A 55,697-nucleotide genomic window follows, 5' to 3' on the forward strand; every position below is an offset into this window, starting at 1 on the left:
GAGGGCAGAAATCTCTAAGTAATGAGACCTAGTGTCTTGCCGGAGGGGTTTGGAGGACGTTTTTGGTTGCACGCTTGCGTGTTTGCTGAGACTATCCTTGCAGATACTCTCTCCCTTTCCACTCTTTTGCGGAAAGGATTACTTAGAGATTCTTGTTTTTGTCTATTTTTCTAAGAACCACCGAGAGAGGTTTTTAAGTTTTTCTTTTTTAAATACTGTTAAAAAACGCGCATATCCGCCTGCTGGCGGATTGCTATGCTCGGCTCGTCAGCCTGCGCAATATTTTTTAACAGTATTTTTTTTGTACTTAAATACAAAAAACTAAAACAGATAAGTGCAATTTAAAAAATAGTTATACTAAACCTCTTCTAGGTCGACGACACGGCTGATTTCATCTAAGGAGGTTACTCCTTGGAGTACTTTAATAGTAGCGTCTTCTTGTAGATCAAGAATTCCTTGAGCTATGGCAGCTTTTTTAATTCCTCTTTCTGTTGGGTTCTCTCCAATAGCTTTCTCAATGTTTTCATCGGTTAAAATTGCTTCATAAATACCAACCCGCCCCTTAAAGCCAGTGTTGTTACATTTTTCACAGCCAACAGGCTGAAAAAGTTTTGAAACTGGAAGAAGAGATTCAATCGAAGTTAAAGCATAATCTTTTTTTTCTTCTTTAATTCTTTCGACAACGGCAGATAAAATTCTTTTCTCTTCGTCTGTGGCTGGTTCTTCTTTTTTACAAAAAACACAAAGCTTACGAGCCAAGCGTTGAGCGATGGAAACATTCAAAGCTGAACTGATTATTTTTGCATCAACACCAAGGTCTATTAAACGGGGGATAGCACCAGCAGCGGTGTTGGTGTGAAGAGTTGAGAAGACGAGGTGTCCAGTTAGGGCGGAGTTAATAGCAATTTTCGCTGTTTCTGTGTCTCGAATTTCACCAACCATTATTACATCCGGGTCTTGTCTTAAGGCCGAACGAAGGCCTTCCAAAAACGTGTATCCTTTTTCTTCGTTCGTTTGAGTTTGGGTTATTCCTTCAAGATGATATTCAATAGGGTCTTCAATGGTAATCATTTTGCTCCCTGGTGAATATAATTTTTTCAAAAAAGCGTAGAGTGTTGTCGTTTTTCCTGAACCAGTTGGCCCTGTTGTTAAGATAATACCGTTTGGACGCTTCAGCTCTTTTTCGATAATTTCAAAAAGATGAGTATTTACACCAAGGTTTTCAAATGGAACAGCAATACTTTCAGGGTTTAAAATACGCATAACAAAAGACTCTCCGTAAGCACCAGGAATAACCGAGGAGCGTACTTCAATATCTTTCTCGTGTAATTTGATACTAAATCTTCCATCTTGAGCAGAAGCAATAACATTTAGCTTTAAACCAGAAAGAAGTTTTATTCGAGAAGAAAGTAGTTTGTAAGTTTCGAAATTTATAGTTAGAAGATTTTCCAATACTCCATCGAGGCGCGCTCTAATATGGACTTCACTCTCTTCTGGTTCGATATGAATATCTGAAGCACCAACAGCAACTGATCCAGCAAGAAGGATTTCCAACATCACAGAAATTTTATGTCCGCCTGTTTTTTTCAAAACATCGTTAACCATGTTTGTTATATCAGGGATAGTTTTTATTTTTTCAAAAGCCTCAGCCAAAAAATCAATAGAAACATCAAGAAGTCCAGATTTCGTTTCAGAAGAAAACGACACTTCCTTATAACGAGCCCAAGCACGCTCAAGACTTGCCGTTGAAGCAAGAAATAAAACAGGGGAGTATCCTTTTTCAACAATTCCCTCCAATGCTATTTTTGTGTCGCTTCTGTCTGGGGAACGAACAGCAATAAAAACTTTTTTATTCAACAACTGAAAGGTGGCGATTTCTGCGGCACGAGCTTTTTCCTCCGTAATAACCTTGAGGGCATCTCCTTCAATAGAAACAGTAGAAAGGTCTATGTACGGGATTCCGTATTTACTAGAAAGTATTTTTATAAGATCCTCCTCTTCTCTTTTTCGTAAAAAAAGTAAACGATCATCTTGTTTTTTGTCATCGAAATCTTGCATTAACGAAATGATACTTCATTTTGACTTCGAATTAAAGGAAAACCGCGGTTTTTGGGAAAGTGAAATTTAAAAATTTAGTGATATTTAAACTTAAGTATAAGTTTGGTTTTTCTTTCAGCCCCAATATTCCCCTTTGAAATGCATTACGGAGCCACACAGGACTGCGTTTTGTAATCGTGCAGTAGCACGAACAAAACGGGAGCCTGACGAGGCGAGTATAGTAAATTTTCAGCAGAAAATTATATGCGCATTTCAAAGGGCGAATATCAAAAGAAACTTGACTTTTTGCTGGATATATGCTAATAATAGCAATAGGTTAAATTCTTTCTCAATCAACGTTTTCTCGGAGGACATCATGAAAACAGTCGGTCTAGGGTTTGCAATGTTGGCGGTTGTTCTCCTCGCAGGATGCGGAGGACAGCCGATGTCTCGCACGACAGCGTACGAACCGGTGCTTCTCGAAGAGGAGTGTCGAATCGTTGACGGTGTCGAGGTGTGCCGTCCAGCCGAGACACTTACGTCTTCTGGGCGCGTTGCTTCGGTTGCCAGGGCTACTCATCCGCGTATTCCGAGTGAAATCGGGGCTGCGGTAGGGAAGGCTGACGCAGCAAGGCGTTTGGCGGCAGCGGAAATCATCGCTGCTTGTCTCGACAACGGCGGGCGTCCCGACGTTTGCGCTCAGGCAGCGGTGCCGTATACCGGAAATGCCGGTGCTCCTGCGGAAGTCGCTGGGACATACTCCCAGCAACAGTATCGCGGGCAAATTCAGCCAATGCGTGGTCAACAGCCCCGCGGCTGTCAGTCCACATGGTCCATGTTTCCCAGTCTGTGCTAAAACAAAAGCCAGGCATCAGGGGGCGCTTTATGCGCCCCTTTTCTTTTGTCTCACTTGTATTCCCTTACTCCACTCACTCACTGAAACTACCTTGCGCAGGCCGACGGGCCGAGCAGATGATTCAGCTGGAATCATATCGCGCAATCGTCCATTGGGGCGCGATTATTTTCAGCAGAATTTTACTCGCGTAGTTTCAGTGAGTGAGCAAAAAGACTTGTGGAAAAGATGGGGATAGCGCATGCTAAGAAAAGAGCTTTCTTTTAATTTGATTTTCAACCGAAAGGAGGGTTGAGCCATGAAAAAACCTTTGTTTTTCCTTGCAATAGCAGCGCTTTTCCTTGGAGGGTGTTCCGGTTGGAGGGGGGCAGGATACGTTAGTGTTGGTGGTTATTATGGGTATAACTACCCTGTTTATCAGCAGACGTATCAAAGTGTCAGAACATATTACCCCTTAGGGGTGCCATGCTGTACCTTCCCAATTATGGGGTATGGGCCGGGGTATTTTACTCCTGGGCCGGGCGGAACTTACAGTCCGTACAACTTTACGCCGATTACTCCAGGAAACAGTGGATACATAATCCACCAAAGAAACACAATCCGTTGAATTTTAGCGGTTAAAACGGGGTCATGATGACCCCGTTTTCTTATTGACAAAATATAAAAAATATGATAGGGTATCAGCAGAAATGTATTTGGCAATTTTGCCAATTTTGATAAACGGAGGTTTGCCATGAAAGCGAAGCTAATAGCCATATTGTTGGCTACGACAACCTCTTTCCTTCTCGGCTGTGCCGGCATGGAAAGCAAGGCTCAGCCGAGTAGCTCCAGAGTTACTTCTGGCGCCGAGGCTGTGCAGGTTACAACTACTTCAAGGTCCTCGTTTTTGGACTGCCGAGTGGATTCGAAAGGGAATAAACTCGGGGACTGCATCGCTGTTGCCGAAGGGCAACAAGCTCGGCCGACAGAATACAAGCTGGTTTCGAAAGTTGTTGCACCCATTCCCTCGAAAGGAGTTGGCGCGGACACTTTCGATAAAAAAAACCAGTGTATGTCGGCACTCACAACCGGCGAGTATCGGTACTATGTGCCGAAGGCAAAGTATTTGAAGAAATTGCCACTCGCAGACGGGGAAGGGCGACAAGTTTTGCCAATCGAAAAGGATGCTTGCGTCCATATGTTTACGATTCATGGTTGGCAATGGGTTGCGCAACGCGACGGCGACAAGTTCCGCTTTGAAGTAAAGGATGGGACTTTGAAGATTTACGCCCGAGACGACTGCGGCAACCCGGTCAAGGAAATCGTGTATCTCTCTACCCCAACCAAGGAAGAAAGGGTTGTGGAAAAGGAATACCGCATTTTCGCCGAAAAAACCACAAGGACCGAAGAAACGGGCTGGTATCGCAAGAGTCGTGTGGTGATGCGGGAAGTGGTCACCGAAACGCCGATCGTAGTCGTCAGTGATGGTTGCTACGGGTGTGGCTCCGTCGGATTCAGCGGGTATGTGTCTGGTGGAAGTGGTTCACAGTCTGCGCAAATTAACCAGACGGTTAACTACAACCAACAAGCGGCACCTGTCGCTCCGGCTGGAAGGATTCTCAGCGGTGGAACATATCCTCAAGCGCCGATCGGTGGAAGCATTGGTGGTGGAACATATCCACAAGCACCGCGCGTGGGGACCATTGGCGGGGGTACGTATCCAAGGCAGGCTTTCGGTGGTGGAACTTACGCACCGGGAACTTTTGGCGGAGGGACGTCTGTACCAGGAACTTTCAGCGGAGGAACATCTTCGCCGGGAGCTGGTATCGGCAGAATCACCGGCGGAGGAACACGGTAAACTCTCTTCGGAGGGAAGAGTGAAGGGGGAGCAGTGATGCTCCCTCTTTTTTATGTAAATTACCCGAGATGTTTTTAATGGTGTTTTGAAATACTAGCAAACACGGATATTCCATGGGGAAGTGAAATAAATTGCGGTCTGGTACGGCATAATCAAGTAGGCAGAATTTATCTCTTCTTTTATTTTTCTTAAATATTCGAGTTTAGTGCCCGCCATAAGTTGCGGGGCTACGGTGCTACCTTAAGGGGAAAAACCTTGACAAAAAGAAGAAAAAAGAAGTGAATTAAGGAATTAGGAGGTTTAGTCTATATGCCATTGACTTTTTCTGTCTTTTGTGATAGATTATAAATTAATTAAAATTAATAGAAGAATAAATACCATGAACAAGAAATTATTAAAAGTGCTTTCTGTAGGAGTTATTGCCCTTATTTGGGGAGTTTTTGCGAGTCCAGTACTGGCCGATAGCGTTAATTTACGCGGTTACGTAACTTCAAGCGGGACAGCGACAGCAGGGTATTATTTTTCTTACACGGTTAACAACGGAGCATCAATATCAACTCCAACGAGAAGCGTTGTGGTTAGTGGAACCCAAGATGTTTCTGAGACAGTTGATATCCCATGTAACTCTACATTTCAATATAGGTTAGTTTTCTGGGATACAGCAGACCCACAAAATGTTTTCCAAGGAAATGTTCAGAGTTCTTCAACCTCTTCTTGTTCAACCCAAAATCAATCTTCTCCAACAATAACAACAAACTCTCCAACGAGTGTTTCTGCGACGTCAGCGACATTTCAAGGGGCTGTTAATTCAAACGGCGGAAGTTCTACTAACGTTTGGTTTGAGTGGGGACAGACAAGTTCGTTTGGAAACACCACTCCACAGGTTAACGTTGGAACAGTTAATACAACTTTCTATTCGGTTAACAACTCTTTGAATCCAAATACGACATATTACTACCGAGCGGTAGGGCAAAATTCTGGATCAGCAGTTGTTTATGGTGCGATGCAATCGTTTACAACAAGTAGCAATTACAACAATAATAATTGTGGATACGGTAACTATAATTGTAATTACAATTACGGACAGACTCCTTTCGTTATGACTTATTCAACAGTGCAAACTGGTGATACATTCGCTATTTTGCAGGGGTTTGTTGATCCAAACGGAAACACAAACACAACACGTTGGTTTGAGTGGGGAACAAATTCTAGCTACTTCAACAACACAACTCTTAAGTTGAACCAAACTTCTTCTGGCACATTTACTCAAACAGTAAACGGATTAAGTTCAAATACAACTTATTACTACAGAGCAGTTGCACAAAATTCAAACGGCACTGTTTACGGCACAGTTATGTCTTTTGCGACAAACAGTAATAATCTTTACAACTCAACATATAATTATGCGGGAGGTAGTCAGCCAACGGCAGTGACAACACTCGCTACTTCAATCGGGCAAACAACAGCAAGGGTAAATGGTCTTGTCTTCATTAACGGCGGTGTTAATACAACTGGTTGGTTTGAATGGGGAACAACAAGCTCTCTAGGAAACACAACGCAAAGTAAAAATATTGGAAGCGCCGTGACTCTGGCCTTTTCCGAAGATCTCACTGGCCTTGTTAACGGAAGGACTTATTACTACCGCGCAGTAGTTCAAAATCAATACGGAACAGACAAGGGAGATATAATGAGCTTTACTACGGGTGGCTCATCTAACACGACTTCGGTTGTTGTTACTTCACCAACTGTTACTTCCTCTAAAACAACGTACGTTGTAAGTGGTGCTTCTGGTAGCACAAAGACATCAGCAATCACGCTTTCTATTTCTTCAAACAGAGAAGATGTCGCTCGTGGAGACAGAGTAATCTTTACGATTAATTATCGAAACACTAAAACGAGCGAGGATTTGCACGATGTGGCTATCCGTGTCGTCTTACCAGGAGAACTTTCCTTTGTTGATGCGTCACGTGGATACTACAACGAAAAAGACAGAACACTCACCGTTGATCTAAAAACACTAGAAGCAGGAGAGGCTGGTTCGTTTACCGTTGAAACAAGAGTTGAAAACTCTATTGAAAGCGGAAAAGTTGTCGTTGTTAGTGTAGGTATGGTTTACACAAGAGAAGACAATACACAAGAAGAAGCTATTGCTTATGTCTTGTTAAGTAGCGACACAAACCAGTCTTCAGGAGCTCTCGCCCCACTCTTTGGGTCAAGCTTCTTGCCAGACACTTTGCTCGGGTGGTTACTCTTAATCTTGATTATCTTCTGTCTAGGAGTGCTTTCTAGGCACGTAGTTGGTACATATAGAGCGTCTAACGTTCCAAGACCATAAAGATTAGTAGGTATGCATAAAAGAAACCACTCCCTCTAAACAAGGGAGTGGTTTCTTTTATGGTGTGTTAAAATCGACTAACATGAAAAAGCTGTGTAAAAACATTAGTGATACAAAAGAATTTGCAGGGAAACTTCTTTCTTTGGCTGAGAAAAAAGGAAAGATAAATTCAAAAAATAATAAAGCAACAATCATTGCACTTTCAGGCGATTTGGGTAGTGGTAAGACAGCAATAACAAAAATTTTAGGAGCGGAGATGGGGATAAAAGGACGAATACCATCACCAACATTTATTATTGAAAGACGGTACAAGTTACCAAAAGGTCTTGAGTGGGAGAAACTTATCCATATTGATGCCTACCGTCTTTCAAAAGAAAGTGAACTTTTGCGATTGGGGTGGGGTGAAAATATTGTTAATAAAAATAATCTTATAATTATTGAGTGGCCAGAGAATGTTAAAAAAATAATTCCCAAAGAAGCTTTGTGGGTTAAGTTTACACACAAAGGCGAGACAGAGCGCTTAATTGAAACATTGAAGTGAAAAACGAAAATAAAAAAACAATAATTCTTCTTGATGCACATGCGATTATTCACCGTGCTTATCACGCACTTCCAGAATTTTCATCAACCAAAGGAGAACCAACAGGAGCCCTTTATGGACTTGTGGCGATGCTACTTAAAATTATTAAAGATTTAAAGCCGGATTATATTGCCGCTTGTTTTGATTTACCAGACCCAACTTTTCGACACGAGGCTTATGAAGCGTATAAAGCCGGACGACCAAAAACTGAAAGTAATTTAGTGGCACAACTAATTAGAGCACGGGATATTTTTGTTGCGTTCGGAATTCCTTCTTATGAGCTTGCTGGTTTTGAGGCTGACGATCTTTTGGGGACAATTGTAGAAAAATTAAAAAAAGATAAAAACACAGACATTATTATTGCTTCTGGCGATATGGACACGATGCAGTTGGTTGATGGTAAAAAAGTAAGAGTGTTTACTTTAAAGAAAGGAATCAATGACACAATTTTATACGACGAAGATGCAGTTATTGCTCGTTTTGGTTTTCCTCCAAAACTAATGCCCGATTATAAAGGTCTACGTGGCGATCCATCAGACAACATAATTGGCATTCCGGGCGTTGGAGAAAAAACAGCGACGATGCTAATCCAGTCTTTTGGAACTATTGAAAATATTTACAAAGCTCTGAAAAAAAACAAATCTGAATTTGAGAAAGCGGGAATTAAAGAGAGAATGGTTAAACTTTTAGAAGAACACGAAGAAGAAGCCTATTTTTCAAAAACACTTGCGGAAATTAGGAGAGATGCCCCGTTTGAATTTTCTTTACCAGAAAAAGTATGGAGAGAAAGTGTTGACCCGGCGTTAATTGAAAAATTGTTTGTTGAGTTAGACTTTAGAACCCTAAATGAGAGAGTTAAGACTTTGTTGGGTAATGATAAAGCAAAAGAAGTTGTTGAGGACTTAAATGAATCAAAGGAAGATATTGAAGAAACGGCAATCGCTTTGTGGGTTGATAATTCTGAATATACGAACCCAGATAGAGAGGATATTCTTTCAACAACTGGCGCTACTACAGTTGCAGAGGCAAAGAAAAAAATCTTAGAAAGACTTGAGGCGAATGGTCTTTTGGAAATCTATCGTGATATTGAGTTACCGCTTATTCCAATTATAAAAATGGCGGAAGAGAAAGGAGTTGTCATCGATAAAGATTATTTGAAAACTCTTTCGAAGGAATATCACAAAGAGCTTGAAATTTTAGAGAAAAAAATATGGAAGCATGCGGGAAAAGAATTTAATATAAATTCCCCAAAACAATTAGGAGAAATTTTGTTTGATACTCTTAATTTGTCAGTAAAAGGACTTAAAAAAACAGAAGGGGGAGCACGTTCTACAAGGGTTTCGGAACTAGAGAAGCTTCGGGGAGAACACCCCATAGTTGAGGAAATAATGGCTCATAGAGAGTGGCAAAAGCTTTTGTCGACGTATATTGATGCTATACCGCCACTCGTGGCTAGTGACGGAAGGTTACACACACACTTCCTTCAGGCTGGCACCACTACCGGAAGATTTTCTTCGATTAATCCAAACTTACAGAATATTCCAATTAAGAGCGACGCGGGACGAAAAATAAGAAGAGCTTTTGTTGCAGATAAAGGATGTGTTTTGTTGGCGCTTGATTACTCTCAAATCGAACTCCGAGTTGCCGCAATTCTTTCAGAAGATAAAGATTTAATAAAAATTTTTAAAGACGGAGACGATGTGCACGCCGCTGTTGCTTCGCGAGTGTTTGGAGTGAAGGAAAAAGATGTGACAAAAGAAATGAGGCGTCAGGCCAAGGTCATTAATTTCGGAATTATTTATGGAATGGGTATTAATGCATTAAAAGAAAATCTTGGTGGAACAAGGGTTGAGGCAGAAGAATTTTATAATCAGTATTTCAAAAAGTTTCCAGGAGTAGCGGAGTATCTTGATGGGGTAAAAACGGAAGTATCAAAACTCGGTTATACCTCAACGCTTTTTGGAAGACGTCGATATTTTCCGATGATAAAATCTCCGATTCAATACATTAGAGCATCAGCCGAGAGAATGGCTGTGAATGCGCCAATCCAAGGAACGGCAGCAGATATAATTAAAATCGCCATCAAGCGAGCAGACGAAGCGATAAAAGAAAATAAACTTTCTGATAAAGTTTCACTCTTACTTCAGGTTCATGATGAATTGATATATGAAGTTAAAGAGGGGTCTGAAAAAGAAGCTTCAAAAATTATTGGAGATGCTATGGAGGGGGTATTGAAAGATAAAACAAAGAATCCTCACGAAGTGCCTATTTTGGTTAATGTATCAGTCGGTAAAAATTGGGGAGAGATGAAGTAATAAACCCCGCACTTAGGCGGGGTTTACGGCGACAAGAGGTTTGCTTTATTGAATGCTCGCGAAAGAGAACATTTCCCTGATCTGACTGATTTGGCAGTACTTGTCTCCGCCGTATACATCGATGGCAGTTTGAAACTTTTGGAGAAGCTCCAACGGAAAATCGTATGGAAGTGGCGTGTCGCGTGCCTGTTCCTTTTCGACTACAGCCATTACTTCAGGGAGGAACTCTTCCCAAAAGGCCCGTTCGGTATTGTTCATACCGCGCATGGTTTCCTCGTTTAAAGGGATGTGTCCGTAGGGACCCATTTTTGACATTTGATTCTCCTTCCGTTAATGAAGAGCGTGTTTTACCCAGTGTTTCCAAGGACAAATTACAATGTCCTTCGCTTCATGTCAATAAGGGATTTGACGAAAGTTCACTTGTGGTAGAATAAATACATGAACAACGGAAAACACAAAATAAACAAATTAATCGTGTATTCGCCGATGATGTTTTTGATGGCTTTGATTGCGGGAGCACTTGTTGATTATTGGTGGCCACAACAAATAGTTGCTTTTGAAAATGGTGGAAAGGTTGGTTTTGCCATAATGGTTGTCGCCTCGGCGCTTATTTTGTGGGCAGGAGAAAGTGGAAGGAATTTTCTAAAAGCTGTTGAAGAAAAAGCGGGTGTTGTAGAAAAGGAAGTTTTTACCTACGGTCCTTATAGTATTTCTAGAAACCCAACCTATCTTGGAATTATTCTTTTAAGTATTGGTTTTTCTTTTGTGATGAACTCGCTCGCACTTTTAATTGCTTTTATATTATCTTTTATTTTTGTTAACTACGTAATACTCCCAACCGAAGAAGATTTACTAGAGAAGAAATACGGGGAAGCATATCGCGCTTATAAAAGAACAGTACGTCGCTGGTTTTAATCTTTGAAAAAATTCGTTTTGTTTTAAGGGTATTGGTTAAAAACTAATCTTGCATGTTATATATTTTACACGGAGCCGATTTTAGTAAGCGAAATAAAAAAGTTAACGAACTTGTAGATACACTTCTTGCTAAAAAACCAGGAACTCTTCTTGTTAAAACTGACACAAGTGAAACTAGTTTTAATGGACTAGACCAATTTATTTCAGGACAAGGGTTGTTTGAGCAAAAATTAATTATTGTTTTAAGTGGGCTTTTAGACAACAAGGAAACACGAGAGGAGGTTGTAGAAAAAGCTAAAGAACTCGCAACTTCAGACAATATTTTTATAACAACAGATGAAAGTATTACTCCAAAAGCACTACTTGAAATTAGTGGACATGCGCAGAAAGTTCAAGAGTTTTCTTTGCGCGTAGGAACAAAATCTGAGTTTAATATTTTTTCACTAGGTGATGCGGTTGGTTCTCGTGACAGGATGGGGGCCTGGGTTAATTTTTTAAAAGCAGTTGAAAGTGGAGCAGAACCAGAGGAAATCCACGGGGTTATTTTATGGCAGTTAAAAAATATTACGTTGGCAAAAAAGGTTGGAGGGGATGGGGGTAAATTAAAAAGTGCTGGAGTTTCTCCTTTTGTTGCAGGTAAAGCTGTAAGATATTCAAAAAATTATACTGAAAGTGAACTCAAAAAAGATATGTCCGACTTGCTCGTTCTTTATCACGACAGTCATCGCGGAATAGTGGAGCTTGGTTCTGGGTTAGAGAAGTTTATTCTTGAGGCGGTTTAAAAATGTTAAATTTTGGAAAAAAGAAAAGCCATGTCCTCGGAACATGGCTTTTGTAGGGTGTGGCCTCAAGCTAGTGAGCGAGGCCGAAGAACGGTGTGCTTCCTTGAGAGGAGAACTCAAGAGAGCAAAAATTGTGTAAAGAACATGTGTGTGGTAAATCGTTCGAAAGGATTTTTGTAGCCCATAAGCGGAGCCGCTTTCCTTCTTTTGATTTACAACAGCGAATGGCTGGTTCTTAAATGATTTTTTGACCAACCCTGTATTTAGTGTAGCAACACCACAGAAGTAGGCAAGGATAGATGGGGATAAGAAATGAAAATCGACAGTAAGTGTTCAAAAGCTTAACTTTTTTCCGTTACATGCTATAGTTTCTTTGTTTTAATCCGCCCATAGCTCAGTTGGTAGAGCAGCTCCCTTTTAAGGAGAGGGTCGCAGGTTCGACTCCTGCTGGGCGGACAAGGTTAAACTAAATAGGCTGTTTTACAGAGGTAAATCAATAGAGAAAAAACCAGCGCCGGAGAACAAAAGGGATATTGCAATTGCCAACGCAAAAATGTAAAAATCGGTTGTTTGGCGTAGGAGGCTTGGTTTTCGGAGTTTAATAATTAGTCCCCCGAGAGAAATAATTGCAATCAAGAGAGCGGACACCTGAGTCCATAACCCAAGGATAAGAAAGAATCCACAAATGAGTTCTGTGTAAGCAACCAACCACATAAAGAAGAGTGGTTTTGGAAAGTTGGCGGACTTAAACATAGAGATTGTTGATTCGCGGTGTTTAAAGATTTTTAAATAACCGGCAGAGAGGAAAATACCACCAAGTACTAAACGAAGAATAAGTGGGGCAACTAACCCGTATGTTAAAAAAGAAGGAAAGACGCTTAATAGCTGTATCATGCTGGTATTATATCAGAGGCTACAGTTTACGTGAAAATCTATGAGGAAAAGAAATATATATTTAATATTAAACGATATTCGAAGCGCTCATAACGTCGGCTCTATGTTTAGGACGGCTGATACGGTGGGGATTAAAAGAATTTTTTTGACCGGATACACACCGCGACCGGTTGATCGCTTCAATAGACCAGTAAAAGAAATTGCAAAAACAGCTCTTGGTGCAGAAAAAACTATTTCATGGGAGCACGAATTAGACGTACTAAAAGTAATTCAAAATTTAAAAAAAGAAAAGGTAGAAATTATTGCCTTAGAACAATCACCTAAAGCAGTAGATTATAAAAAAGTTAAAATAAAAAATGACACAGCTTTTATTGTTGGTAACGAAGTGCTCGGAATTTCGGAAGAAATTATCAAAGTTGTAGATGTTGTCGCCGAAATTCCAATGCAGGGAAAACTTGCCAGAGATCGTTCGTCGGACGATAAAGGAAAAGAATCACTTAATGTTTCGGTTGCTTTGGGCGTTGCTCTTTTTAGGATTTTAGATATCTAAAACTTTTTAATTGATTGTTGTAACAGTTTTTCCTTCGCGGTCTAAGATTCGAACAACGTCACCGCTCTTCCAAAGTTCTTGGTTACTACCAAGATAGACCATCCATGATGGTTCATAGAAATTAGAATCTGTATTATGGTCGGATACACAACCGTTATAACTAGCGTGTTCTTCAATGAAAGTGTTGCAGTTTGGGCCACCTCCTTCCGGGATTTGGCTGGCGTTTGTCACAGTTGTGCAAACGGGCAAATTACTTACAAAAGAAATGCAGGCTGGGTGTGGGGCATAGCGAGATAAGTTTTCAGCGGTAATAATTCCTGGGCAGTTTTTAGAGAGAGGAGGAACAAATTTCTGGAATTGTGCGAGATAGCCACTGCAAATATTTTGACGGAATGAAACTCCGACTGGAGATTGTCCACTTATAATGTGTGCTGTTTCTCCTGGTCTTAGAACTATGTTTGATGCCTCGCGCACTTCACCGGAAACAAACAAGCTAACACCACTACCTATCGTTGCTGCTGTGCCGTTTTCAGTGACTATGCGCCATCCTGTAATGTTTAGAATAGCATCGCTTTTGTTTGTAATATTCAAATATTCTTTTGATGGGGAAAATTCTTTAAGTGATGACCCACTTGTTTTGATTGAAGTGCGATAGTTTGAAGAAACAAAATTTTTAGTTCCAAGGCGGAAATTAAAATCTAATGCTGGAAGAGTTCCGTATATTTCGCCAGTATCAAGTGGGGAAGGGGCTCTCAGAAAAGGACCTTTGCTAGCTTCCATTCTTGAAGGACCACCAGAAAAAAACCACATAAACCATAAGGCCACTATAATCAAAACAATAATCATTGCATCACTCCTTAGTTTCATTTGAAAAGTTTTTGATGAGTAGGACAAAAATGGGAACTTCTTCCTCCAATCATCTTTCTTTTTATTATACCATCACACTCTTTTTTACTGCACATTTCCCCTGTACGACGATAGGCATTATGCTTTTCTTGAAATTTTCCTTTTTCGCCAAAGATATTTCTATAATCAGACATAGAGTCTCCACCAAAAGAAATACCGCTTTTTAGAACCCTCTTCATTTCTAGGTATAGCGTGTTTATTTTCGGTGCACTGATTTTTGAAACCTGTGATTCTGGGTGGATGCCCGCGCGCCAAAGCATTTCATCTGAGTAAATATTGCCAATACCAGCAACGGTTCGCTGGTCGAGGAGCACAGGTTTAATTTTCCCACGAGGACGGGTAGCGAGACGTGCAGTAAATTTTTTTAAAGTGAAATTATTCTCCAATGGTTCTGGTCCTAGATGAGAAAGTTGTGGAGAGTTTTCTATGTTTTTAGAATTTTCTAAATCAAAACGTCCAAATTTTCGCGTATCAGAAAAAACAATTTTATTTCCAGAAGACAAAGACAAAACGACATGAGCGAATCTGTTGAAAGGGTCATTAAGGGGACTCTTTTTGTCTACAGGTCTCCATTTACCATTTTCTATCTGCCATTTTCCATACAGAAGGTGACCAGTCATTCTCATATGCACAATAAAAGCTTTTCCGTTTGAAAGAATAAAAATTATGTTTTTACCGCGCCTAGAAACAGAAATAATTTTTGCCCCAACGAGAGCTTTTTTAAAATTTAAAAAAGTGGCACCACTTGAGAGAGTGGGACTCGCGGATTGGTGGAACATTTTAGGCCAGTCGGTCCAAATATCTTTTATTGTTTGTTTTGGTAATACACGAGAAAGACCAGAAACGGTGGTTTGTACTTCGGGGAGCTCTGGCATATGTTTTATTTACGAACGCTTTAGTGAAACTAATTCTTCTCGCACCACAGAAGCATCATCCCACTCCGTCTTTGTTCCGTTTGGACCCATTAAATATGGATCAGTCCCTTTTCCAGTGATTAAAACAGCGTCTCCTGTTTTTGCATGTTTAAGACCTTCCCGTATTGCTTCACGGCGGTTTGTCAAAATGATTGGTCTTTTGTTTCTTATACCTACCGCGATGGCTTCCGTGATTTCTCTTGGGTTTTCGTCATACGAATCATCATCGGTTAAAATTATTTCATCACAATAAGTGTCGGCTACACGTCCCATTTCTGGGCGTTTCCATTTATCTCTCCCTCCACCCGTTGCTCCGAAGACACAGATTTTTTTATGATTCTGAAATACTTGGTAAACTTTTTCCATAGAATCTGCTGTGTGGGCATAATCAACAACAACAACAAAATCTTGCCCCACATCAATTTTTTCTAGGCGCCCCCTAATACCACTAAATTTTTCTAAAGCTCGTTTAATAATCTCTTCGCTTATGTTTTGTGACTTGGCAAAGTTAATCGCGGCTAAAATATTATAGAGATTAAATTCCCCAGAAAGATGAGAGTGTATTTTCTCTCCACCTAAAGTGAAGTCCAAACCGTTTTCGTAAAGTTTAAATGGCTCTGCGTCGGCAAGGAAGAACTTAGATTTGCTAGATACTTTAAAGTTTAAAAAATTATCACCATATTTATCGTCTCCATTTGCGATAAGAACCTTTTTTTGTTTTGGTGAACTCTCTACCTCTCTTGCTATAGAAAGTTTTGCTTTTAAGTAATTTTCAAACGAGCCATGAGACTCAATGTGCTCGGGGGAGAGGTTGGTAAAGATTAGTCCGTCTGGGTAAATAAACTTATGTCTAAAGAAGCGGGCTCCTTCAGAAGTTGTTTCAACTAAAGCATAATCACATTTTGCTTTTACTGCTCGACGTAACATTTTTTGGACAAAAAATCTTCCCGGCATTGTCATTTTAAAAAGATTTCGCTCTTCTTTTTTGCCAACCTTAAAACGAAGAGTAGAGATTATTGCTGTGGAATAACCAGCTTCTTCCAAAATAGCGTTTACAATCTCTACAGTACTCGTCTTTCCTTTGGTGCCAGTTATGGTTAAGACATAAAGTTTTTTCCCAGGAAATCGATAAATAATTGCACCCAAAAGAGAAAGAGAGAAGTGATATGCAGGCTGGAAAAATCTATAAATCTTTTTTGGTATAAATTTTTCAATTATGCGAAGAATTTTATCAAGCATTTTTATTTTATGTTCCCTAAAATTTTTAAGGCTTCCTTTACCCGTTTTCCAGTGCCAGAAACTTCGTGAGAAACTTTTTTAAGAGCACTTCTAGCTTCGTGTTGTGAATAGCCAAGAGATTGAAGGGCTTCCACAGCATCAGATTCCTCTTGTAGTTCTGGTGACCCAACATCTGTCCAAGCTCCTAATTTGTCTCGAAGTTCAAGGACAATTTTTTCTGCAGTTTTTCTGCCGATACCTGAGATTTTTGTTAGATACGAGGCCTCACCAGTTGAAATAGCTTTACGGATACTTTCAGTCGGAGCAACGTTCATTATGGCGATAGCTGATTTTGGTCCAATACCAGAAACAGTTAACAAAAGCTCAAAAAACTCAAGTTCACCTTGTTCTTCAAAACCATATAAATCAAGGGCATTTTCTCGTACTGCAAGATATGTCCAAACTCGGACTGCACTTTTTGATTTACCTATTTTTCTTAATGTTTCCATTGTGGCGTTTACTTTATAGCCAACACCAGAAACATCGATAACAACGTATCGATCTCCAGAAAAAACCACCATTCCCTCTAGTTGAGAAATCATATTATTTTGGTTCTACAAAAACAGCTGTGCCATAGCAAAGAACTTCTGTTACTCCACCCATTATGTCTGTTGCGTCATAGCGCATACCAACAACAGCGTTTGCCCCCAATTCTTCTGCGTGTCGGCACATAAGTTCAAAAGAATCCTTTCTTGTATTTTCACATAGAGCCGAAAGCAAAGATATGTTACCACCCCATAATGTTTGGAGTCCGGCGCCTATCGTGCCAACAATAGAGCGGGAGCGCACAATAATCCCGCGACTTATGCCCAAATTTTTTATAATTTTATAATTAGTAAGCTCAAATGCGGTTGTAACCATCGCTTTATCTATAGATTGTCTTTCCATAAATTTAGTCTATCAGACCTATGAGGCACCAGCAAAAGAGCGGTTGCCTTTTTTATACAGACTTGGTAGTATCTCGGAACTAGCTTTGTTTTTGGTACGGACTGGAAACTAACGGCTAAAACTAAATTATTTATGGCAATTACCAAAGGAGCAAAAAAAGCGATTCGCGTTTCTAAGCGAAAGAAGGTATTTAATGACCGTCGCCAAAGAGCAATGAAAGATATCGTCAAAGACGTGAAGAAGCTTGTTGTTGTTGGTAAAAAAGAGGAGGCTCTAAGCAAGCTCTCGGCTGCTTATAAAGCTATCGACAAAGCAGCTAAGCGTGGAGTTATAAAGAAAAATACCGCTGCTCGTAAAAAGTCTCGACTTACAGTCGCAATTCAGAAGAAGTAACAAAACGGAGACTAAGAGCCGTCTACAGGTGCCTGTCATTACCGACAGGCTCCCCGTTTTTTAAAATATGAAAAATATTAAACCAGAAGAAGTTGCTGAGGTGTTGGCTCAAGGAGCGACGCTTCTTGACGTACGAACAGAAGATGAGTTTTTAGACGGGCATATTCCTGGAGCAATAAATATCGAGATAGGGGAAATGTCTGATGAGGATATTGAACAATTAGATAAAGAAAAAACATACGTTCTTTACTGTCGTTCAGGCGGGCGCTCTTCTCGAGCGGCACAAATGTTAGAGGCACTTGATTTTGGAGATGTTTATAATCTAGAAGGAGGATATATGGAGTGGGTAAAGACACAGGGGTAGGGAGGGAGGAAAAAAAGAGGGGGGATCGGTCACGAATAATTTTGAAGACATATTAGTTCATCGGTCACGAGTTACTAAATTTTTATTTCGCTTTGTTCGAAGTAGTTTCTCGGACATAATCAGTAATCGCCTCTCGCATTGCTATGCTCGAAACCTACACTCGCTCTTCGCGAGTTGCGGCCCGCGGTTCGGTTCCTGCCGAGACAAGATAGTAAAAATATAAAGTGGTCACATAAGTATATGTGACCACTTTATATTTTCATGTGCCCTCGGCAGGAATCGAACCTGCATCACAAGTACCGCAAACTTGAATCCTATCCATTGAACGACGAGGGCAAACTCTATTTAACACATAAGATATAACATACAACAGGCAAAATCGCCATTACTTGTCTAATTTTTACCTAAAAACCAAAATTCTCGAAAATTTTTTGAGCTATCGGTTCATGTAATGTTTTTTCCTCCAAAAACTCTTTTAGTAAGTTAACTACATTTTCTTGGTTGGTATCCCCAAGTGGAATTACAAGAAGTGGCATAAGAAGGCGCGTTGATTGAAGTAGTAATTTTTTGTTGATTGAGTCGTCTGAAATACAAAAAGCCTCAAGGTTTTCGTATGGATATAAAACTCCACCAGAACGTACTCCTTTCTCGCTAATTTCAAAAAGAATCGGCGAAGGTTTTTTGTTTGCGTGTGTTGCTATGGCAAAAGCGGAGAGAAGGATAAGAAATGAAAATAAAACATTTCCATAGATGAAAGCTGCAACACTTCCTGAAACAGCTACAATCCAAAGAGCCCAAAACCAATCAGGATCTTTATGGTTGTGTTCGTACTCTGTTGCAATCCAAGAAATTTTTTGAGGAGCAATCATCTAAATATTATAACAGAAGACAAGGAATTTAGAATTTGCAATGTAACTTTTTGGGGAGTTTTTAGGTTTTAATAAATGAAAGGTCGAAAACGAAATAAATGGCGGTGGGGCGGACTTCGACTGTCGCGCTCTTCCGTGTTGTATAATACGGACATGGCATTAAGTGAAGTAGAAGAAATAGAAGGGGTACTTTCTGATGAAGAAATACTGTATCGGTCTATTGAAAACCCCAGCTATTTTGCAGAAATAGTCGATCGATATCAGACAGCACTACTTCGAAAAGCGAATATGATGCTCCGTAACGAAGAAAATGCGGAAGATGCTGTGCAAGAAGCTTTTGTAAAAATATACGCAAACGCATCGCGTTTTAAAGAAGTCCCTGGAGCAACCTTTAAGTCATGGGCGTATAAAATCCTTGTTAACACCTGCCTCACGCTTTTAAAGAAGAACAAAAGAGAAAAAGAAGTTTTTGTTGCGCTTGACCCAGAACTTGCCGAAGTGATTGCCGACCCGATAGACCTTTCGTATATTGATAAAAAGCTTTCCACAGACCATTTAATGTCTTTAGTGTCACGACTTTCGGAGACGTTAAGGCGCACCGTGACATGGCACACTGTTGACGATCTTTCTTATCAAGAGATTGCAGAGAAAGAAGGGGTGACAGAAGGTGTCGTGCGAGCGAGAATGCATCGAGCCAAAAAAGAACTTAAGAAAATAAATGAATCATTCGAAACGTAGTTTAAAAAATATGGAACAAATAAATAAAATTAAAGAAAAGGTAATGTGGAGAGTTCACTTCATCTACAAAACAAGGAGAATTTTAAACTCACCGCTTTTCCCGTTGGTTTTTCTTGTTGTTTCAGCGGGAGCACTAAGTGTTTTGGTTTCTATCCAGCATGTGATTGAGAATACCCCAAAGAATTTTGATTTTGTAAGACAATACCAGTTTTGGTTTTCTGCGGTTTCAAACACAGAGCTTGCGGTGAAAGCAACATTGCTCGTGGCACTGTTTCTTCTAGTGGTTGAGGTACGCAATATTCTAGGGTCTTTGCAGGTGTTTAAACATTCCCGTCAAACTTTAAGTGTTTCGTAACAAATAAATTTATTGCCTAGTTATAATAGGCATGAAGAAGGCACTTTTTGAAAAAATTATAGAAAGACGAACTCCAACGTAAAGGGGAAGCGCCTATTGGCGCTATGCATAAAAACTTCATAACACACCAGGTTAAAGAAAAAGCCACCGCGAAGGTGGCTTTTTTTGTGGGAGGCTCTTACTTATGATCAGCTATCTCTCTACGAAGAGCGTTGTCATAGTTTTGCATGAGGTCTAGGAACCAAAAACCAAAGAAGAACTCGCAAAACATCAGAAGGAGTCCCCATCCAAAATACGGCAGAAACACTTCCGTTGCGATGATGGTCGCCGTGAACAGGGTAAGCACAGTCACTTGGGTGTGCCAGTTTCTGTTCGGAAAAATGAAGCGGGAGATTTCCCAGCACAGCAGAAGGAAAAACAGAGGGAGTACACCAAAATTCACCCACATTTGGTCTAGAACGAACCTTACTTTTGTGGGTAAAAAGAATCCCCAGCGGTACAGCGCTCGGGCGTGCTGGTTTTGCCTGATACCGTCGTCAATGATAAACGATAGCTTTTGAAACCAGTTCAGGTCAGGGCGGTTTGCGTATGTCGACAAGATATTCACGGTTACTCCTTTCGATTTAAGAAGGTACGTTAAGCTAAGGAAAAATTAGCATGAACGGGAGAAGAAAGAAACCTTTGTGGTTTAAAATTCACGTTTTCCTTCCCATGGGAACGTATGATAGTTGACCGTGAGTTCTTCACCAGACTCTATGTTTTTAGTTGCTATAAAATATATATTTTTACCAGTGACTGCTAACTGCATATTTGGGGTATTGCTGTGATTAGCGAACTTCCCCAACTCTGTTCGTGCGTAATCATGGTCAGGATTACCAGTATTATTTTGGTGAACAAAAGAAAGGCCGATACTTTCGTTTTCTAATATTGGTCTGGTGGAGAAGACCCCTTTTCCTGATATTGGCGAAGCTTTAATGTTGTAGTTGTTCATTGTTGCTACTATTTAAGCGAGGGGTGAGATTCGGTCACGAGTAAATTTCCTGGCGGAAATTTCTCTCGACCCCAGCTCGCCATTTTTGCCTTTGCTTCGCAAAACAAAAATAAGGCTGTGCTTTTCGAATCTCACACGCGAGCAAAGCAGTTTGCTCGCTCCCATCCGCAGCTTTTCGCTGCGCTTCAATTTGCGGATGGGGTGAGATTCGAACTCACGGTACCTTGCGGTACGCTAGTTTTCAAGACTAGTGCTTTAGACCACTCAGCCACCCATCCGTTAAAATCAGTTATTAAACCGAAGTAGGCCTATCATAGCAAAAATGCTCAAGCTGGCAATTATCTCTCGGCAGAGTTTGTTTTTTGAAGTAAGATACCTTTATGCGACTTTTAGGAATTGATTATGGTGGGAAGCGGATTGGTCTGGCTCTTTCCGACGAAACTCACAGCTTAGCTTTTCCTTTTAAGGTTGTTCTTAATGGAAAAACCATAATAGAGGAGTTGAAAAAAATATGTGACGAAAATAGTGTCTCGGGGGTTGTCATTGGTGAGTCACGCGACGACAAAGGAAAAGAAAATGAAATAATGGTTGCCGTGCGTGAATTTGCTGGCGTCATTCAAAAAGAAACAGGACTGCCGGTTTTTTTTGAACAAGAGTATCTGACTTCGGTTGAAGCACACAGAATTTCTTTTTTTGAGCAAGGGAGACAAAAGGGTAAGGATATTGATGCTGCCGCGGCGACATTAATTTTACAAAGGTATTTGGATAAGAGAAATGCAGGTAATTCCAAATTTTAAATTTCAAAATAAATAATCCAAATGACTTAATTCAAAAAAGACTGCATTAAAACATTGTTTAAAAATTAAAAACTTAGAATTAAAAATTATGATAAATATTGATGATTTCAAAAAACTAGAAATAAAAATTGGCACAATTCTTTCAGCTGAGAAAGTTCCCGATGCGGATAAACTAATAAAATTCTCCGTTGATTTAGGGGAAGAAGCACCGCGCACTATTTTGTCGGGTATTGCTTCACATTATTCTGACCCAGCTGTTTTGGTGGGGAAGCAGGTGCCAATACTCTCCAACTTAGAGACACGTACAATCCGGGGAATTGAGAGCCAAGGAATGATTTTATATGCTGTTGGTGAAGATATGCTTACGACTATAGAACCAGGAGTTAAGGTTACTCCAGGAACAAAGGTTGCCTAAACCATGAGAGATTTTTTTGATAATACTCGCGATAAGCTTCACAGGTGGACCATGCACCATAGCTCAAAAGAAAGCGCTCCGTGGTGGCTTGCCGGTATTTCTTTTGCTGAATCATCTTTTTTCCCTATTCCACCAGATCTTTTTCTTTCCGCGATATTGATTGCAAAAAAAGGCGCAAGTTGGTTTAGGCTCGCACTTATCACAACTGGAGCAAGTGTGGTCGGGGGGTTATTTGGGTACTTGATAGGATATTCTTTCTTTAGTTTAATCGGAGCCCCACTAATTTCTTTTTATCACGCCGAAGATGCCTTTCATCAAGTTGAACAGCTTTTTTCTGGTAATGCTTTTTTGGCTATATTTCTCGCGGCTTTTACACCGATTCCTTACAAGGTTTTCACAATAGCTGCTGGTTTTTTTAAAATAAATTTACTTACGTTTATTGTTGCTTCGTTCATTGGTCGAGGTATGAGATTTTTTGTTGTGGCATATCTATTCAAAACATTTGGAGAAAAAATCGGAAGTCTTGTTTATCGCTATTTTAATATTGCGGCAATAATTTTTGCTATTCTTTTGGTTGTTCTTGTTATCTACGTTTTCTAAAAGAAGTTTGTGCCGTATAATATTAACAAATGAACGCACTCGAAAAGTTCTTTCCTGTTCCAGAGTACATGGCTATGCCGGCTATCGGCCTTGATATTTCTGATCAATCAATTCGCTTTTTGGAACTAGAAAGAAAAGGTAGTCATTTCTCTATTGGACGCTACGGCGAAAAGAAAGTTCACAAAGGATTAATGGAGGCAGGGAAGCTTAAAGATATTTCTGGAATGAAAGAAGTGCTCCGTGTCATAGGGACAGAACAAAAATTTTCTTTTACTAATGTTTCACTTTCTGAAGAAGAAGCTTACTTATTCCGCATGAAAGTACCACGAGTTAGATTGAGAGAATTAAGAGGGAGTATCGATCTTCAACTTGAAAACTATGTTCCACTCAAGGCGAGCGAAGTTGTTTTTGATTATGAAATAATCAGCGAGGACGAAAGTGGTTATGATATTGAAGTTTCTGTTTTACCAAAAGGAGTGGCTCAAAACTACTTTGATTTGTTTGAGGGAACTAATTTAACACCCCTTGTTTTTGAAATTGAAGCGCAAGCTATCGCGAGGGCAGTTATAAAAAGAAAAGACAAAAGAACTTACATGGTGGTTGATTTTGGCGAAACCAGAACTGGAATATCCGTTGTGAGTGAAGGTGTGCTGATGTTTACTTCAACACTCGATGTTGTGGGGGGGCACTCACTTAACGAAGCAATTGAAAAGAGCTTCAAGGTATCTCCCGAAGAAGCAGAGTTAATGAAGAGGGAGAAAGGGATTAGAAAAAGTGCTGGCAAGAATGACCTCTTTCAGGCTCTTATTGGACCAATCTCTGTTTTGCGCGATGAAATAAATAAACACTATGTCTATTGGCATACATACAAAGAGGGTGGTGGAAAAGACAAAGAGAAGATTGAAAAAATAATTCTTTGCGGAGGGGATGCTAACTTACTTGGGTTAACAGATTATCTTTCTGCAAGTCTTAAGGTCCCTGTTGAGCGCGCTAATATTTGGACTAACGTTGATTATAGAGACGGTTTTATTCCAGAGATAGAATTTAATGACTCACTTCGTTATGCCACCGCAGTTGGCTTGGCCTTGGGTGGTTTTTGGGGACATGATTAACTTAATTCCAAAAGAAGAAAAAATACAGATTACCGAAGAATATCGACGGAGGCTTTTGGTCGTTTTCTTCCTTCTCTTGTTGTGTACTGGAGCCATTGCCATTCTGTTGTCTTTGCCAACTTATATTTTATTTGAGAGTAAATATAAAACAGTATTAGATAGTCTTGATGTGGCGAAACATCTTTCTCTTGAGCGTCGCGACGCTGAGACAGAACTTGCTGTACGAGATTTAAATGACCGTGTTTCGGTAATACTTTCTCCGGTTCAAAAACGTAGTGTTGTGGAGATTGTTTCAGTTGTTGTTTCAAAAAAAGTTGATGGCGTGTACATACAGAGAATTTCTTACGACGCAGCTCAAAATAGCGGTAACGTTTCAATTAGTGGTGTCGCCTTGAGTAGAGACAAAGCACTTTCTTTTGTTAAAGCCCTTGAGAGTGCACAAATTTTTTCTAAAATTGATTTACCTGTCGGAAGTTTGGTTAAAGAAAAAAACTTAGATTTTATAATTTCTGCAACCTTAAAATAAAATGATAAAAGGAAGAAAAACCAAACAAATACTAGGATTGATGATTGGGTTGAATATCTTGGTTTTTTCAGTATGTGGGGCCGTTGTTTATACGATGCAAAATAAAGAAAAAGATATACAAAGAGCAGTTAACGAATTGGCTAAATATTCTGAAGGACAAAAAGAAACTTCTTACCTAAAAAGAACTCTCGACAGTCTTTCAAAAGAGAGAGCTAAGCTTGATTTGTATTTTATTACCAACCGCGACATCGTTCGTTTTATTGAGCAAATAGAAGCGCTTGGGGTTGAAGCAAGCGCGCCCGTAAAAATTTCGACCGTGGAAGTTGAAAGTGTAAGCTCTTTAAAGGTTGATTTCACTAGTAGTGGAACTTTTTCTCAGCTTTTTCACTTAGCTTCCTTGCTTGAATCTTTACCGTTTGAGGTTGTTATTAATAGATTTAATATTAGTAAAGAAAGTGTAAAAGATATTTCACCAAAGGAGACAAAATGGAACGCTGAGTTCTCTATAGTTCTAAAAGGGTTTCTTAATAAGTAAAATTTATTTATGGAATTATCAATTTACAAACAAAAAACCAAAAACAGACTAGAGAGAATTCTTCGTTGGTTTGACCGTGACCCAGAAAGAATCGAGCTTCGGGCGACCAGAGATTGGAACCTAATGCTTATATTTTTTATTCTTATTAATATATTAATATTAATAACGACGACCATTTTCTTTTTTTCTATAAACAAAAGAGAGCTTCTCCCTGTATCTGAATTGTCGACTGATTCAATTGCTCGACTTGATAAAGGAAAGGTTGAGAAGGCTGCGGGTGTTATTGAAAAAAGGGAGGCTGGACTTCAGGATCTTTTAAAGTCACCACCAAAAATTGTTGACCCTTCTCTTTAGACAGGGTAGAGTCGTTGAGTGCTTGCCCCTGTAGTTCAATGGATAGAACTGCGGACTTCTAAGCCGTTAATGGAGGTTCGATTCCTCCCGGGGGCACCAAATAAAAATACTCGCTTAAGCGAGTGTTTTTATTTGGTGCCAGCCGGAGCGCGACGGCGCGAGGCGGGGTCGAGCAAATTTCTAGCAAGAAATTATGCGTGACCACCAAAGAGCTTAAGCGAGTGTTTTTATTTGGTGCCAGCTGGAGCGCGACGGCGCGTTAACCCGTGACCTTCTCGAAGGGCTTAGTTTATTGGTGGGCGGTACAGGACTCGAACCTGTGACCTTCTCGGTGTAAACGAGTTGCTCTACCAACTGAGCTAACCGCCCACCAATAAACGAAACACTTTTTGTAAACGGGAAAAGTGCAACTTTTCCCTCCACCAACTGAGCTAACCGTCCTAAACAAATTTAGGGTACCGTATCTTGCAAGATAAATCAATTTGCTTAGAGAAAACTTGCTCTGTATTTAATCCCGTCTATAATTTCACAAATGAAAGAACGCTTAGAATGCAGGATTACCGGGCGGGTCCAGCTCGTAATGTTTCGTGATTTTACGCAAAGGAAAGCATCTGCTTTAGGGTTGGGTGGTACTGTAGAGAACAAAAGAGATGGGTCAGTAGTTGTAGTAGCTGAGGGGGAACACAGCAAGCTAGAGCAATTATTGCTATTATTAAGAAGTGGCTCAATACTTTCTCGTGTTGATAATGTTGAAGCCAAGTGGTTAGATGCGACTGGTGAATTTTCTGATTTCAAGATAGTGTATTACGGAAATGAATAACATTTTTTCAAAAACAAAAGCACCCAAGACCGTTGGTATTATTATGGACGGCAATCGCAGATGGGCTAAGGCTAAGAATCTTGCTGTTTACGAAGGGCACCACGCTGGCTATGAGAAGTTGAAGGATTTTGCTAAATGGGCAAGAGAAGCGGGTGTAAAAAATGTAATCGCCTTTGCTTTTTCAACAGAAAATTGGGAGAGAAAAAAGCACGAAGTTGATTTTCTCCTCGCGCTCTTTAGGAGAATGGTTATAGAAGAGGCGGAAGAATTAAAAAAAGAAAAAGCACGTATTGTTTTCTTAGGGGACTTAGATAGATTTCCAAGGGATATTGTTATGGCGGCAAGAAAACTTGAAGAAGAAACCGCAAAGTTTGCAAAGAACCAAACAATAGGACTTGCGGTTTCGTACAGTGGAAGATCCGAGATAATTTCTGCCATTAAAAAACTTGTTAAGGAGAAGGGTGTATCAGCGATACAGAAATTGGACGAGAAAATGTTCTCTTCTTTTCTTTTTACAAAAGATATTCCAGATCCAGACCTAATCATTCGAACAAGTGGTGAGGTTAGGCTTTCTGGTTTCTTGCCTTGGCAAGGTGTTTATAGTGAACTTTTTTTCACTAAAACAAATTGGCCTGCTTTAACGAAAAAAGAATTTTATAAAATACTAACCGAATATGTTTCCCGCGAAAGGAGACTTGGAAAATAAATGGCTGCCCCTAAAATTTTATATGAAGACGAGGATGTTCTGGTGATAAATAAGCCGGCGGGGATTATGGTGCATGGAGATGGACGAACAAAAGATAAAACCATCTCAGATTGGATTCTAAAAACACGCCCAGAAATGAAAGAGATTGGTGAGCCAGCACGATTTCACAGTAAAGATGGTTCTATAAAAATAATAAATCGCCCAGGCATCGTTCATCGTTTAGATAAAGACACAACCGGTGTGCTTATTATCGCTAAAAATACCCACGCTTACAGATTTTTAAAAAAACAGTTTAGAGAGCGAAGTATAAAGAAAACATATATCGCTGTAGTTCATGGTTCTGTAAAAAACGAACGCGGTGTTATTGATAGACCAATTGGAAGAAGCTCTGCTGATTTTAGAAAGAGGTCTGCCTCGCGTGGAGCTAAGGGTGATTTGCGTCAGGCTGTGACCACATACAAAACCGTCGGACATATTGAGAAAAAAGTTGGAGGAGAGATAAAAAAATATTCACTACTTGAATTATTTCCAAAAACAGGACGAACTCACCAAATTAGGGTGCACCTTAAAGCGATAGGACACCCAATTGTTTGTGACAATTTATATGCAGGGAAGCTAGGGGGAGGGCTTTCTTTTGACAGGCCAGCTCTACATGCTCGGGACATAAGCTTTTTACTGCCATCCGGGAAAAACAGTACAGTAGAAGCTCCTGTACCGACAGATTTCGAGGGGGCTATTAAATCTGTTGCATAGTATCATTTCGTGTGTTAGATTACCTTTCGTTATGGCAACTATGAATGTAAAACTTTCTCCAGTAGATGTGGAGGCAAGAAAGAAGCTAGATATCCGCGCGGGCGACACTGTTCGTGTGTGGACTAAAATCAAAGAAAAAGATGGCAAGACTCGCCTTCAAGGTTTTGAGGGTATAATTTTATCGCGTAAACACGGACTTGAGTCAGGCTCTATGTTTACAGTTCGTCGCGTTGCAAGTGGTGTTGGTGTTGAGAAAATTTTTCCACTTTATTCTCCGTCTATCGATAAGGTAGAAATCATTCGTCGAGCAAAAGTTAGACGAGCAAAATTGTATTATGTTCGCGAAAAAGCAGCAAAAGAAATTAAGAGAAAAATGAGAAGCGAATTGTATAAAGGTATTCCAATTGGAAAAGAAACAGAAGCAGAAGTAGTTGAAACAGAAACTAAGTCAGAGTAAGATGAAGGAGCTCACGAAAGTGAGCTCCTCTCTTTAATGGGGGAAATATGCCCAGGTGGAGAAATTGGTAGACTTACTACCTTGAGGTGGTAGCGCCGCAAGGCATGGGGGTTCGAGTCCCCCCCTGGGCACCAAAAATATAATCCGGCTTCGTGCCGGTTTTTATTTTTGGTCTAGGGGAATCGAAAGCCGGAGTGATATTTCAAAAAGTTTTCCTCCTTACTTTTTGAAATCACGAGGTGGGGTCGAGAGTACTTATGAGCGAAGCGAATTAGTAACTCGTGACCGAGTCCCCCCCCTTGGGCACAAAGCGTTAAGAAAACATGCTAGGGATAGCATGTTTTTAGCTTTGTGAGGCGGAGGTCGACGGACCGAGCCGGGCCGTCCACAGGTGTCCATCAACCACCGATGGACTTCGCGAAAATTTTCAGCAGAAAATTATCTGTGACCCAAAAACACAATAATGGACATGGCTAAGAAATTTTTACGAGAGACGACGAGTAAAAATGTTCTTAGTCGAGCCCCCCCCTTTTTTTTATACAAAAAACAAAGGACCCCTTACGGGGTCCTTACTCAAAAGGAACTTCTTACTCTCTGCCGATACGGACGTCTGGCGCATGTCGTACGACATTTGTTCCCATGAAGCAGGAGAGGTGGGCGAACAGTTTTCGTTTATATACCTCTCCTGAAATTGAGGCAGCGAAGACGATGATATCTTCTCCTTTTGTCGAGAAGCCGCACAAATTACAGCTCCTTTGGAATGATGGCTCGGATACGCCGGTTATCGCCATTGTCGCCATAACAATATCGTAACGAGCCTTGAAGTGCGGATTTTCGTCCAAGAAACATTTTGTGTGATGCCGTTCGGCGTGAATGTCTTTCGGGTAGAAGACTAGCACTACCTCCTTTCCAGTGGTTGATTCAAGACATTCTTTGCATGGTAATTCTCCGTGCTCACTGCCCCTAGAGACTCTCCCGTGTTTCGTTCTTTTGATCATTATGCATCTCCTTTTCTTATCGAATGAACCTTTTTTCAGCTGGCGAAGAGTATACACCCATGTTTAATATTTTTCCATTTTATAGCTTTTAGTTAAAAAAACCCTTTGATGTTATCGCAGGGTTTTTTCCACGAGGCCTAGCTAGTGGTGGTGATAGTGGTCGTGCCCACAATGGTCATGACCAGTGCTTGGTTTGACTAGGAGTCGGCGCAGGGCGATGAAGAGAATGAGTCCACCCAAAAAGAACGAAAGTATCGGATCAATGATGGTAACCCCAGTCATCCAGATAGCGATACCGCCAAATATGACAAGCACGCTTGCGCCGGTGTCGACAACGATATGGAGCTCTTGCCACCAATGCGTTTCGTTTTTATGTTCCTCGTGCGCGTTGATGTGCATGAAGTACATAAAAAGATTCGCAACAAGACCAACAAAGCCAAGCATGATCATGTACCCCACCTGTATTTCGTGCGGGTTTGCCACTCGGTCCGGAGCTTCGATGACGATGATCCATAGAGCGACGCCGATAAGCAGAATTGCACTGAGGTACCCGCCACGCCGGCGAAGCATTTTCTCGTCCGTACTTGTCCTGGCGCGCTTGGACACAATCATGGAAACGAAGCTCTCGGACCCATCCACAAGCACGTGGAACGAGTCGGAAATGAGAGCCAAGCTTCCAAAGAAAATGCCACCAAGGAGTTCGACAAGGAAAAGACCAAACGAAATCATTGTGAGGCTCATGTAGTGCAGAACCTCTTCTTCGCAACGACAGTCGCTTTGCTGTCCCGTTTTAAGGAACTGACAAGCGGCAATATGGTTGTTTTGCACGAGACACCTACCTTTCTCAAAGAGTTAAACTAGTCGAACTTTACGATTAAATTATTATTTCGTCAACCTATCTCTAAGATGATACGATTGTCTTATGTTGTACACACGAAAAGGAGACAAAGGGATGACTGGAACATTTGGCTGTGACCAAAAAATGTCTAAGAGTTCGGCTATCGCTGAGGCTCTCGGAACGCTTGATGAAATTAATTCTTTTCTTGGTGTTTGCAAGGTGCTTTCGAGGGATTTAAAAACCGAGGAAATAATAAATAGAGTCCAACAAAATCTTTTTATCGTACAGGCAGAACTTGCTGGGTCAGACAAAACAATTGACGAAGAAAAAGTAAAAGAAGTTGAGGAGATTATTGACGGGATTGAAAAAGAACTACCTCCAATAAAAACTTTTTTTGTTTCAGGAGGGACAGAGCTTGCCTCTAGTTTTGACTTTGCGCGTACCTTATCAAGGAGAGCTGAGAGGAGAGTGGTGGCGGTTGTTGAAGAGGGAGAGGTAAAAGTTGGAGAACAAACACTCGCTTATTTAAATCGGTTATCCTCACTTCTTTACGCGCTCGCTAGACTTTCGAACAAAAATTCTGGTATAACTGAGCAGTCGCCTACATATAAATAAAGCGACTGATATATGGTGCCTATAGTGTAATGGTTAGCACTAGAGTTTGTGGAACTCTCAGTTCGGGTTCAAATCCCGATAGGCACCCCAAAATAACGAGACGAACGCGTATGCGTTCGGTGACTATATTTAGGGAGTGCCTATCGGGATTTGAAAGACGGAGCCAGTACACAAGACGAGCGAAGCGAGTGCTTGTCGGCGAGTCCGGGGAGAAAGTTCTTAGCGAGTCTGCGAGCTTAGAAACTTGACCCCAAATCCCGATAGGCACCCCAAATTCAATCCATAACTTGACGGTTTTTGTGTTTATGGCGACACTGGGTTAATGGTTAAGATCTTAGACGGTAAAATTGTGCGCGATGAAATAGTGGATTTTTTGTCGCGCGAAGTAAAAAGATTTAAAACAAAACCACAGTTGGTGATTATTCAGATTGGCAGTCGCGCTGATTCTGACTCATACATAAAACAAAAAAAGATTTTTGGGGAACGAATTGGTGCGAAAGTGACACATCTGAAATTTAAAGAAAATATTACAGAAAAGAAACTACTCTCTGTTGTTTTGAAATGTAATATTGATAAAAAAGTTTCTGGAATTATTGTTCAATTACCATTACCGAAGCAATTAAACTCGTTTAATATTATTGAATCCATTTCTCCCAAAAAAGATGTTGACGGTTTAACTTCAGTAAATTTAAAGAAACTAATTACAAACGACGAAAGTGGTTTTCTTCCAGCAACACCAAAAGGGATTGTTTCGCTTTTTGAATATTACAAAGTCTCTATTCGTGGAAAAAAGATAGTTGTTGTTGGTCGTTCTCCTTGGCTAGGAAAACCATTGGCGCTTCTTTTGATAAACAATGGCGCGACGGTGACCGTCTGCCATTCGGGAACCAAAAACTTGGCAACTGAAACAAAAAATACCGAGATATTAATTGTTGCCACAGGAAAGCCGAAACTCATCGGCAAAAAACACGTTTCATCCGGGCAGGTAGTTATTGATGTCGGGATAAACAAAGTGGATGGTAAACTTGTTGGTGATGTAGATTTTGAGGCGGTCAAAAATATAGTTAAGGCTATAACGCCAGTGCCAGGCGGGGTGGGGCCATTGACCGTCGCTTCGCTTTTCCAAAATTTAGTTTTGAGTGTGAAAAATAAAAATTAATAGATAATTTATATATTTTTAATATGCACGGGAACGACACAGAAAAACAAATATTTTTTTACGAACACGAGTTTTACGTGTTTTCCAATTTTTCATCTTTCGCCATAGAGTGGAAAGGGAAACTTTATCCAACCTCGGAACATGCATATCATTCGGAAAAATTTGAAAACGAGGAAATGAAGGATCAAGTAAGAAACACACGTTCGGCGCATGAGGCTCTTAAATTTACGAAAACCAATAATGACAAGCGCCGAAAAGATTGGAGTGAAGTTAAACTTTCAATCATGAAAGATATTTTGAGAGCAAAAGTCGAACAGCATCCGTACGTAAAGAAGAAATTATTGGAATCAGGGGACAAAGAGCTTATTGAGGATTCGTGGCGTGATGCATATTGGGGTTGGGGACCAAATAAGGATGGAGAAAATCATCTCGGTAAACTTTGGATGGAGGTTAGGGAGGAGTTTAAGGGAAACTAAAGTTGTATCAGGCAATACAAAGCGTTCTGTTATAATCTGTTTCTATGACTCAAGACGAGGCGCTTAATATTTTGAAGACCGGAGCGAATGTTTTCTTGACTGGTGAGCCTGGGAGCGGTAAGACTCACACTGTGAATGAATACGTGAACTATTTACACTCATATAATATTGAGCCGGCGATTACTGCCTCAACCGGAATCGCTGCCACACATATCGGAGGAATGACTATCCACTCATGGAGCGGTATTGGAATAAAAAACAAACTTGATAAATATGATTTGGATAAAATTGCAGGGAGTGAATATGTAAGTAAGCGTCTTCGTCGAACAAAGATTTTGATTATCGACGAAGTTTCGATGCTTTCGGCTGAGACATTAACAATGGTTGATGCAGTCTGTCGTGAAGTTAAACAAAACGCAGAACCGTTTGGCGGTTTACAGGTTGTTTTTGTCGGAGATTTTTTTCAGCTTCCACCAATAGTTAAAACAGAGAGGGGAGATAATTATCAAGATACGCTTATGGAGTCCCCAGTCGCACGCTTTGCTTGTGACTCTTCGGCGTGGGAACGGGCGAAGCCGATTGTTTGCTACCTCACGGAACAACACAGACAGGACGACAAAATTTTTCTTTCTATTTTATCTTCCATTCGAACAAATGATTTTAATGAGGACCATATGGTTCATATTGAAAAAAGAAAAATTGCACATACCTCTGCCCCAGCGGGTATCCCAAAACTTTTTTCACATAACGCTGATGTTGATCGTGTGAACGATGACACTCTTTCGAAAATAGAAAGTGAAATACGGGTTTTTGAAATGGCGTCGCAAGGAGCGCCAGCATTAGTCGCCGGTCTCATAAAAGGATGCTTATCTCCAGAAAAATTAACCCTTAAGGTTGGCGCTTCTGTAATGTTCACAAAAAATAATCCAAGAGAAGGATTTGTTAATGGCACGCTTGGTACGGTTGTTGGGTTTGGAAGTACGAGTGGACACCCTCTTGTTAAAACTGTAAACGGGGCAACCATTGAAACAGCGCCACTTGAATGGGCTGTTGAAGAAAACGGGGTTATAAGAGCAAGGATTACACAAGTGCCACTTAGGCTCGCTTGGGCGATTACAGTGCACAAAAGCCAAGGAATGAGCTTAGACGCGGCTGTAATGGACTTATCTTCTGTTTTCGAGTTTGGGCAAGGATATGTTGCTCTTTCTCGAGTGAGAAGACTTTCCGGGCTACACCTTATTGGTTGGAATGCCCGTACTTTTCAGGTGCACCCTGAAATTTTGGATAAAGATGAATCGTTTAGATTTTTGTCAGACGAGGCTGTTGATGGTTTTGAAAAAATTCCAAAAGATGAGCTTTTAAAGATGCATAAAAATTTTATTGACGCTTGTGGGGGAAAATTTGTCGGAGCTGTAAAAAGGGAGAGCGCCATTTTCGGCGGTAAGGCGCGGAAAAAGAAAGGACCATCAACGTATGAAGAAACACTCGAGTGTTTTAAAAAAGGAGAGAGTCTCAAAGAAATTGCAAAAAAACGCAAATTAACAGAAGCGACAATTCTTTCTCACGTTGAAAAATTACATGGAGAAAAAAAGATTTTAAATAAAGATATTGAAGGAATTCTTTCTTCGTTGGTGAGGAAAAATTTATCTGAAATAAAAAAAGAGTTTAAAAAAAGCGACGACTGGAAACTAACTCCCGTCTTTGAAAAGTTTAAAGGTAAATATTCTTTTGAAGACCTCCGTTTAGTGAGAATGCTTTTGTAAAATGGTGCCTACTTATATGTGGCGCTGTTTTTTCGCTCTTGGTATAATATCCCTTGAAACAAATTAATAATTAGTAATTAAACAAACATATGATGGAAGGAAAATGTGAAGGTATGTGTGGAAAAGGGCACTGTTTCTGTAAGGTTGCGATTCGTGTATTTATCGCAGCGCTATTTATTTACGCCGGTTACGGGAAGTTGACTGGTATTGAAGGTACAGCAGGTTACATCGCAAGTGCCGGACTACCATACCCATTATTTTTGGCATGGGCAGCTGGCTTGCTTGAAGTGATTGCTGGAGTCCTTCTTGTTATTGGCTCTTGGGGTAAGCGCTGTGCAGCCTGGGCTTTAATAGGTTTTACGGTTGTTGCAACTTATTTCTTCCATCTTAAGGGATGGTTTGCTGGTGACGCTGGTCAGATGGTTTCAGTTTTGAAAAACTTGGCAATCGTTGGCGGACTTCTAATGCTTTCTGGATGTCCACGTTGTGAGTCATCTCGCTGTGAAGCATGCGCAGGTGGAAAGTGTGATGTTCATAACTAATTCAAGATAAACAAATAAACAAAAACACCACAAATGTGGTGTTTTTGTTTTTATCTCTGATTTTGCTATTATTGCAAATATGAATGAAGAAAATATCGGTAGTGTTCCGACTAAAACACGAAAAGAAGAACGCCGTGAGGCCGATAAGGCGAAAGAAAATAGTAGGATTATTAGACAAGTGATTACTTGGGGTATTACGGTGTTTGTAATTATTGGAGCAACTGCGGGAATTGTTTGGTCTGTAAAAAATGGTGGAGCGGGAACTGGTGGGGCAGAAACTACAAGCGCAATTACTGCTAATGATTGGGTTAGGGGAAGCGAAACAGCGACATTAGAGCTAGTTGAGTATAGCGATTTCCAATGTCCAGCATGTGCGCTATATCATCCAATCGTCAAAAAACTAGTTGAAGAAGACTTTAAAGGTAAAGTTAAGTTCTCCTATCGCCATTTTCCTTTGATTGAAATTCATCCAACCTCTGTTCTTTCGGCTGTTGCCTCTGAAGCAGCAGGAAAGCAGGGTAAATTTTGGCAGATGCACGATAAGCTTTTTGAAAACCAAACAACTTGGGGGAGTAATCCAAAAGCACGTGAGATATTTATCGATTATGCAGAAGAGCTTGGTTTAGATGTTGCGAAGTTTACTGCTGACCTAGACTCAAAAGAACTAAAGGACAAGATAGTCGATGCTTACAAGAGTTCTATTAGAATGGGATTGAATTCGACTCCAACATTTTTTATTAATGGTAAAAAAATACAAAACCCACAAAGTTATGAAGCTTTTAGAGATCTTCTCAATCAAACAATCACAGCTACAACAACAAGTAATTCCTAATATTTTTCTTTTAGGTATTGGTCTTGTTGGTTTTATCGGCTTTTTAGATTCGGTATACCTTACGGCGAAGCGTTTTCTTGGCGGACCAATTCCATGTTTTGTTTTTACTGGGTGCGATACTGTTGCTCAAAGCCCGTACGCAGTAATTTTGGGTGTTCCACTTTCGGTTATAGGGATACTTTATTACCTCACCATTATTCTAATCGCTTTGTTTTATTTTGAGACTAAAAAAGTAGAGTTAATTAAATTATTTTCTGCTTTATCTGTAGTTGGGTTTATTGCTTCTATTTATTTTCTTTACCTTCAAGCCTTTGTTATTAACGCTTTTTGCTTCTACTGCATCCTTTCGGCGATTACATCAACGACACTTTTTGCTTTTGGCGTTATAATGTGGAAACGTTATCTTTCGGGTAGCGGAGAAACAGCTTAATAATTTTAATTTAATAATCTAACAAAAATTACTATGGATAACACAAATGAGGTTGAGATGATGAAAAAAATAAAAACACGTCTATTTTCAATAGGGCAAATAGCAGGTGTTTTAGTTGTTGTTTACTTAATGGGTCAGACAATGTCGGTTTTTAAGGAGTACAAATACATTGGTGCTGGAGTTCAGCCAGGAAGCGTAATTTCAGTATCAGGAAACGGAGAAGTTTTTGCAGTTCCAGATATTGCTACTATTACTTTTTCTGCAACCAAGGAAGCAAAGACAATGGATGTTGCTCAAAAAGACGTCACTACTCGCATAAGTGCAGCAGTTGATTTCTTGAAAAAATCAGGTGTTCAAGATAAGGATATAAAGACAACCAACTATAACGCCTATCCTAAATACGATTACCAGAGACCTTCAGCAGAAATGTGTGTTGCTGGAAACTGTCAGCCAGGGAAACAAGTTCTTATTGGATACGAAGTTTCAGAAACAATAAGTGTCAAAATACGAAACACAGATGATACGGGGAAGATTGTTGAAGGTTTGGGTAAATTATCAGTAAGTGATATTTCTGGACCAAACTTTGCAATTGATGACGAAGACGCTCTAAAAGCAGAAGCTCGAAAGAAAGCCATCGATGACGCGAAGACAAAAGCGGACATTTTGGCAAAAGAGCTCGGGGTTAGATTGGTAAGAGTTGTTAGCTTTAATGAAAACAATGGTGGGTACCCAATTTATTACGCTAAGGCTACGATGGGTATGGGTGGTGCTTTAGAGTCAGATGCCGTTGCTCCTAGAATAGAAAAGGGAGAAAACAAAATTTCGGTTGACGTAAACATCTCATACGAGATTAGGTAAAAAATTAAAAAAGCCGACAAAAAACCAAGGAAATCTCCTTGGTTTTTTGTTTTCTTGCCCCTATATCCACATTTTGCTCTTAAAAACATTGCGCAGGCTGGCGAGCCGAGCATATGATTTAGGCGAAATCATGTCGCGCGCCCGTCCATTAACGCGCGACTCTTTCAGTAGGCGGATATGCGCGTTTTTAAGGGCAAAATAAAAGAGACATTGACCTTCTGGGTGATAAGCGGTAGAGTAGTGCAAATGCCCGAGGGGGCGTTTTTAACTAAAAGCTATGAAATTATTTGATTACTTAAAGGAAACACAAGGTGAAATGAAGCATGTTAATTGGCCAACCAAGTCTCAGACTGTTGCTTTTACTATTGTTGTTATCCTAATCTCGGTTGCTGTCGGGTATGGTCTTGGAGCGTTTGATTTTGGTTTCACTTTTTTGTTAAAGACTTTTATTCTCCAATAACATGGCCAAGCAAGAAATAAATCTAGATAGAAGTTGGTACGCAATACACACGTACGCAGGATATGAAAACGCAGTGATGCGTAACTTAAAGCAACGCGTGGAATCGCTTGGAATGGAAGACAAGATTTTTAATATCATTGTTCCTATTGAAAAGAAAATAAAAATAAAAGGAGGGAAGCGTGTTGAGACAGAAGAAAAAATATACCCCGGATATGTTCTCGTGGACATGGTTGTAACAGATGATTCTTGGTATGTAGTGCGTAACACTCCGCGAGTGACAGGATTCGTTGGTGCAGGAACAACTCCAGTGCCACTTGATAAGGCAGAAGTTGATGGGTTGTTTGCTCGCATGAAATCTGATACGGTGAAGCACACGATTACCTTAACCCAAGGGGAAATGGTCATTATCACCGACGGACCATTTAAAGAGCTCGAAGGGCGTGTTTCAGAGGTTGACGGTGAGCGCGGTAAGGTTAAGGTTCTTGTTTCAATGTTCGGTCGCGAAACCCCAGTAGAACTTGATTTCCTTCAGGTAAAGAAAATATAAATAAAATTGTATGGCAAAAAAAATAACAAAAAAAATAAAGTTACAAATTGCAGCTGGTAAAGCAACCCCAGCGCCACCACTTGGACCCGCCTTGGGACAGGCTGGAGTTAATATTGGAGATTTCGTTAATAAATTTAACGACGCAACCAAAGCAAACGTAGGAGAAAAAGTTTCAGTTGTCGTACGTGTTTACGAAGACCGAACATTCGATTTCGTTGTTAAGACTCCTCCTGCAACAGGACTTATCTTAAGCGCAGCTGGTGTTGAAAAAGGTTCCGGCAAGCAGGCAGTAACAAAAGCTGGAAAGATTACAAAACAGCAATTGCGTGAAATCGCCGAGAAAAAGATGTCAGATTTGACTGCAAACGATATCGAGGCAGCAATGAAGATAATCGAAGGTTCAGCACGTTCTGCTGGAATCGAAGTTAAGTAATAATAGATTTTTAAGTAAAGACCGCTAAAAATAGCGGTCTTTACTTTTTGTTTCAAAGAGTATAGTTTTGTCGTAGAAGGTTCCTGTAATTTTTCAATTTTTCGAGGAGGTATATCAAATGGCAAAGAGTTTTGATGAGATTTCAGTCCGCGTTCTCGCGAGCACCAAGGTTGACCGTGAAGCGGTTCGTGCATGGCTTGACGAGATGGGGGCCGATGAATTTGAAATCCCCACCGAAGATGCCGTTTCTGAGCCGGCGCTTCTTGTGGCACTTGCCGCTAAGCAATGCTACATGGCTTTCCAGCCCGGGCTCAACCCGAACGTCAACAAGGTTCGCAAGGATATGGTCGAGTATCTCGACAACGTTCTTGCGCAACGGCACGGATCTGTACTTGAGCACTGTGTTTTCACTTTCGGTATCAACGGCTGTTCCAGGGTTTTCACTGGCGAGATGAATCGCCATCGCGCCGGTGTCGGTATTTCGGAACGGAGCATGCGATACATCCGTTATACCAACGTCCGTTTTTGGATGCCCGAGTGTTTTCGCGATGAGTCGGAAGACACGGAGAAGCTCCTTCGCAAGAAGCTGCTGAGCCGCGAGCTTCTCACCAAGGCTTTCGAGGGCGACGAGGAGATGATGGCAACGTTCGCCGACATCTGGAAGGAAGAGTTGTCGCCCGAGAGTACGTTCCATGCGAAGAAGGTTCTCACCTCGGCGTTTCGGCGTGGTATTGGCATGGGGATTGCCACTGGCGGTGTTTGGTCGCTTAACTTGCGCGCCCTTCGGCACGTGATCGCTTTGCGTACCGATGCTGGCGCCGAAGAAGAGATCGTCCACGTCTTCAAGAAAGTGGGCAAGATCATGATCGCCCAGGTGCCGGAACTCTTCGGTGACTTCAAGGAAGTTGATGGGTCTCTCGTTCCGGAATACTGGAAGGTGTGATTTCGCTTGTTTGATCAAAAGCGGTGGCATTTGCCACCGCTTTCTTTTTTATGCACTACATGGTAAAAGTTTATTAGTTCAATTACACAGAGGGGTTCTTTCCATGAATAAGGCTCAAGGCGCGCTTCCGCGCCAAAAGATTCGCGAAATGATTGATTCCGGGATGATCACCTCTGTCACGAGAGAAGAGTTGATAAACCCAGCGTCACTTGATTTAACGCTGTCCGAAGAGGCGTTCAGGGTGACTGGTGTTTTTTTGCCGAGGCCAGGAGAAAAAGTTCGTGACCTGATAAGTCATCTGAATGTTTCGGTTCACGATCTTTCTAACCCAATGGAATGCGGAGTCTTATATCTTGTCCGCCTTGAACAGTATTTTCATTTGCCGACAATGGTCTACTCGTACTGCAACCCAAAGTCGACCACCGGCAGAAACGACCTGCATGTCAGGGTCATGGCCGATGGGGTTCCAAGTTTTGACGCAATGGCACCAGGTGGTTTTTGTGGTGAAGCCTGGGTACTCATCACTCCGAAATCTTTCCCGGTGATTCTTCCGGCGGGGGAGGCGGTTTGTCAGGCGCGTTTCTTTTTTTCCGACACACGCCTTTCGGAGTTTGAGCTCCAGAATCAGTTTGCGAGGCATCAGCTACTTTATCATTTGGACGGCCGGCCGTATGAGTATAGCGAGATGCAAGTTCGCTACAACGACGGCTCAATCGTTCTAACACTCGATCTTTCCCAAGAAGTTGTTGGGTACGTGTGTCGTGGGTCAGGCAGTATTCTCGATTTCTCGAAAGGGAAAGCCTCGCATGATTCGGCAGATTTTTTTGAGCCAATTTATAGGCCAAAAAACGGCTATCTGCATTTGCGGCAGGGGTCTTTTCTTATCCTCTCAACCGCAGAGGCAATACACGTTCCGCCAGAGTTTGCTTGCGAAATGCGCGACATGGATTCACGAAACGGTGATTTCCGTGCGCACTACGCGGGGTACATCGATTGCGGATGGGGGCACGGAAAAGATGGCGAAGGAAAAGGGCGACCGCTTACTTTGGAAGTTCGTCCGTTTGAAGACCTCTTCGTTCGGCACGGACAACCGATAGCCAGAATCCGTTTCGAGCAAATGGCAGAAATGCCCGACCAGCATTACGACAGCAAGCCGGTTTCAAATTACACAGTGCAGTCTGGGCCTAAACTCTCCAAGCACTTTAAATAATAGTGATTCACCACCGCACCCTAAAGGTGCGGTGGCTTTCTTTTATATTTTGAAAGTGTTAGTTTTGTAATAGAAATTTTGTTTTTTCAATCAGGAGGAGTGCAAAAATGAATCCTATTTATTGCGTTTTTGATGGACTGGATGGTTCAGGCAAGGGTCTTCAGCTGGATCTCCTCAGGGAACGTCTTGATCGCCACGGTATTCATAATGGCGAGCGGGTTGTTTTTACTCGAGAACCTGGGGGAACGCCACTTGCGGAGGTAATTCGCGAGGTAATTCTCGGCCCACTCGCGAAGGAATCAACACCATTCAACAACATGCTCCTCTTTCTTGCCGCTCGTGAAGAGCTCATGAGAAAACTGGTGTTTCCGGCAATTTTGGCCGGAAAGTCAGTAATTTCTGACCGTGGTGATTCTTCCACTTTCGCTTTCCAGATTTACGGCGAGGAGAGGTTTGCACTGGAGGAGAGGTTTTGGCGGTTGCGCGAAGATATTTTTCGCCATTCGCCACTGCGCTCTAACGGTCCCGACATTTACGTGTTTTTTGACCTTCCGCCCCTGGTTGCATATCAACGGATGGCGGGCGATTCGGCTCGCACGAAGACCCATTTCGACCTACGTCCGATTGAATATCATGAGCGTGTTCGTGATGGGTTTAGTGATTTTGCGAGGCAATGTAGTACGGCAGTTATTGTCGACGCCAACCGAAAACCCGAAGAAGTTCACGAAGAGGTCTGGAGTATTGTTTCGGAAGAGCTTGGTTTGGCCTAGAAGACAACCAAGTAAAAATCCGTGTTTGCCAGCTGGCGACACGGATTTTTTCATGAAATATAATAATGTTTTGAATACACGTAAACAAAAAAAACACCGATTCTTAAAAACAATTAGTCATGCTAGAATCGCCTTATGGTGATTCATTTTTTGAGAGAAAAATTAAACTATGTACTCAAAGATACTTTTCCAGAGAGTGGAGAAATTTCTTTTAATATTTCAGCAGATAATCGCTATGGTGACTACACGACCAATATTGCGATGGTGGCAAAAGCTGAAAATAAAACCTCTAAAGAAGTAGCGGAGATTTTTATTGGAAAATTAAAAGAAGATAAAGATTTTAATGAAGTCGTAAGTGAAATAAACATAGCCGGCCCTGGGTTTATAAATTTCACTCTTTCGTCTGAGGCAATATTGAAAGAACTCTCAAAAACTATAGAGGCGACAGAAAAAGGTTTTGATTTTATAAAAGACAAAAAAATAAATATTGAGTTTATTTCTGCTAATCCAACTGGTGCTTTGCATTTAGGTCATGGGCGCGGGGCTTTTTATGGAGATAGCTTGGCAAATATTTTCTCTCTCGCAGGAGGAGATGTTGTCCGTGAATATTATGTGAATGATTCTCGTGAGAGTAATCAAATCAAGGAGCTTGGCAAATTGGCTCTAGGAGTAGGGGAACAATACAAAACCGAAAAGACAATTGCGCTTATTGAGCAAAATGATTTTTTGCAGATGAGTGAAGTGGACGCTGGTTTTAAATTAGCCACATTAATACAAAGAGAGAACAGAGATTTTGTTGAAGAAAAACTTGGAGTTCGTTTTGATGAATGGTATTCCGAAGACGGGAAACTAAGAGCTAGTGGCTCAAATCAAAAGATGTTCGATGAGCTAAAAGAGAAAAATTTTGTTTATGAAAAAGAAGGAGCTTGGTGGGCAAAAACAACTGAGTATGGCGACGATGAAGACAGAGTCGTGCTCCGAAGTGACGGGACATTTTCTTATTTTCTTTCAGATATTTCTTATCACGCAGATAAGTTTTCTCGAAAGCACAAAGAGGTAATTGATGTTTGGGGGGCGGATCATCACGGTCACGTAATGAGAATGATGGCTATTAAAAAAATGCTCGGTTGGGAGGGGGATTTTAAGGTTTTCATTACCCAGTTAGTTTCGCTTAAAGAAAATGGGGAAGTGGCAAAGATGTCCAAACGTGCAGGCAATGTTGTTCTGCTTGAAGATTTGGTAAATGAAATAGGCCTAGATGTTGTGCGCTGGTTTTACAATGAGCGCGCGCTCAATACCCACATGGAGTTTGATGTCGCACTAGCGAAAGAACGCTCAGAAAAAAATCCTGTATTTTATGTGCAATATGCGCACGCAAGAATGGCTTCCATTGTTGTAAATTGTTCCGCGCTCACTGAAAACGATACATCACTCTCTGCTGTTTTGGAGAATAAATCAGCACGTGTGCTTGCGACGAAACTGATTCAGTTTTCGGAAATGGTTGAATCAACTACAGAGGATTGTCAGGTTAACCATCTGACGACATATGCTTACGAGTTGGCCTCATTATTCTCTCAGTTTTATCGCGATGTTCGTGTTATAGAGGAAGATAAATATAATAAAGGAGCATTAGAACTTGTGCAGTCGACACGGACAGTTTTGGCAAAAACATTGGCACTTTTGGGAATCTCTGCTCCCGAGAAGATGTAATGCTAATATAAGAAAGATATGGAAGAAGAAAAGAAAGAAACACAAGTTTCCCTAAACGAAAAAAGAATTCTTAAGTTTTGGAAAGAAAACCAAATTTTCGAGAAAACTTTAGAGAAAAAAACTAATGATAAGTTTGTTTTTTACGATGGGCCACCTTTTGCGACAGGGGAGCCACACTACGGACATGTTTTAGCTGGAACAATAAAAGATGCTATTCCGCGCTACCAAACAATGCGTGGTAATTATGTTCGTAGGCAATGGGGTTGGGATTGCCACGGTCTTCCAATAGAAAACTTGATTGAGCAGGAATTAAATCTTGGTCATAAAAAAGATATTGAAGAATATGGTATCGATAAGTTTAATGGGGCGGCACAGAATGCGGTTCTTCGTTTTGATTCCAATTGGAAAGAGGTTGTTCCAAGACTCGGTCGTTTTGTGGACATGGAGCACGCTTATAAAACAATGGATGCGACCTACACAGAATCTATTTGGTGGGCGTTTAAGACACTTCACGATAAAGGTTTTGTTTATGAGGGACATAAAATTATGTATGTTTGTCCACGTTGCGAAACACCGCTTGCTCAGTCAGAGGTAGCCGATGGCTATACAGATGTGACAGATATTTCTGTAACTGCGAAGTTTGAGTTAGTCGATGAGCCAGGGACTTATCTTTTGGCGTGGACAACGACACCATGGACATTGCCAGGGAACGTCGCGATTGCGGTGAATAAAGATATTGATTATGTAAAAGTTGAGAACGAAGGTGTGAATTATATTGTTGCGAAAGAGAGATTAGATTTTGTTTTTAAAACTACTTATAAAATAGAAAAAGAATTCAAGGGCTCTGAACTAGTTGGCAAATCATACGTTCCAGTTTTTGATTATTATTACAACGATAAGACAATAAAAAATCACGAGAACGGCTGGAAGGTTTACCATGCTGATTTTGTGACAGCAGATAGTGGTACTGGTATTGCTCACGAAGCCCCAGCTTTTGGTGCGGAAGATATGGAGCTTGGAATTAAAGAGAAGCTTCCTTTTGTTCAGCACATTTCAATGAACGGACAGTTTAAGTCTGAGGTAAAAGATTTTGCTGGTAGCTATGTTAAACAAAAAGGGGATACTCAATCTGCTGATATAGAGATAATTAAACACCTTGCTCAAAAAGGAACCCTATTTTCAAAAGAAAAAATTGTTCACTCGTACCCACTTTGTTGGCGATGCGAAACTCCGCTTTTGAACTACGCTTCTAGTTCGTGGTTTATTGAAGTGACTAAATTTAAAGATAAACTCGTTCTAGAAAATAAAAAAGTTCATTGGGTGCCTGAGGCAATCGGCGCAAATCGTTTTGGTAAGTGGCTTGAATCAGCACGGGATTGGGCGGTATCCCGCGCTCGCTTTTGGGGAGCGCCAATTCCAGTGTGGAAATGTGAGAAATGCGAGAAGCCGGTTGTGGTCGGCTCTCTTTCGGATATTAAAAAAATGTCTCCACTCTCGCAAAATAAATATTTTGTAATAAGGCACGGGCAGGCAGAGAGCAATGTGAGTGGAACGCCAAAAACGAAAGAAAGTGATGTTGATAATCTAACCGAGAAGGGAATAAGTCAGGTTAAAGAAAGTGCGCATTCTTTAGAGAAAGAAAATATTGATTTGATTATCTCGTCTCCACTTATGCGCACTCGGCAAACTGCTACGGTTCTTGCCGAAGAGCTTGGTTTGAAAAACGAAGATGTTGTTTTTGATCCACGATTGGCTGAAATTAACGTCGGCGCGTTTAATGGAAAAACCACCGCAGAGTATCATGGATATTTTTCTTCTTTGGAAGAGAAGTTTATTAAAAAAGCACCAGAAGGTGAGAGTTTGCAGGATTTAAAGAAAAGAGTTTTTGAGGCTGTTTCAGAAGCGGAGGAAAAATATGAAGGAAAAAATATTTTGATTGTTACCCATGAATATACAGCGTGGATGCTTTTCACAATGGCAAAGGGGTTGTCGATTAGTGAGTCAGTTAAAATGAAACAAGAAAGAGGAGATGACTTCTTAAAAAATGCAGGAGTAGAAGAAATGGTTTTTGAGTCTATACCACGAAACAAAGAAGGTGATCTTGATTTTCATCGACCGTATATTGATGAAGTAAAACTAAATTGTGAATGTGGTGGAAAAATGAATCGAGTGCTCGAAGTTTTCGATTGCTGGTTTGAGTCTGGTTCAATGCCATACGCTCAGTTTCATTATCCTTTTGAAAATAAGGATGAGTTTAAGAATAATTTTCCTGCGGATTTTATCGCTGAAGGTTTGGATCAAACACGAGGGTGGTTTTACACACTATTGGTTTTAAGCACAGCTCTTTTTGGAAAAGCGCCGTTTAAGAACGTGATTGTGAATGGGATGGTGATGGCCGAAGACGGCAAGAAAATATCTAAGCGCCTAAAAAATTATCCTGACCCAATTGCTGTTGTAGAAAAATATGGAGCAGACGCACTTCGATATTATTTGCTTTCCTCTCCGATTATGCGCGCTGAGGATTTGAATCTTTCCGAAGCTGGTATTTCTGAGATATATAGAAAGATTATTGTTCGCCTTGAAAATGTTTATTCTTTTTATGCGTTGTATGCCGATGAAACTATTGAAGCAAGCGATAGAAGTAAGAATGTTTTGGATTTGTGGATTCTCGCGAGATTAAACGAACTTAAAAACGAAGTGACCGAAGGGATGGATAAATATGAGATTGATAGGGCAACAAGACCGATTAACGACTTCATAGAAGATTTGTCGACTTGGTATATTCGCCGTTCTCGCGAACGCTTTAAGAATGATGAAAACCCTGATGATAAAAAGGTTGCTTTAGAAACAACCCTGTTTGTGTTGAAAGAATTGTCTAAAGTTCTTGCCCCATTTACACCTTTTGTGGCGGAAGATTTATATCAAAAAATTAAAACCGATAAAGACAAAGAAAGTGTTCATTTGGAGAAATGGCCAGAAGGGGGGTCTGTTGATAAAAATCTGATTGAGAAAATGCTCAATACAAGAAGAATTGTTGAACAAGCACTTGCTCTACGTGCTTCGTATGCGATTAAAGTTAGACAACCGCTATCTTTACTTGAAGTATCATCTCAGGATGGTGAATTTTTTGATGAATTAATTAAAGATGAAGTAAACGTTAAGGAGGTTGTTGTTAAAGAATCACACGAAAAAGGTTCTATGATGCTTAGTAATGAGATCACCCCCGAACTAAAAGAAGAGGGGCAGATGCGTGAATTTATTCGTGCGGTACAAGAGCTAAGGAAGAAGGAAAAACTAAACCCCAAAGATATTGTTATCTTGCAAATTGTGACAGAGGAAATGGGTAAAAATCTTGTGAATAAGTGGCTGAACCAAATTAAGCAAACAGCAACAGTAAAAGAAGTTGAGTTTTTGGCTGATGTCGATGGTGAAAAAGTTTCTTTTGATGAGATGTCTTTTGTCTTAAGGTTGGTTAGATAACATGTCTTATCACAGATACACAACGGAAAGTATTGTTTTAGGGGGAATGAATTTAGGAGAAGCGAATAGGTTGTTTTATCTTTTAACAAAAGATTTTGGATTGATTTTCGCGACAGCACAAGGAGTTAGGTTAGATAAATCAAAACTGAGATATCGCTTGCAGGATTTTTCTAGATGCAATGTTGATTTGGTTTTTGGGAAGAATACTTGGAGGGTGGTAGACGCTCTTCCTGTTTCAGAGAAATTTTCATTCCTTGAATATGGGGCATTAAAGACAAAAGTTCTTGCGCGTATTTTCTCACTTACGCGCAGGCTTTTGCACGGGGAAGAACGCAACTTGCCGTTGTTTGAAGAAATTAATAGATTCGTTGATTTGATAAAAGAAAAAAACTTTAATCTTAGTGACTTACTTTTACTTGAAGGAGTTATGGCTGGGCGTATTCTTAAACACCTTGGTTACTGGGGTAAAGAAAGTGTTCCCGCTGAAATATTTGAAGGGGTTATAGATGAAGAAAAGATTAAATTGGCGTCGCTTTCAAAAAATAAGTTATTCAAAGAAATCAATAAGTCTCTCAAGGAGACGCATTTGTAGGGCGTGATATAATATTCCGATGTCAGAAAATAAGGATTTTAGTACTATTGATCGTATCGCAAAGAAGCTTTACAGCCCCTCGGCCCAAGGGAAAAGTTTTATTCGCCCAGGGGTTCTCAAAGAGAAAAGTTATGGAATAAATAATGAGTGGGCAGAGGAAGAGGTTGGAGTAGAAGAGACCGCTGTTGTAGAAGATAAAAAACCACCATCTATGTTTAAAAGAATATTTTTAGGGTCATTAATTTTTTTTGTAATTTCCGCTGTTTACGCCGGTTACACTTTTTTTGTTGGAGGAAATATTGTTTCTTCAAAAAATATCGATATTGAAATTGCAGGACCGTCATTTGTTGCTGGGGGAGAAGAGCTTGCACTTCAGGTCGTTGTTCGAAATGGAAATGCCACTCCGCTTGAGCTTGCGGATTTGCTCATTGAGTATCCAAAAGGTGCTGGGGCGGGAGATACAGAAGACGTTGAGCGCCTTAGAGATACACTTGGAGAAATAAGGTCTGGTGGATCAATCGAAAGAATAGAACGATTTAAGCTTTTTGGAGAAGAAGGTGGAGATAAAGAAATAAAATTTACTCTTGAATACAGAATCGCTGGTTCTAACGCAGTGTTCACAAAAGAAACTAGTTACAAGGTCCGCATAAGCACGGCTCCCGTTAGTCTTTTGGTTGATGCTCCAGAGGAAGGAAGCGATAACCAGGATTTTAAGTTTAGCGTAAAAGCATCTTCAAATTCGGAAGAGGGGGTAAGTAATCTTTTATTGAGAATTGAATATCCAGCCGGGTTTGATTATAAGAGCGCTGAACCAAAACCAACTTTTGGTAATAATGTCTGGCGTATCGGAGATCTCAATAAAGGGGGCTCCAAAGAAATATCAGTACTTGGCGTTATTCGTGGACAGGACGGGGAAGAAAGAACATTTCGTATTTATACTGGAGAGCAAGACACTAGAGATGAACAAAAAATAGGAGTAGTTTATAATTCCGCATTTCAATCAGTTCTAATTAAGCGCCCGTTTTTAAGCGCACAGCTTTTGGTGAATGGTAAAGAGGGAAGCACTATCTCTGTGTCACCGCGCAATGTGGTGCAGAGCGAGATTATTTGGAAAAACAATCTTCCAACTAAAATTATGAATGCTCGCGTTGAAGTCGTGTTTACTGGTGATTCAGTAGATTCATCGACAATTATTGCTGACCGTGGATTTTATAATTCAGGAAACAATACTATTAGTTGGGATAGAAATAGCTTAAACGAACTTAGAGAAATACAGCCTGGTGATGGCGGTCGCATGAGTTTCTCTTTTTCTCCAAAATCAATATCTTCTGGTGATTATTCTCCAAATAAAGAAATCACTGTTTCAGTAAATGTTTACGGGGAGTTTTTCGATACCTCTATGGGTGGTGGACAAACTGTTTCATCTCAAGCAAAAACTATAATTAAGATTAGTTCTGATTTTCAAGTTACGCCAAGGGCTTTGTATTACGGAGCTCCATTTAGTAACGAAGGGAAGCTACCCCCACAAGTTGGAGAAGAAACAACCTACGCTATTGTTCTGACTGCGGTGAATTCAACCAATAGAATTTCTCGTGCGGTTGTTAAGACAACATTACCCTCATATATTCGTTTTGTTGGCGTGGTGTATCCAGAGAGCGAACAAGTGACGTTTAACGACAAAACTGGAGAGGTTGTTTGGAATATCGGTTCAATAGAATCAGGTGTTGGTTTTACGAAACCGGTGAAGGAGGTTTCCTTTAAGATTGGATTCCGACCATCGCTTGGGCAAGTCGGAAGAAATGCTCCTTTGACTGGGGTTGTAACCTATAGTGGCAATGATGAGTTTACTGGAAATGATGTGTCTGGTTCGATTCCAGCCCTAACTACTACCCTAAATAGCGACCAAGCATTTAAGCGGGGAGATGATATAATCGTCAAATAATATGGCAGACAACAAGAAAGAAGATGGTCTCATGGAAAAAATTGTGTCGCTTTGTAAGCGACGCGGTTTTATATATCAAGGCTCAGAAATATACGGAGGCCTTGCGGGGACTTGGGATTACGGCCCACTTGGTGTCGCTCTAAAACGAAATATTACGAATTTGTGGTGGAAGAGGTTTGTTGAGGAAAAGGAAAATATGTACGGTATTGATGCAGCCATTTTGATGAACCCCAAAGCATGGGAATCCTCCGGACATTTATCTGGTTTTTCTGACCCGCTTGTTGAGTGTGAGAAATGTAAAAAAAGATTTCGTGCAGATACTTTGGAGGATAGGGAAAAGTGTCCAGAATGCAGTGGAAAGCTTGGTGGAGAAAGGCAATTTAATATGATGTTTAAGACAAACATCGGAGCAACAGAGGACGAATCTTCCGCAGTTTATCTTCGCCCAGAAACTGCTGGCGGAATGTTTGTTAATTTTAAGAATGTTGTTGATAGTTTCCACCCAAGACTTCCTTTTGGAACAGCGCAAATCGGGAAGGCATTTCGAAACGAAATTGCTCCTAGAGATTTTATTTTTCGTGTGAGGGAGTTGGAGCAAATGGAGATTGAATATTTTGTTAAGCCAGACGAATGGAAAGATTCGTTTGAAAAGTTTCGTCTAGAGATGAAAGATTGGATTAGGGAAGTTGGTATAAAAGAAGATAGTGTCCACGAGCTTGAGGTGGGCGATGGTGACCGTGCACATTATTCAAAAAGAACAATTGATTTTGAATTTGATTTTCCTTTTGGTAGAAAAGAGCTTTATGGTTTAGCCTATCGCACTGACTTTGATTTGAGTGCACATACAAAGGGTAGTGGTACTGATTTGTCATATTATGATGAAGAAACAAAAGAAAGATTTACCCCACACGTTATTGAGCCTTCGTTTGGTGTCGAGCGTACGGTACTTGCGGTTCTTTCAAGTGCTTATACAGAAGATGAGCTTGGCGGTGAGACACGCGCTTATTTAAAGTTGCCTCCAAATATCTCCCCGACCTTAGTTGCAGTATTTCCACTCTTGAAAAACAAACCAGAGCTTGTTAAAAAAGCGGAGGAGGTTTACATGATGCTTAAAAAAGATTTTTCTCGTGTTTCTTTTGACGACAACGGTAATATTGGTAAACGTTATCGCAGACAAGATGAAATCGGCACTCCTTTTTGTGTGACTATAGATTTTGACACTTTAGAGGATGATACCGTGACAATTCGTAATCGTGATACTGGAGAACAAGAGCGTGTTTTAATCACGGAATTAGTAAGCAAAATCGGAAGCTCGATTAATTAAAGTTATCTATTCAGGCTTTTTGTTTTTAGAAAGACAATATATTTCATTAGCAAAAGTTGGCAGAAATATTCTACCTGTTGTTTTGTTGAATGCTATTTTATCTGTAATTCTTTCTGTGGCCTGGAAAAATGCTGTGTTTTTTCCTGTTTTAAGATCGAGTTCATAAAGTCTTCCATCGTTTGATCCGATGTAAACACTGTCGTCGATTATTTCTGGGGAAGAAAAAATTCTGGCATTTGTTTTGAATTTCCAAACAACCACTCCTTTATCTAAGTCTATGCAGTACAGACTTTTATCAAGAGAGGATACATAAGCAAAGCCGTCATTAACTGTAGGGGTAGAAAATATTGCCTCATCCGTTTTTATTTTATGAATTAGCTTGCCGGTCTTAGTTTCTAAAACGTATACACATGAATCAAATGAACCAAAGACAACAACCCCAAGTTTTTCATCGAAGGAAAATGACCCCTTTATTTCACCCTCCGTCTTAAATGTCCAAAGAAGTTTTCCTGTTTTAACATCAAGACCATATACCGAAAAATCATTACACCCACAAATCACTATTCCTAGTTTAGAAGAATAAGCAGGTGAAGATTGAGTAAAATCAGACATTGAGAACTCCCACATTTTTTCCCCCGAAGAAGAATCTAGGGCAACAAGGGCTCCTTGTTTTTTCCATAAACCAAACTCAAGACCGACAAAAATTGCACCGATGTCCTCTGCAATACAAGGAGATGACCCAATCCAGTCTGCTTCTAAGAAAACCCATTTTCTTTTGCCAGTAGAGGAATTAAGTGCGTAAAAATTACCATCATTAGCCCCAAAATAAACAACATCTTTATAAACAACAGGGGAAGAGAAGGCCTTTCTTTTCTGAGCCCCTAATAAAATTTTATAATCCCAAACAGCCTTTCCGTCTATTTGGTTTAACGCCCAAAATACTCCATTGTCTCCGCCGAAATAAATTTTTTCTTTATCAACAGCTGGCGCTGATTTTGCGGTAACTAGGAAATAGTTTGGTTTTTCACTTTTAAAATACCAGTCAATCTTAAAAGGAGTAGGAACGGGAAGCTCGGTCTTATCAATCAAATTAGAAACACCAAGCGAGCCCCCAAAGTCTTCAAGGGTAAAAAGGGAAATAATTTTTATTCCTCGTTCCGTGAGATAGGAGTAATATGGTAAATCTCGAAACCTTAAAATAACAAAAACAGCGCTTACTTTTTTACCAAGTGATTCAATAACCTCAATTTGCCGAATAAAACTTTTGCCACTATTAATAATATCGTCAACCAAAATAATTTTATCGTTGGAAATTTCACCCTCAATCATTCGAAGAAGGCCACTTTTTTTACGAGACTTTCGTATAAAAAATCCATTAGATATTTTATTTTTTTCCCTTACTTTTAAAACAAACGCTGTTATGAGAGGGATTGAAGCAACCTCGATACCGCCAATTTGAAAGGGATGTTCGTTTTTAAATTTTTCCCAAAATAATTCACTTACTATATTGAGAATTTCCGCACCAAGAAGTACTTTTCTAAAATCAAAAATCCAATCAGTTTCTGTGCCGTTTTGATCAACACTCCTTGCTTCTTTTTTTGTTATGAAGACCTCTTTTTCTATTACTTCTTTAAGTTTTAATTGTGACGATTCCATTTTCTGTGTTTTTTATGCAAATTTACAATAAATGTCCTGATATATACAATTATACTCAATTCACGAAAATATGTTTTTAACCAACTTTAGCATACTGGAAAAGCTCTATGAGGTTTATTACTTCAAACAAATCAACTCTTTTTCTACGTGGCTTGTAAAAAATTCATTAGAAGATAGAAGTGTTTTTATTGACTTACCACATCAGGAAAGATTTTTGAAAGACAATTTTTCTAAAAATAAAGAAAAAAAGATCTCCTTTATTTTTTGTAAACCAAAAGGACTTCAAGGAGCACTTGAAAAAAATAATTTAAGTAACACAGATTCATGGAAGGATATTTTTTTGTCGAACGAGTTTGAGGTTTGGGAAAATAAAGAAATGTACCATGGTAGTAGTTTTCCAATCAGGTTTGGTTTAAATGAAGACGAGAAAAAAGAAGCACTTGGTTATGCAAGAAAAACCCTTGAAGTTTTTTTAAAAACAGGGAATCGAGAAAAAGTTTTATCTAAAAATTTATCAGAAAGATTTTTGGATAATGCGAGTGTTGATGTTGCGCTATGGGTTAATGGGGAATTGCGTGGGTCACGCATTGTTGAAAACTTGCCACTTAGTGAGGCGATTGAGGAAGCTTCGATTCGTGCTTGTCGCGACGAGAGATTCAAGCCTCTTTCTTTGGAAGAATTAGATAATACAACGATTGAAGTTGCGATACTTTCTAGTTTGCGCTTACCGCTTATGGAAAAAGAGAAAAGGGATAATGATATCTACACGGAAAAAGGGTATGTGATGTCTGTGAAAGGAAAAACTGGTTGGTTTTTGCCAGCTGTTTTTAACTGCCTGACATTTAATGGGCTGGATGATTTTTTAATAAACCTTATTGAAAAAAAGATTGGATTTCCAAAAGTTTACTTACCAGAAGCTTCAGTCGAAATATTTGAGGTTGATAATTTTGTTGAGTCAGTAGAAAAGACCCCGCTAGCACTTAAGGGGCCAGTTGTTTTAAGAAGTAGTTTGACTGAGGTGGGAGACAAAAAGCTTCTAGACTATTTTTATGAAGGTGCAGACAAGAGTGCAGATTTTCTTTGTAGAATACAAGAAAAAGATGGCAATATTCCCCCGGTTATAAACCCACTTACAGGAAAGGCAACTCAGGTAGATTGGGTTCGCCTCGCCTTGTCGTCTTGGGCTCTTTTTGAATGGGGGAGGAAACAAGGAAATAGTGCCTACGAGGAATCAGCAAAGAAAAGTTTTTTGTACCTTAGGGACAATTTATACAGCCACTCTTGTCTACCTGCATATTCTCGTTGTCTTTCGTTTATATACTATAGAAGGTTGGCGCTCTCTTTAGGGGAAATAGAAGAAGTCCAAAAGAGCAATAAAGTTATTGCTAGTATTATTTTAAATTTGGAATACGAGCCAATTTTATATTCGCAAATCGCCCATCATTTAATCGATATTTCAAAAGGGAATGACGTTTCTTTAATGAAAGCAAAAGAGTTTACAGAAATTGTTTTAGCTGATTATCAAAAAAAGATTAAAGAAAATAACTCGAGCTTAGAATTGGCGAGATACCCCGAACTAATATACTTGCTTCGCGAAATTGGGGAGAGGGCAGGAAACACTGAACTTATAAAAAAATCGGAAGAAATTGAAAGTTGGTTTATTTCGAAGCAGTTTAGTGACGGGAGTTTCCCAAGCAAAGTTAATACAACATTTTCGTATGTAAGGGGTACGGGGAAAATATTTGAAGTGTTGTGTTTGAATCAAAAGAAAAATATAGATGTAATTGAAAAAGTTATAACGTGGATTATTGATATGCAATACATAGAAGATAACACTTTTTTTGTGAAAAATGACATAAAGGAACAAATCCTAGGAGGATTTCGCCATGATTACTTAAATCAAGCTGTTTGGATTGACGCCACAGCTCATGTGTTAATTGGAGCAACAAGACTTAAAAAGTCACGTAATCTCTTGTAGTTATCCACACAGCAAGTGATTTTTAGTGGTACAATTAGAAAATTATGAATATCTCAATAAAAGAAATAGTAATTGCACTTTCGTCTGTGGTGGTAACCATATTGGTTGTTTACTTAACACCATTAAAAAATCTAAATATTGTTGAGCCAACGATAAAAGACGTTGATCCAAAAGCTTTTTATACAGAGTTTCTTAAGAATAAGGACGGTTTCGTTTTTGTTGATGTAAGGCCGAGAGAGGCGTACAACGCCGTTCATGCTGAGGGTTCTATAAATATCCCACTACACACTCTTTATGACGAAAGGCACAACCTTCCAAAGAGAGGTAAGCAAATAGTTCTTATTTGTAGTGGTGGGCGAGCCTCTGGTGTAGCTTATGGATATTTGGAACATCATGGATTCCTTAACCTTCAAAGAATTGATGGGGGAATAGAAAAATGGTTGGCGGATGGCTTACCTATTGTTTCTAGTCGTGCATTAGACGAAATTAAAGATATTCTTGATAAAGAGAAGGTTTCGTCGGTAGTTATCCCATGTGAGGTTTCGTAAATTTAATACTACATAACAACATGATTCAGAAAGCAAAAAAAAGAACATCATTTTTTTTAGGCATCTTGGTTACAAGCATTTTGGGAACTATTGGTGGTTATGTAAATTCTAATTACTCAAAAGACGGTTCTTTCCTTGTATCTGTTGCTAAGGCAGATGTTCCTTCGCCGTTTGGTGGTACTGGTTTTGAAGGTGGTAGCGCTGGGGAAAGTGCTCTTGGTGTTGATGCTGGTAGTGGCGGTGGTAGTGGTTGCGATGGTGGTAGCGGTGGTAGTGGTGACGGTGGTGGTAGCGGAGGTGATTGCGGTTAACCTCTAAACAAGTATAGAAGTAGATAATATATTTAATTTATAATGATAAATAAAAAGTTAGCTTTTTTGATTTACTTACTTCTTGGTGCACTTGTTGTTCTTTCTGGTTATCTTTTTTACTATTTTTTTTATAAAGATATTGGGAAAGAGTCAAAGTTTTCTAATGAATTTCTAACCGAGGAATTAAATAAGAATAAAAACATTTCTTTAAAGAGAGATGTTCTAGTAAAAGAAAATGAATTTTGGGCTAACGCTGACAAGCTTAGAAATGAAGGAAACAATGAGCTTGCCATCTTGGAGTACGAGAAAGCTATAGGAGTTGCTGGTACAGCAGAAGAACAAGGAATAATAAAAATTAGTCTCGGGCGTTTGTATTATAGATTGGGGAAATTTGACTTAGGGTCAAAAATATTTAAAGAGGTAGTAGGGAATCCTGATTATTCGAATATAACTAGAGCCTACGCTGTTGAGGCTATGGGTAATGAATATTATTCAAAATATGATCAGGAATTATTTAGTTCTATTTTTAACGAGGAACCATACCAAAGCTTTCTGGTGGCGAAAGATAAAGAACTTTCTATGAGGAAGTTGTTTGAGTATGGCACCACTTTTTACCCATTACCACTATCAGAGGCTAGAATTGCTCAGTGGTACGCTAGTGAGTTAGTGAGAATAAAGAATAGTGGTTTAGAGGACCAAGAAACAAAAGCAAAAATAGATTCTATGAAAGTGGTTATTAGAGAAAAATTAAATCTTGCCAATAAAGGCATAAAGGACATAGAAAATACTACGAATGCTCCAAGAATTCCAGTTGTTTTAAATAGGCTAGGTATTATTTCCATGAAAATGTATTTGTTTGGAGATGAGTCTTTTGGAAACCCGGCAGATTTGTTTGAAAGATCATTAGTATATTCGAAGCTATATAACTTAACTTCAACTGAAGGTTTTACTTATTATAATTACGCAGTTTTTTTGGCGAGGGTTTACGGCAAAGGAAAGACTAGTGAGATAGGTACCTTGTTGGGAAACCTTTATAATACCGATAAGTATAAAAATACCGATGTGTTTGTTTTTTTGAAAAACCAGAAAAATATCGAAGGAACAGTCAAAGATGACATCTTGCTTTTAGCGTCTTTTGATCCAAAATTTAAGAAGCTACTATCCGAGCTAGGGTGGAGCTTTTGATGGTAAAAGACTATCGGTAATAAAAAGAATTGCCCAGGGTTATTAGCCTTGGGCAATTTGTTTCTTGCTGACGGTGGTGGTCAGTTCGTCTTGCGTACTTCAACCACGACCTGGTAGAGGTCAAATTCCGGCGATTCGTACGAACAAATCATCGCCAGCTCCGGACAGTAGAAGTATTTCTCCATCGCCGGACGGAACGCTTCAGCTAGTTGGTTTGTGGCACGAATT

The 55,697-nt window shown here is 40.1% G+C and carries 61 protein-coding genes and 7 tRNA genes (1 of these 68 running past the window's edge); 50 read left to right on the top strand and 18 right to left on the bottom strand.

The window, feature by feature from the left end:
• Positions 1-357: 357 nt before the first annotated feature.
• The gene (locus WC724_03125) at positions 358-2,058 is read right to left on the bottom strand and encodes a type II/IV secretion system protein (GenBank protein ID MFA6077985.1); all 1,701 of its coding nucleotides are present in this window, start codon (positions 2,056-2,058) and stop codon (positions 358-360) included.
• 1,130 nt (positions 2,059-3,188) lie between these two features.
• Between WC724_03125 and WC724_03130 the strand changes: the two genes are divergently transcribed.
• From WC724_03130 to WC724_03150, 5 genes are all read left to right on the top strand, one after another.
• Complete coding sequence (locus tag WC724_03130) at positions 3,189-3,497, top strand: hypothetical protein (protein MFA6077986.1); 309 nt, start codon at positions 3,189-3,191, stop codon at positions 3,495-3,497.
• A 126-nt stretch (positions 3,498-3,623) separates the two neighbouring features.
• Positions 3,624-4,727 (top strand): hypothetical protein, encoded by a 1,104-nt coding sequence (locus WC724_03135; protein MFA6077987.1) that lies wholly within the window; start codon positions 3,624-3,626, stop codon positions 4,725-4,727.
• 379 nt (positions 4,728-5,106) lie between these two features.
• Positions 5,107-7,062, top strand: a complete 1,956-nt coding sequence (locus WC724_03140; protein MFA6077988.1) for a hypothetical protein — start codon at positions 5,107-5,109, stop codon at positions 7,060-7,062.
• A gap of 82 nt (positions 7,063-7,144) precedes the next feature.
• Positions 7,145-7,603 (top strand): tRNA (adenosine(37)-N6)-threonylcarbamoyltransferase complex ATPase subunit type 1 TsaE, encoded by a 459-nt coding sequence (gene tsaE, locus WC724_03145; GenBank protein ID MFA6077989.1) that lies wholly within the window; start codon positions 7,145-7,147, stop codon positions 7,601-7,603.
• The gene (locus tag WC724_03150; GenBank protein ID MFA6077990.1) at positions 7,600-9,957 is read left to right on the top strand and encodes a DNA polymerase; all 2,358 of its coding nucleotides are present in this window, start codon (positions 7,600-7,602) and stop codon (positions 9,955-9,957) included. Before tsaE ends, WC724_03150 begins: the two co-directional genes overlap by 4 nt.
• Before the next feature lie 45 nt (positions 9,958-10,002).
• Here the strand turns inward: WC724_03150 and WC724_03155 are convergent, their stop codons facing one another.
• Positions 10,003-10,272, bottom strand: coding sequence for a hypothetical protein (locus WC724_03155; protein ID MFA6077991.1), 270 nt, complete (start codon positions 10,270-10,272; stop codon positions 10,003-10,005).
• Positions 10,273-10,395: 123 nt separating this feature from the next.
• On the opposite strand from WC724_03155, the gene WC724_03160 reads away from it, so the two are divergent.
• The 3 genes from WC724_03160 (at position 10,396) to WC724_03170 (ending at position 12,110) form a co-directional block, all read left to right on the top strand.
• A complete protein-coding gene (locus tag WC724_03160; protein ID MFA6077992.1) occupies positions 10,396-10,872 on the top strand; it encodes an isoprenylcysteine carboxylmethyltransferase family protein in 477 nt (158 codons plus the stop codon).
• Between the two features lie 53 nt (positions 10,873-10,925).
• Positions 10,926-11,654 (top strand): hypothetical protein, encoded by a 729-nt coding sequence (locus WC724_03165; protein ID MFA6077993.1) that lies wholly within the window; start codon positions 10,926-10,928, stop codon positions 11,652-11,654.
• A gap of 383 nt (positions 11,655-12,037) precedes the next feature.
• Positions 12,038-12,110 (top strand) — tRNA-Lys (locus WC724_03170).
• Between the two features lie 24 nt (positions 12,111-12,134).
• Here the strand turns inward: WC724_03170 and WC724_03175 are convergent.
• Complete coding sequence (locus tag WC724_03175) at positions 12,135-12,548, bottom strand: DoxX family protein (GenBank protein ID MFA6077994.1); 414 nt, start codon at positions 12,546-12,548, stop codon at positions 12,135-12,137.
• A gap of 40 nt (positions 12,549-12,588) precedes the next feature.
• Between WC724_03175 and WC724_03180 the strand changes: the two genes are divergently transcribed.
• Complete coding sequence (locus WC724_03180; protein ID MFA6077995.1) at positions 12,589-13,098, top strand: TrmH family RNA methyltransferase; 510 nt, start codon at positions 12,589-12,591, stop codon at positions 13,096-13,098.
• 6 nt (positions 13,099-13,104) lie between these two features.
• Here the strand turns inward: WC724_03180 and WC724_03185 are convergent, their stop codons facing one another.
• Genes WC724_03185 through WC724_03205 form a run of 5 tightly spaced genes read right to left on the bottom strand, consistent with a single transcriptional unit; the run spans position 13,105 to position 17,084 of the window.
• Positions 13,105-13,965, bottom strand: coding sequence for a hypothetical protein (locus tag WC724_03185; protein ID MFA6077996.1), 861 nt, complete (start codon positions 13,963-13,965; stop codon positions 13,105-13,107).
• Positions 13,962-14,879 carry a bifunctional DNA-formamidopyrimidine glycosylase/DNA-(apurinic or apyrimidinic site) lyase gene (mutM, locus tag WC724_03190; protein ID MFA6077997.1) on the bottom strand — a complete coding sequence of 306 codons (918 nt, stop codon included), beginning with the start codon at positions 14,877-14,879 and terminating at the stop codon, positions 13,962-13,964. The genes WC724_03185 and mutM overlap by 4 nt, the downstream gene beginning before the upstream one ends.
• Positions 14,880-14,888: 9 nt before the next feature.
• Positions 14,889-16,157, bottom strand: coding sequence for a UDP-N-acetylmuramyl-tripeptide synthetase (murE, locus tag WC724_03195; protein ID MFA6077998.1), 1,269 nt, complete (start codon positions 16,155-16,157; stop codon positions 14,889-14,891).
• A gap of 2 nt (positions 16,158-16,159) precedes the next feature.
• Positions 16,160-16,738 (bottom strand): Holliday junction branch migration protein RuvA, encoded by a 579-nt coding sequence (gene ruvA / locus WC724_03200; GenBank protein ID MFA6077999.1) that lies wholly within the window; start codon positions 16,736-16,738, stop codon positions 16,160-16,162.
• A gap of 1 nt (position 16,739) precedes the next feature.
• Complete coding sequence (locus WC724_03205) at positions 16,740-17,084, bottom strand: YbjQ family protein (protein ID MFA6078000.1); 345 nt, start codon at positions 17,082-17,084, stop codon at positions 16,740-16,742.
• A gap of 132 nt (positions 17,085-17,216) precedes the next feature.
• On the opposite strand from WC724_03205, the gene rpsT reads away from it, so the two are divergent.
• On the top strand, positions 17,217-17,477 hold the full coding sequence (rpsT, locus tag WC724_03210; protein MFA6078001.1) for a 30S ribosomal protein S20: 261 nt from the start codon (positions 17,217-17,219) through the stop codon (positions 17,475-17,477).
• Between the two features lie 67 nt (positions 17,478-17,544).
• A complete protein-coding gene (locus WC724_03215; protein ID MFA6078002.1) occupies positions 17,545-17,841 on the top strand; it encodes a rhodanese-like domain-containing protein in 297 nt (98 codons plus the stop codon).
• 264 nt (positions 17,842-18,105) lie between these two features.
• Here WC724_03215 and WC724_03220 read toward each other — a convergent pair.
• Positions 18,106-18,177: transfer RNA gene (locus WC724_03220), tRNA-Arg, on the bottom strand.
• 68 nt (positions 18,178-18,245) lie between these two features.
• Positions 18,246-18,710, bottom strand: a complete 465-nt coding sequence (locus WC724_03225; GenBank protein MFA6078003.1) for a hypothetical protein — start codon at positions 18,708-18,710, stop codon at positions 18,246-18,248.
• Positions 18,711-18,863: 153 nt separating this feature from the next.
• Between WC724_03225 and WC724_03230 the strand changes: the two genes are divergently transcribed.
• On the top strand, positions 18,864-19,448 hold the full coding sequence (locus WC724_03230; protein ID MFA6078004.1) for an RNA polymerase sigma factor: 585 nt from the start codon (positions 18,864-18,866) through the stop codon (positions 19,446-19,448).
• A 10-nt stretch (positions 19,449-19,458) separates the two neighbouring features.
• Positions 19,459-19,803, top strand: coding sequence for a hypothetical protein (locus WC724_03235; protein MFA6078005.1), 345 nt, complete (start codon positions 19,459-19,461; stop codon positions 19,801-19,803).
• A gap of 178 nt (positions 19,804-19,981) precedes the next feature.
• Here WC724_03235 and WC724_03240 read toward each other — a convergent pair whose 3' ends face one another.
• The 3 genes from WC724_03240 to WC724_03250 all read right to left on the bottom strand — a co-directional run bounded on the left by WC724_03240 (position 19,982) and on the right by WC724_03250 (position 21,072).
• The gene (locus tag WC724_03240; GenBank protein MFA6078006.1) at positions 19,982-20,401 is read right to left on the bottom strand and encodes a hypothetical protein; all 420 of its coding nucleotides are present in this window, start codon (positions 20,399-20,401) and stop codon (positions 19,982-19,984) included.
• Between the two features lie 90 nt (positions 20,402-20,491).
• On the bottom strand, positions 20,492-20,794 hold the full coding sequence (locus WC724_03245) for an SET domain-containing protein-lysine N-methyltransferase (GenBank protein ID MFA6078007.1): 303 nt from the start codon (positions 20,792-20,794) through the stop codon (positions 20,492-20,494).
• Between the two features lie 193 nt (positions 20,795-20,987).
• Positions 20,988-21,072 (bottom strand) — tRNA-Ser (locus tag WC724_03250).
• A gap of 102 nt (positions 21,073-21,174) precedes the next feature.
• On the opposite strand from WC724_03250, the gene ruvX reads away from it, so the two are divergent.
• From ruvX to WC724_03290, 8 genes are all read left to right on the top strand, one after another.
• Complete coding sequence (ruvX, locus tag WC724_03255) at positions 21,175-21,591, top strand: Holliday junction resolvase RuvX (protein ID MFA6078008.1); 417 nt, start codon at positions 21,175-21,177, stop codon at positions 21,589-21,591.
• Between the two features lie 88 nt (positions 21,592-21,679).
• Positions 21,680-22,006: a hypothetical protein gene (locus tag WC724_03260; protein MFA6078009.1), complete on the top strand. Its 327-nt coding sequence runs from the start codon at positions 21,680-21,682 to the stop codon at positions 22,004-22,006.
• Positions 22,007-22,009: 3 nt separating this feature from the next.
• Positions 22,010-22,606, top strand: a complete 597-nt coding sequence (locus WC724_03265) for a YqaA family protein (protein MFA6078010.1) — start codon at positions 22,010-22,012, stop codon at positions 22,604-22,606.
• 29 nt (positions 22,607-22,635) lie between these two features.
• Positions 22,636-23,718 carry a pilus assembly protein PilM gene (pilM, locus tag WC724_03270; GenBank protein ID MFA6078011.1) on the top strand — a complete coding sequence of 361 codons (1,083 nt, stop codon included), beginning with the start codon at positions 22,636-22,638 and terminating at the stop codon, positions 23,716-23,718.
• Positions 23,711-24,244, top strand: a complete 534-nt coding sequence (locus tag WC724_03275) for a PilN domain-containing protein (protein ID MFA6078012.1) — start codon at positions 23,711-23,713, stop codon at positions 24,242-24,244. Before pilM ends, WC724_03275 begins: the two co-directional genes overlap by 8 nt.
• Position 24,245: 1 nt before the next feature.
• Positions 24,246-24,779: a hypothetical protein gene (locus WC724_03280; protein ID MFA6078013.1), complete on the top strand. Its 534-nt coding sequence runs from the start codon at positions 24,246-24,248 to the stop codon at positions 24,777-24,779.
• A 9-nt stretch (positions 24,780-24,788) separates the two neighbouring features.
• Positions 24,789-25,133 (top strand): hypothetical protein, encoded by a 345-nt coding sequence (locus WC724_03285; GenBank protein ID MFA6078014.1) that lies wholly within the window; start codon positions 24,789-24,791, stop codon positions 25,131-25,133.
• 24 nt (positions 25,134-25,157) lie between these two features.
• Positions 25,158-25,232, top strand: a tRNA-Arg gene (locus WC724_03290).
• A gap of 194 nt (positions 25,233-25,426) precedes the next feature.
• On the opposite strand, the gene WC724_03295 is transcribed toward WC724_03290, so the two are convergent.
• Positions 25,427-25,502 (bottom strand) — tRNA-Val (locus tag WC724_03295).
• 163 nt (positions 25,503-25,665) lie between these two features.
• On the opposite strand from WC724_03295, the gene WC724_03300 reads away from it, so the two are divergent.
• The 5 genes from WC724_03300 (at position 25,666) to WC724_03320 (ending at position 28,003) form a co-directional block, all read left to right on the top strand.
• Entirely contained in the window at positions 25,666-25,953 is a 288-nt protein-coding gene (locus tag WC724_03300) for an acylphosphatase (protein MFA6078015.1), read from the top strand.
• A complete protein-coding gene (gene uppS, locus WC724_03305; GenBank protein MFA6078016.1) occupies positions 25,946-26,659 on the top strand; it encodes a polyprenyl diphosphate synthase in 714 nt (237 codons plus the stop codon). Before WC724_03300 ends, uppS begins: the two co-directional genes overlap by 8 nt.
• On the top strand, positions 26,660-27,412 hold the full coding sequence (locus WC724_03310; protein ID MFA6078017.1) for an RluA family pseudouridine synthase: 753 nt from the start codon (positions 26,660-26,662) through the stop codon (positions 27,410-27,412).
• Between the two features lie 31 nt (positions 27,413-27,443).
• Positions 27,444-27,869 (top strand): 50S ribosomal protein L19, encoded by a 426-nt coding sequence (gene rplS, locus WC724_03315; GenBank protein MFA6078018.1) that lies wholly within the window; start codon positions 27,444-27,446, stop codon positions 27,867-27,869.
• Positions 27,870-27,918: 49 nt separating this feature from the next.
• Positions 27,919-28,003 (top strand) — tRNA-Leu (locus WC724_03320).
• Positions 28,004-28,456: 453 nt separating this feature from the next.
• Here WC724_03320 and WC724_03325 read toward each other — a convergent pair.
• Complete coding sequence (locus WC724_03325) at positions 28,457-28,867, bottom strand: hypothetical protein (protein ID MFA6078019.1); 411 nt, start codon at positions 28,865-28,867, stop codon at positions 28,457-28,459.
• A 141-nt stretch (positions 28,868-29,008) separates the two neighbouring features.
• The gene (locus tag WC724_03330; protein ID MFA6078020.1) at positions 29,009-29,695 is read right to left on the bottom strand and encodes a cation diffusion facilitator family transporter; all 687 of its coding nucleotides are present in this window, start codon (positions 29,693-29,695) and stop codon (positions 29,009-29,011) included.
• Between the two features lie 94 nt (positions 29,696-29,789).
• On the opposite strand from WC724_03330, the gene WC724_03335 reads away from it, so the two are divergent.
• The 20 genes from WC724_03335 (at position 29,790) to WC724_03430 (ending at position 49,791) form a co-directional block, all read left to right on the top strand.
• Positions 29,790-30,320, top strand: a complete 531-nt coding sequence (locus WC724_03335) for a cob(I)yrinic acid a,c-diamide adenosyltransferase (protein ID MFA6078021.1) — start codon at positions 29,790-29,792, stop codon at positions 30,318-30,320.
• Between the two features lie 15 nt (positions 30,321-30,335).
• Positions 30,336-30,410, top strand: a tRNA-His gene (locus tag WC724_03340).
• Between the two features lie 232 nt (positions 30,411-30,642).
• Entirely contained in the window at positions 30,643-31,479 is an 837-nt protein-coding gene (locus tag WC724_03345) for a bifunctional 5,10-methylenetetrahydrofolate dehydrogenase/5,10-methenyltetrahydrofolate cyclohydrolase (GenBank protein ID MFA6078022.1), read from the top strand.
• A 23-nt stretch (positions 31,480-31,502) separates the two neighbouring features.
• Positions 31,503-31,955 carry an NADAR family protein gene (locus WC724_03350; protein MFA6078023.1) on the top strand — a complete coding sequence of 151 codons (453 nt, stop codon included), beginning with the start codon at positions 31,503-31,505 and terminating at the stop codon, positions 31,953-31,955.
• Between the two features lie 44 nt (positions 31,956-31,999).
• Positions 32,000-33,718, top strand: a complete 1,719-nt coding sequence (locus tag WC724_03355) for a helix-turn-helix domain-containing protein (GenBank protein ID MFA6078024.1) — start codon at positions 32,000-32,002, stop codon at positions 33,716-33,718.
• 89 nt (positions 33,719-33,807) lie between these two features.
• On the top strand, positions 33,808-34,260 hold the full coding sequence (locus WC724_03360; protein MFA6078025.1) for a DoxX family protein: 453 nt from the start codon (positions 33,808-33,810) through the stop codon (positions 34,258-34,260).
• 79 nt (positions 34,261-34,339) lie between these two features.
• Positions 34,340-35,092, top strand: a complete 753-nt coding sequence (locus WC724_03365; protein MFA6078026.1) for a thioredoxin domain-containing protein — start codon at positions 34,340-34,342, stop codon at positions 35,090-35,092.
• Positions 35,031-35,522 carry a vitamin K epoxide reductase family protein gene (locus tag WC724_03370; protein MFA6078027.1) on the top strand — a complete coding sequence of 164 codons (492 nt, stop codon included), beginning with the start codon at positions 35,031-35,033 and terminating at the stop codon, positions 35,520-35,522. The genes WC724_03365 and WC724_03370 overlap by 62 nt, the downstream gene beginning before the upstream one ends.
• Positions 35,523-35,555: 33 nt before the next feature.
• A complete protein-coding gene (locus WC724_03375) occupies positions 35,556-36,380 on the top strand; it encodes an SIMPL domain-containing protein (GenBank protein ID MFA6078028.1) in 825 nt (274 codons plus the stop codon).
• Between the two features lie 277 nt (positions 36,381-36,657).
• Entirely contained in the window at positions 36,658-36,840 is a 183-nt protein-coding gene (secE, locus tag WC724_03380) for a preprotein translocase subunit SecE (GenBank protein MFA6078029.1), read from the top strand.
• Position 36,841: 1 nt separating this feature from the next.
• Positions 36,842-37,387 carry a transcription termination/antitermination protein NusG gene (gene nusG / locus WC724_03385; GenBank protein ID MFA6078030.1) on the top strand — a complete coding sequence of 182 codons (546 nt, stop codon included), beginning with the start codon at positions 36,842-36,844 and terminating at the stop codon, positions 37,385-37,387.
• Between the two features lie 10 nt (positions 37,388-37,397).
• Positions 37,398-37,820: a 50S ribosomal protein L11 gene (gene rplK / locus WC724_03390; GenBank protein ID MFA6078031.1), complete on the top strand. Its 423-nt coding sequence runs from the start codon at positions 37,398-37,400 to the stop codon at positions 37,818-37,820.
• A 118-nt stretch (positions 37,821-37,938) separates the two neighbouring features.
• Positions 37,939-38,763, top strand: coding sequence for an FAD-dependent thymidylate synthase (gene thyX / locus WC724_03395; GenBank protein ID MFA6078032.1), 825 nt, complete (start codon positions 37,939-37,941; stop codon positions 38,761-38,763).
• 103 nt (positions 38,764-38,866) lie between these two features.
• Positions 38,867-39,973 (top strand): 2'-deoxycytidine 5'-triphosphate deaminase, encoded by a 1,107-nt coding sequence (locus WC724_03400; protein ID MFA6078033.1) that lies wholly within the window; start codon positions 38,867-38,869, stop codon positions 39,971-39,973.
• A gap of 107 nt (positions 39,974-40,080) precedes the next feature.
• Complete coding sequence (gene tmk, locus WC724_03405; protein ID MFA6078034.1) at positions 40,081-40,743, top strand: dTMP kinase; 663 nt, start codon at positions 40,081-40,083, stop codon at positions 40,741-40,743.
• A gap of 135 nt (positions 40,744-40,878) precedes the next feature.
• Positions 40,879-42,453 carry an arginine--tRNA ligase gene (argS, locus tag WC724_03410; GenBank protein MFA6078035.1) on the top strand — a complete coding sequence of 525 codons (1,575 nt, stop codon included), beginning with the start codon at positions 40,879-40,881 and terminating at the stop codon, positions 42,451-42,453.
• A gap of 18 nt (positions 42,454-42,471) precedes the next feature.
• Positions 42,472-45,933 (top strand): class I tRNA ligase family protein, encoded by a 3,462-nt coding sequence (locus WC724_03415; GenBank protein MFA6078036.1) that lies wholly within the window; start codon positions 42,472-42,474, stop codon positions 45,931-45,933.
• Position 45,934: 1 nt separating this feature from the next.
• Positions 45,935-46,525 (top strand): recombination protein O N-terminal domain-containing protein, encoded by a 591-nt coding sequence (locus tag WC724_03420; GenBank protein MFA6078037.1) that lies wholly within the window; start codon positions 45,935-45,937, stop codon positions 46,523-46,525.
• A 19-nt stretch (positions 46,526-46,544) separates the two neighbouring features.
• Complete coding sequence (locus WC724_03425; protein MFA6078038.1) at positions 46,545-48,467, top strand: hypothetical protein; 1,923 nt, start codon at positions 46,545-46,547, stop codon at positions 48,465-48,467.
• 1 nt (position 48,468) lies between these two features.
• Entirely contained in the window at positions 48,469-49,791 is a 1,323-nt protein-coding gene (locus WC724_03430; GenBank protein ID MFA6078039.1) for a glycine--tRNA ligase, read from the top strand.
• Positions 49,792-49,797: 6 nt separating this feature from the next.
• On the opposite strand, the gene WC724_03435 is transcribed toward WC724_03430, so the two are convergent.
• The gene (locus WC724_03435; GenBank protein MFA6078040.1) at positions 49,798-51,447 is read right to left on the bottom strand and encodes a PQQ-binding-like beta-propeller repeat protein; all 1,650 of its coding nucleotides are present in this window, start codon (positions 51,445-51,447) and stop codon (positions 49,798-49,800) included.
• Between the two features lie 70 nt (positions 51,448-51,517).
• Here WC724_03435 and WC724_03440 point away from each other — a divergent pair, with 70 nt between their 5' ends.
• The 4 genes from WC724_03440 to WC724_03455 are packed head-to-tail and all read left to right on the top strand — an operon-like array spanning position 51,518 to position 55,469.
• Positions 51,518-53,425, top strand: coding sequence for an AMMECR1 domain-containing protein (locus WC724_03440; protein ID MFA6078041.1), 1,908 nt, complete (start codon positions 51,518-51,520; stop codon positions 53,423-53,425).
• A gap of 44 nt (positions 53,426-53,469) precedes the next feature.
• Entirely contained in the window at positions 53,470-53,973 is a 504-nt protein-coding gene (locus WC724_03445) for a rhodanese-like domain-containing protein (protein MFA6078042.1), read from the top strand.
• 20 nt (positions 53,974-53,993) lie between these two features.
• Positions 53,994-54,284, top strand: coding sequence for a hypothetical protein (locus tag WC724_03450; protein MFA6078043.1), 291 nt, complete (start codon positions 53,994-53,996; stop codon positions 54,282-54,284).
• Between the two features lie 42 nt (positions 54,285-54,326).
• Positions 54,327-55,469, top strand: coding sequence for a hypothetical protein (locus tag WC724_03455; GenBank protein ID MFA6078044.1), 1,143 nt, complete (start codon positions 54,327-54,329; stop codon positions 55,467-55,469).
• 80 nt (positions 55,470-55,549) lie between these two features.
• Here WC724_03455 and WC724_03460 read toward each other — a convergent pair whose 3' ends face one another.
• Positions 55,550-55,697: the end of a hypothetical protein gene (locus WC724_03460; GenBank protein MFA6078045.1), read on the bottom strand. It continues 464 nt past the right edge of the window; only the last 148 of its 612 coding nucleotides appear in the window; the start codon falls outside the window, past its right edge — the gene reads right to left on this strand; the stop codon is at positions 55,550-55,552.

Source organism: Candidatus Paceibacterota bacterium (genome assembly GCA_041661305.1).
Classification (GTDB): Bacteria; Patescibacteriota; Minisyncoccia; order Phycocordibacterales; family VMEP01; genus VMEP01.

Excerpts from the sequence above, each read along its gene's own strand:
- ruvA (MFA6077999.1), bottom strand. The coding sequence starts at position 16,738 with ATGATTTCTCAACTAGAGGGAATGGTGGTTTTTTCTGGAGATCGATAC.
- WC724_03175 (MFA6077994.1), bottom strand. The coding sequence starts at position 12,548 with ATGATACAGCTATTAAGCGTCTTTCCTTCTTTTTTAACATACGGGTTA.
- ruvX (MFA6078008.1), top strand. The coding sequence starts at position 21,175 with ATGCGACTTTTAGGAATTGATTATGGTGGGAAGCGGATTGGTCTGGCT.
- WC724_03420 (MFA6078037.1), top strand. The coding sequence starts at position 45,935 with ATGTCTTATCACAGATACACAACGGAAAGTATTGTTTTAGGGGGAATG.
- WC724_03165 (MFA6077993.1), top strand. The coding sequence starts at position 10,926 with ATGTTATATATTTTACACGGAGCCGATTTTAGTAAGCGAAATAAAAAA.
- WC724_03235 (MFA6078005.1), top strand. The coding sequence starts at position 19,459 with ATGGAACAAATAAATAAAATTAAAGAAAAGGTAATGTGGAGAGTTCAC.
- tmk (MFA6078034.1), top strand. The coding sequence starts at position 40,081 with ATGAATCCTATTTATTGCGTTTTTGATGGACTGGATGGTTCAGGCAAG.
- WC724_03285 (MFA6078014.1), top strand. The coding sequence starts at position 24,789 with ATGGAATTATCAATTTACAAACAAAAAACCAAAAACAGACTAGAGAGA.
- WC724_03445 (MFA6078042.1), top strand. The coding sequence starts at position 53,470 with ATGAATATCTCAATAAAAGAAATAGTAATTGCACTTTCGTCTGTGGTG.
- WC724_03260 (MFA6078009.1), top strand. The coding sequence starts at position 21,680 with ATGATAAATATTGATGATTTCAAAAAACTAGAAATAAAAATTGGCACA.
- WC724_03265 (MFA6078010.1), top strand. The coding sequence starts at position 22,010 with ATGAGAGATTTTTTTGATAATACTCGCGATAAGCTTCACAGGTGGACC.
- WC724_03450 (MFA6078043.1), top strand. The coding sequence starts at position 53,994 with ATGATTCAGAAAGCAAAAAAAAGAACATCATTTTTTTTAGGCATCTTG.
- pilM (MFA6078011.1), top strand. The coding sequence starts at position 22,636 with ATGAACGCACTCGAAAAGTTCTTTCCTGTTCCAGAGTACATGGCTATG.
- WC724_03455 (MFA6078044.1), top strand. The coding sequence starts at position 54,327 with ATGATAAATAAAAAGTTAGCTTTTTTGATTTACTTACTTCTTGGTGCA.
- WC724_03155 (MFA6077991.1), bottom strand. The coding sequence starts at position 10,272 with ATGTCAAAAATGGGTCCCTACGGACACATCCCTTTAAACGAGGAAACC.
- WC724_03370 (MFA6078027.1), top strand. The coding sequence starts at position 35,031 with ATGAAGCTTTTAGAGATCTTCTCAATCAAACAATCACAGCTACAACAA.
- WC724_03335 (MFA6078021.1), top strand. The coding sequence starts at position 29,790 with ATGTTGTACACACGAAAAGGAGACAAAGGGATGACTGGAACATTTGGC.
- WC724_03415 (MFA6078036.1), top strand. The coding sequence starts at position 42,472 with ATGGAAGAAGAAAAGAAAGAAACACAAGTTTCCCTAAACGAAAAAAGA.
- mutM (MFA6077997.1), bottom strand. The coding sequence starts at position 14,879 with ATGCCAGAGCTCCCCGAAGTACAAACCACCGTTTCTGGTCTTTCTCGT.
- WC724_03245 (MFA6078007.1), bottom strand. The coding sequence starts at position 20,794 with ATGAACAACTACAACATTAAAGCTTCGCCAATATCAGGAAAAGGGGTC.
- WC724_03185 (MFA6077996.1), bottom strand. The coding sequence starts at position 13,965 with ATGAAACTAAGGAGTGATGCAATGATTATTGTTTTGATTATAGTGGCC.
- WC724_03180 (MFA6077995.1), top strand. The coding sequence starts at position 12,589 with ATGAGGAAAAGAAATATATATTTAATATTAAACGATATTCGAAGCGCT.
- WC724_03310 (MFA6078017.1), top strand. The coding sequence starts at position 26,660 with ATGGCTGCCCCTAAAATTTTATATGAAGACGAGGATGTTCTGGTGATA.
- WC724_03365 (MFA6078026.1), top strand. The coding sequence starts at position 34,340 with ATGAATGAAGAAAATATCGGTAGTGTTCCGACTAAAACACGAAAAGAA.
- argS (MFA6078035.1), top strand. The coding sequence starts at position 40,879 with ATGGTGATTCATTTTTTGAGAGAAAAATTAAACTATGTACTCAAAGAT.
- WC724_03140 (MFA6077988.1), top strand. The coding sequence starts at position 5,107 with ATGAACAAGAAATTATTAAAAGTGCTTTCTGTAGGAGTTATTGCCCTT.
- WC724_03130 (MFA6077986.1), top strand. The coding sequence starts at position 3,189 with ATGAAAAAACCTTTGTTTTTCCTTGCAATAGCAGCGCTTTTCCTTGGA.
- WC724_03160 (MFA6077992.1), top strand. The coding sequence starts at position 10,396 with ATGAACAACGGAAAACACAAAATAAACAAATTAATCGTGTATTCGCCG.
- uppS (MFA6078016.1), top strand. The coding sequence starts at position 25,946 with ATGAATAACATTTTTTCAAAAACAAAAGCACCCAAGACCGTTGGTATT.
- WC724_03125 (MFA6077985.1), bottom strand. The coding sequence starts at position 2,058 with ATGCAAGATTTCGATGACAAAAAACAAGATGATCGTTTACTTTTTTTA.
- WC724_03350 (MFA6078023.1), top strand. The coding sequence starts at position 31,503 with ATGCACGGGAACGACACAGAAAAACAAATATTTTTTTACGAACACGAG.
- WC724_03400 (MFA6078033.1), top strand. The coding sequence starts at position 38,867 with ATGAATAAGGCTCAAGGCGCGCTTCCGCGCCAAAAGATTCGCGAAATG.
- WC724_03275 (MFA6078012.1), top strand. The coding sequence starts at position 23,711 with ATGATTAACTTAATTCCAAAAGAAGAAAAAATACAGATTACCGAAGAA.
- WC724_03300 (MFA6078015.1), top strand. The coding sequence starts at position 25,666 with ATGAAAGAACGCTTAGAATGCAGGATTACCGGGCGGGTCCAGCTCGTA.
- WC724_03135 (MFA6077987.1), top strand. The coding sequence starts at position 3,624 with ATGAAAGCGAAGCTAATAGCCATATTGTTGGCTACGACAACCTCTTTC.
- WC724_03425 (MFA6078038.1), top strand. The coding sequence starts at position 46,545 with ATGTCAGAAAATAAGGATTTTAGTACTATTGATCGTATCGCAAAGAAG.
- rplS (MFA6078018.1), top strand. The coding sequence starts at position 27,444 with ATGGCAACTATGAATGTAAAACTTTCTCCAGTAGATGTGGAGGCAAGA.
- WC724_03325 (MFA6078019.1), bottom strand. The coding sequence starts at position 28,867 with ATGATCAAAAGAACGAAACACGGGAGAGTCTCTAGGGGCAGTGAGCAC.
- WC724_03280 (MFA6078013.1), top strand. The coding sequence starts at position 24,246 with ATGATAAAAGGAAGAAAAACCAAACAAATACTAGGATTGATGATTGGG.
- nusG (MFA6078030.1), top strand. The coding sequence starts at position 36,842 with ATGGCCAAGCAAGAAATAAATCTAGATAGAAGTTGGTACGCAATACAC.
- rpsT (MFA6078001.1), top strand. The coding sequence starts at position 17,217 with ATGGCAATTACCAAAGGAGCAAAAAAAGCGATTCGCGTTTCTAAGCGA.
- tsaE (MFA6077989.1), top strand. The coding sequence starts at position 7,145 with ATGAAAAAGCTGTGTAAAAACATTAGTGATACAAAAGAATTTGCAGGG.
- WC724_03375 (MFA6078028.1), top strand. The coding sequence starts at position 35,556 with ATGGATAACACAAATGAGGTTGAGATGATGAAAAAAATAAAAACACGT.
- WC724_03440 (MFA6078041.1), top strand. The coding sequence starts at position 51,518 with ATGTTTTTAACCAACTTTAGCATACTGGAAAAGCTCTATGAGGTTTAT.
- WC724_03205 (MFA6078000.1), bottom strand. The coding sequence starts at position 17,084 with ATGGAAAGACAATCTATAGATAAAGCGATGGTTACAACCGCATTTGAG.
- WC724_03225 (MFA6078003.1), bottom strand. The coding sequence starts at position 18,710 with ATGATTGCTCCTCAAAAAATTTCTTGGATTGCAACAGAGTACGAACAC.
- WC724_03230 (MFA6078004.1), top strand. The coding sequence starts at position 18,864 with ATGGCATTAAGTGAAGTAGAAGAAATAGAAGGGGTACTTTCTGATGAA.
- murE (MFA6077998.1), bottom strand. The coding sequence starts at position 16,157 with ATGCTTGATAAAATTCTTCGCATAATTGAAAAATTTATACCAAAAAAG.
- WC724_03345 (MFA6078022.1), top strand. The coding sequence starts at position 30,643 with ATGGTTAAGATCTTAGACGGTAAAATTGTGCGCGATGAAATAGTGGAT.
- WC724_03435 (MFA6078040.1), bottom strand. The coding sequence starts at position 51,447 with ATGGAATCGTCACAATTAAAACTTAAAGAAGTAATAGAAAAAGAGGTC.
- thyX (MFA6078032.1), top strand. The coding sequence starts at position 37,939 with ATGGCAAAGAGTTTTGATGAGATTTCAGTCCGCGTTCTCGCGAGCACC.
- WC724_03360 (MFA6078025.1), top strand. The coding sequence starts at position 33,808 with ATGATGGAAGGAAAATGTGAAGGTATGTGTGGAAAAGGGCACTGTTTC.
- WC724_03355 (MFA6078024.1), top strand. The coding sequence starts at position 32,000 with ATGACTCAAGACGAGGCGCTTAATATTTTGAAGACCGGAGCGAATGTT.
- secE (MFA6078029.1), top strand. The coding sequence starts at position 36,658 with ATGAAATTATTTGATTACTTAAAGGAAACACAAGGTGAAATGAAGCAT.
- rplK (MFA6078031.1), top strand. The coding sequence starts at position 37,398 with ATGGCAAAAAAAATAACAAAAAAAATAAAGTTACAAATTGCAGCTGGT.
- WC724_03215 (MFA6078002.1), top strand. The coding sequence starts at position 17,545 with ATGAAAAATATTAAACCAGAAGAAGTTGCTGAGGTGTTGGCTCAAGGA.
- WC724_03430 (MFA6078039.1), top strand. The coding sequence starts at position 48,469 with ATGGCAGACAACAAGAAAGAAGATGGTCTCATGGAAAAAATTGTGTCG.